The sequence below is a fragment of the Streptomyces sp. NPDC001732 genome (assembly GCF_053596315.1).
Genome location: NZ_JBSFFY010000060.1, coordinates 1 through 41,850, shown reverse-complemented (window position 1 = coordinate 41,850; position 41,850 = coordinate 1). Strand labels below are relative to the sequence as shown.

The window sequence follows — 41,850 nt, the reverse complement described above, 5'->3', positions numbered from 1 at the left end:
CGGCCCGCGACCTCGGTTTCGCCGCGCTCGACACCCTGTACCGCACGTGGCTGGCCGGTCTGGACGGTCAGCAGGACCCGTACGCCGCGCCGGGCGTGGGGACGGCCGCGAGCAGCGACTTCGGGTACGGGTGCCGCGGTGCGTCGGGCACATCCTCGGTCGCGTCCTTCGTCACCAGGGCCCGGTAACCCGTCCGTCGAACCGCCGCCGGACCGTGCGGGGCGAACGACGGGGCCGGGCGCGTGCCGGTACGCACCGACGGGCACCCGGCCGCGCCGGCGGGGACGGCCCGTCCGTCCCCGCCGACGCGATCCTGCGCGGACCGCCTCCCGCGGCCGTCTCCGTCCGGGGTCACTTCTCCGCGTCGAAGTCGAAGTCCCCGGCGAACGCGGCGGCCATCCGCAGATGGCCGGTCGCCTCGGCGCTCCGCCCCTGGCGTTCGAGCGTGCGGCCGAGCATCAGCCGCGCGTAGTGCTCCACCGGGTCCCGCTCCAGGACCGCCCGCAGCTCCGCCTCGGCCCTGCCGAGCCGCGCCGAGTGGTAGTACGTCCGGGCCAGCAGCAGACGCGGCGCGACCTGCTCCGGCACCTCCGCGACGAGACCCTCCAGGATCCGGGCGGCGGTCATGTACTCCTTCGCCTCGAAGAACATCTGCGCCCGGTCCCAGCGCTCGGCGGCCGTACCGAACTCGTAGTAGGTGTCGCTCATTCGATCTCCTTCCTCATGGGCCCGGCGGCCCGTCCGTGGCCCCGGTACCCGTACTCGCGCGGGGGCCGGACCGCTCCGGCCCTGCCCGGTTCCCGGCCGGATGCCCGCTCGACCGTCCCGCAGTTGCCGGAACCACTCCTGGTGGTTGAATATTCCACTAAATAGTCGGCGTGGGAACCGGAACCCCGGGCCCGCCCGGGAATGGGTTGAGCGCCATGAACAACATCGTGTGCTGAGCTGCAGCAGCTCGGAGGAGTGAACACCCCCTGACCTGCAGCACGGCACGCATGTTCGAGTGGTTCGTCGCATCTTCGCGCAGCACGTTGCAGCGATCTGCATGATCGATTTCCCATTGGTTTCCCAGTTTCCCACCGGACCGAGAGGGGGGAATCCGGGCGAAAACGCCACAGAGGCCGGAGATCAGTGCTGGGACGCTGTTGGCTGAACCCGGGCCCTGATGCTTCGCCCCGCCGTTATGCGGCGGGGCGAAGTGCTGTCAGGGGGCTGGTCCGGGTGCTGGCGCGGGGTTGGTCGGTGAGCCAGGCGTTGACACGGAGGAGGTTGATCGCGGCGCCGGTGAGCTGGTGCTGGAGGCTTGTCCTGCCGAGGCCGCGGTAGCGGGATCTGCGCAGGCCGCAGGCTTGCACGCCTTGAGAGGCGGTTCCTTCGACCCCGGCACGGATCTTGTAGCGGTCCTTCCACTCATTGGTTGCCTGGAGTTGCCGGGCCCGGTGAAGGGCTTCGTATCCGTGGCGGGGCCGCAGGGTGATCTTCCGCCGCTGGGCTTTCGGCGAGCTGACACAGTCCCGGAGCCTGGGGCAGGTGTGGCAATCGGCAGGCGAGAATCGGACTCGGATCACGGGCAGCTGTTCTTCTGCGCGGCGGTGGTGCCACTGCGTGCTGGTGATCCCGTTCGGGCAGGTCACGTGCTGGTTGTCCCGGTCGATGGTGAAGGCGTCCTGGTCGCGTAATGCGTGAACCAGTCCGGCAGCGCACGGGCGCTGAGCCAGTCCGGCTCGGCGCGGGCCGCCGCGTTCAGCGCCGCCCGTAAGGTCTTGCCGGCCATCTCCAGCCAGTTCAGCTCACGTGCCGAGGAGAGCACATGCGTGGAGTCCGTCCGCACCTTCCCGCCGACCGCGACCACCCCCCCTTCTGGGCCGCAACCAGGATCGCGTCCAGGACACGCCGTCCGGCATCTTCTCTGTCAAGTTCAGCGTGTTGAACTGAGGGTGGTGTCAGACAGGGCTGGATCGGAGGGCGACTTTCAGTGGGCGCCTTCCTCGACCGCGGCAGCGGTGATCACCGGGGCAGCGATGAGCGCCGGCCCACGCCTACCCGGTGTCATTCTTGGGGTGTGCCTGGTCCTGCCGTGTCGAGGGCTGTGCCTGTCTGGTCGGCGAGGGTCACCGCGACCAGACGGGCTTGAAGGGACGGGCGGGTGCCTGGGGAGGGGATGAGCATGAACCTTCCCTGGTAGCGGCCGTTGCCGATGGCCCGCAGCTCGATCTCCTCCTGGGGCCAGCCGCGCTGGTCGATATCCCATCGTCGACGGCCGACGGTCACGCTGCCGTCCTGCTCCAAGCGGGGCGGGCGGCCGAGCAGGGAGCCGTATTCGAACCGGCAACCACGCAGCTGCAACACCTCGGTGAGCTGCTGCTTGACGTGGTCGACGACCGCGTCGGTGGCTGTCGTGGACTGAGCCAGCTCGGCGGTGTCATGAATCCGGGTCAGGTACTCGGCGTCGGTGACGACGAGCACCTCAAGGCGCCGGGCCCGCGCGGCCAGCTGTGAGACCGCCACCCCCACCGCCAGCAGCAGGACCGTAGTCCCGACATCGTCGGCACGGTTGATGGTGAAGCTCTGATAAGGCCGGGTGAGGAAGAAGTCGAACCACGCGGCGGCGGACAGTGCCGTGAGAGCACCGGCCACGCGGTTGCCTGCTGCGGCGACCGCGACCACGACCACGACCAGGATCAGCGCCATGTTCGTGCTCGACAGGCTGCCGCGGAAGGGTACGAGCAACAGCGCGACCACCAGCGGAGCGGCCAGGGCAGCCGTCACTGCGATGCGGTCACGAAGCGGATACCTGGTCATCGGGCCACCTCCGCTCTCTGCCTACCACGGTGTGACCCATCTGTCTGAATGCCGCGCCCCGGTGATCCTGCGCGGCCTGATCGTCCCCACCGGCAAGCGCAAGGGCCGGCACCCCTCGGTAGCCTTCATCTACCGGGCGCTTGCGGAGTGCGCCAAGCGCCGGGCGCCCCGAAGTACGTTGAGCAGGCCCACGCCGACTTCGCCGCACTTCAGGCCCCAGAATCACAGGGCTGCGGCCGGATGCGGAGGTCCCCGGCTCACGACCGTGATCATTCTGCGCCAGCCACGGTTTCAGGACCGGGGTCGGTGTCGCCCTCCGGTGCCCTGACCGGCGGCTGGGCTGCTTCCGGCTGTGCCTCGACCGGGTGCCGCCGGCGGCCCTGGGTGTCTGTGGCGATCTGGGTCCCCCTGGCTCAAGGCGGCGGGCGCCAGGCGGCCGGCCTCACCCCTTCGCTCTACCGGAAGGCTGTCAGCGAGGGCCAGGTGGGCGACGGGCGCTATGAGGCGGCCCCGTACGGGTATTGCTTGATGGCTCATTGCTCTTCGCGTTTTTGTCAGCGGCTCGTTGAGGTGAATCCAGAGATGACCGACCTGGCCTTCATCGGCCTCACGATCGCTGCCTTTGCTGCGGTCCTGCTTGTCGCCGGCGGGGTCGAGAGGCTGTGAGTGCCGAGAACACCGTCGGTCTGGTGGTCGCCGCGGCACTGATCGTTTATCTGGTGATCGCCTTGATCAGGCCGGACAGGTTCTGATGAGCACGACGCTTGCGGGCTGGCTCCAGGTCCTGCTCCTGCTCGCTTTCCTTGCCGCCTCGTACCGCCCGCTCGGCGATTTCATGGCGCACGTCCTCACCGCCCCCCGCCATCTGCGGGTCGAGCGGGCCGTCTACCGCCTCGGCGGAGTCGACGGGGATGCCGACCAGAGCTGGCCCGCGTATCTGCGCAGCCTGCTGGCCTTTGCCGCCGTGAGCGCCCTGTTCCTGTACGGCTTTTTGCGGCTCCAGAACCACCTGCCGCTGGCGACCGGGATGGCGCCGGTGGATCCGGACGGTTCGTTCAACACCGCGGTGTCCTTCGTCACCAATACCGATTGGCAGTGGTACTCCGGCGAATCGACCATGGGCCATCTGGCGCAGATGGCCGGGCTGGCAGTGCAGAACTTCGTCTCCGCCGCCATGGGGATCGCCGTCGCTGCCGCCCTCATCCGCGGGTTCACCCGCAGGCAGACCGACCGGGTCGGCAGCTTCTGGGTGGATCTCACCAGGGTTACCCTGCGGGTGCTGCTTCCGCTCTCTTTCGTCTTCGCTCTCGTCCTGGTCGCAGGCGGCGTCATCCAGAACTTCCACGGCGTCCAGGAGATCACCACGCTCTCCGGGGATGCGCAGGCGTTGACGGGTGGCCCGGTGGCCTCGCAGGAGGCCATCAAGGAGCTGGGCACCAACGGCGGCGGCTTCTACAACGCCAACTCCGCTCATCCGTTCGAGAATCCCAACGCGTTCACCAACCTCATCGAGATCTACCTGCTGCTGGTGATCCCGGTCAGCCTGCCGCGCACCTTCGGCAGGATGGTCGGCGACCATCGCCAGGGCTACGCCCTTCTCGCCGTGATGGGGCTCATCTGGGCCGCCTCGGTCGCCATCGTGACCGCCAACGAGCTGCACAGCGTCAGCAGCCCGGCCGGCGACGCCGCCGGCGGGATGATGGAGGGCAAGGAGCAGCGCCTGGGTATCTGGGCGTCCGCGCTGTTCGCCGTCTCCACCACGCTGACCTCCTGCGGGGCCGTCAACTCCTCCCACGACTCCTACACCCCGGGCGGCGGCGGCCTGCTGATCTTCAACATGCTGCTCGGCGAGATCGCGCCCGGAGGTGTGGGCTCCGGGCTGTACGGGATCGTGATCCTGGCCGTCGTCGCGGTCTTCGTGGCCGGGCTCATGGTCGGCCGCACGCCGGAGTACCTGGGCAAGAAGCTCGGCAGGCGGGAGATGACGTTCGCCTCGCTGTACATCCTCACCACTCCCGCGCTCGTGCTGATCGGTACGGCGTCGGCCATGGCGAGCAGGGGCGCCCGCGCCAAGATGCTGAACACCGGCGAGCACGGCTACGCGGAGGTGCTCTACGCCTTCAGCTCCGCCGCCAACAACAACGGCTCCGCCTTCGCTGGCCTTACCGTCGACGGAACCTGGTACAACACCGCCCTCGGCCTGGCCATGCTGCTGGGCAGGTTCCTGCCCGTGGTGTTCGTCCTGGCACTGGCGGGCTCGCTCGCGCGGCAGAAGCCGGTACCGGTGACGGCGGGCACTTTGCCCACCTACCGACCGCAGTTCGTCGTCCTGCTGGCTGGAGTGGTGCTGATCGTCGTCGGGCTCACCTACTTCCCGGCGCTCTGTCTGGGCCCGATCGCGGAGGGGCTGATGTGATGGCCTCCACCGCCCCCCATGCGACGCACCGGGCCCAGGCGGGGCTGCTCGACCCCGCGTTGCCGTGGCGGTCGCTGCCCGTGGCCTGCCGCAAGCTCGATCCGAGGACGCTGTACCGGAACCCGGTCATGTTCGTGGTGGAGACCGGAGCGCTCCTCACCACCGGCTTGGCGATCGCGGACCCGTCCGTCTTCTCCTGGCTGATCGCGGGCTGGCTGTGGCTGACGGTCATTTTCGCCAATCTGGCGGAGGCGGTGGCCGAGGGGCGCGGCAAGGCTCAGGCGGAGACGCTGCGCCGGACCCGCACCGCCACCACGGCCCGTAAGCTCATCGACTGGCAAGCGGGCAGGCCACACCCCCGAGAACAGCCTGTGCCCGCCGCTGAGCTGACGCTTGGTGATCACGTGGTTGTCGAGGCCGGCCAGATCATCCCGGGTGACGGCGACATCGTGGAGGGCGTCGCGAGCGTCGATGAGTCCGCGATCACGGGGGAGTCGGCGCCCGTCATCCGCGAGTCCGGCGGCGACCGGTCCGCGGTCACCGGCGGCACCAAGGTGCTCTCCGACCGCATCGTCGTCCGTATCACCTCCAGGCCCGGGGAGACCTTCATCGACCGCATGATCGCCCTGGTGGAGGGGGCTGCCCGGCAGAAGACCCCCAACGAGATCGCGCTGAACATCCTCCTCGCCTCGCTGACGATCGTCTTCCTGCTGGCCGTCGCCACCCTCCAGCCGCTGGCGATCTACGGACACGCCGAGCAGCCCGTCGTGGTGCTGGCGGCTCTGGTGGTCGCGCTGATCCCGACCACCATCGGTGCCCTGCTGTCGGCGATCGGCATCGCGGGTATGGACCGGCTCGTCCAGCGCAACGTCCTGGCCATGAGCGGCCGGGCTGTCGAGGCCGCGGGCGACGTGAACACCCTGCTGCTGGACAAGACCGGCACCGTCACCCTCGGCAACCGGCAGGCCGCCGAGCTGATCCCGGTCGGTGGTACGGAGCCCGTCGCGCTCGCCGATGCCGCACAGCTGTCCTCGCTGGCCGACGAGACACCGGAGGGCCGCTCCATCGTCGTCCTCGCCAAGGAACGCCACCAGCTGCGCGCACGGGCCGAGGGGGAGCTGGCGCACGCCGCGTTCGTGCCGTTCACCGCCCAGACCCGGATGTCCGGTGTCGACCTGGCCGGCGATGGCGACGGTACCCGGCGGCTGCGCAAGGGCGCCGCGACCGCCGTGATGAAGTGGGTACGGGACAACGGCGGCCACCCGACGGCCGAGGTCGGCCCGATCGTGGACGCGGTCGCCGCGAGCGGCGGCACCCCGCTGGTCGTCGGCGAGATCGTCACCGAGCGCGGGCGCGTCACGGCCCGGGTCCTCGGGGTCATCCACCTCAAGGACGTGGTCAAGGAGGGCATGCGGGAGCGGTTCGAGGAGCTGCGCCGCATGGGCATCAAGACGGTCATGATCACCGGTGACAATCCGCAGACCGCGCGGGCCATCGCCCGGGAGGCCGGGGTGGACGACTTCCTCGCGGAGGCGACTCCCGAGGACAAGATGGCGCTGATCAAGCGGGAGCAGGCGGGCGGCAAGCTGGTCGCGATGACCGGTGACGGCACCAACGACGCCCCGGCCCTCGCCCAGGCGGACGTCGGCGTGGCGATGAACACCGGCACCTCGGCCGCCAAGGAGGCCGGGAACATGGTGGACCTGGACTCCAACCCCACCAAGCTGATCGAGATCGTCGAGATCGGCAAGCAACTGCTCATCACCCGCGGCGCGCTCACCACCTTCTCCATCGCCAACGACGTCGCCAAGTACTTCGCGATCCTCCCGGCGATGTTCGCGGCGGAATTCGAGGGCCTGGGCAAGCTCAACGTCATGGGCCTGCACAGCCCGGAATCCGCCATCACCTCCGCCATCGTCTTCAACGCGCTGATCATCATCGCGCTGATCCCGCTCGCGCTGCGCGGCGTGCGCTACCGCCCCTCATCGGCGGCGGCGCTGCTCAGCCGCAACATCTCCCTGTACGGCTTCGGTGGTCTGGTCCTGCCGTTCATCGGGATCAAGCTGATCGACCTCGTCGTCCAGTTCATCCCCGGGCTGCACTGACCACCGAGGGAAGGCGACCTCCCGATGACCGATTTCCTGCCGATCCGGACCCGCGTCCTTCTTTCGGCGCTGCGCATGCTGCTGGTCTTCACCGCCGTCACCGGGCTGCTCTATCCCCTCGCCGTGACCGGAGTCGCCCAGGCGCTCTTCGGGGACCAGGCCGACGGCTCCCGGATCAAGCAGAACGGGAAGTCCGTCGGCTCCAGCCTCATCGGCCAGGAGTTCAACCTGCCGCAGCCGAACCCCGACGGCCCAAACGAACAGCCGCGCCCCGACCCCCGCTGGTTCCAGCCGCGCCCCTCGTCAGGCGGCTACGACCCGCTGGCCTCCGGGGCGTCCAACCTCGGCCCCCGCGACAAGCGGCTCATCGCCACGATCCACCAGCGCCGCAGGGACATCGCCCGCTTCAACCACGTGGACCCGGCAGCGGTGCCACCCGATGCCGTGACCGTCAGCGCCTCAGGGCTGGACCCGCACATCTCGACGGCGTACGCGCGCCTCCAGACCGCCCGCGTGGCCAGGGCCCGGGGCATGGACCCGGTCGCCGTCCGCAGGCTGGTGGACGACCACATCCAAGGCCGCATCCTGGGCTTCCTCGGCCAGGAACGCGTCAATGTCGTCGAGCTCAACCACGCACTCGCCACACTGCCCCAAGGCGGCACTTCCTGACCGCGACACGCCACCTGAGCAGCGCTGACATGTCGCGCCGCCGGGGGCGGACACTGGGGTCAGGGACGGGCCTCACACCAGCGGAGGGAGGACCGGCGATGGAGCGCGGGCAGCTGCGCGTCTACCTCGGCGCCGCCCCCGGTGTCGGCAAGACGTACGCCATGCTCGCCGAGGGACAGCGGCGGGCCGAGCGCGGCACCGACGTGGTCGTCGGCTACGTGGAGACCTACGGGCGCCCCAGGACCGAGGCGCTGCTCGAAGGACTGGAGATCGTCCCACGCAAGACGATGGACTACCGGGGCACGACATTCACCGAGCTCGACGCCGACGCGGTGATCGCCCGCCACCCGCAGGTGGCGCTGATCGACGAACTGGCCCACACCAACGTGCCCGGCTCGACCAACGACAAACGCTGGCAGGACGTGGAGCGGGTGCTGGAGGCAGGCATCACCGTGGTCTCCACGGTCAACGTCCAACACCTGGAGTCCGTCAACGACGTGGTCCGGCAGATCACCGGGGTCCCTCAGCGCGAGACCATCCCCGACGAGGTCGTGCGCCAGGCCGAACAGGTCGAACTGGTCGACATCACCCCCGAGGCCCTGCGCCGCCGCATGGCCCACGGCAACATCTACACGCCGGAGAAGGTCGACGTCGCGCTCACCCACTACTTCCGAGCCGGCAACCTGACCGCGCTGCGTGAGCTCGCGCTGCTGTGGCTGGCCGACAAGGTCGACGACCAACTGGAGCGCTACCGCGCCGACCACGGCATCGCCGGAACCTGGGAGGCGCGCGAACGCGTCGTCGTCGCCCTCACCGGCGGCCCCGAGGGCGACACCCTCGTCCGCCGGGCCTCCCGGATCGCCGAGCGCACGCGCGGCGCCGACCTGCTCGCCGTCCACGTGACCAGCAGCGACGGACTGGCCAGCGCCGCCGCACCAACGAACCTGGCCCGCCAGCGCGCTCTCGTGGAGAGCCTCGGCGGTACCTACCACCAGGTGATGGGCGACGACATCCCCACGGCACTGCTGGACTTCGCCCGAGGCGTCAACGCCACCCAGCTGGTCCTCGGCGCCTCCCGTCGCGGGCTTGTCGGACAACTGTTCTCGCGCGGCGTCGGAGTGACCACGGTCGCGCGATCCGGACCGATCGACGTCCACCTGGTCACGCACGAGGAGATCGGACGGGGACGGCGCGCCGCGACCCGCGAAGGGCTGACACGGCGCCGCCGCCTGGCCGGCTTCCTCCTCGCCGCCACGATCCTGCCCCTGCTCACGCTGGCTCTCACCGCCCTGCGCGGTCATCTGTCGATGCCTAGCGACATCCTCGCCTTCCTCATCGCTGTCATCGGCGTGGCGCTGGTGGGCGGCCTGTACCCGGCGCTCGCCGCGGCCCTGGCGGGCTTCCTGCTGCTCAACTACTACTTCACACCGCCCGTCCACACCTTCGCCGTGGCCGACGCCGACCACCTCAGCGCCCTGGCGGCGTTCATCCTGGCGGCCGTGGCGGTCAGCACGGTGGTCGATATCGCCGCCCGCCGCACCCACGACGCCGCCCGCGCCACCGCCGACGCCGAGGCCCTGTCCACGCTCGCCGGCAGCGTGCTGCGCGGCGAGCGCGCCCTCGACACATTGCTGGAACGGCTCCGCCAGACCTATGGCCTGACATCGGTCACCCTGCTCGAACACAGACCCGGCACCTCCCTGACCCCCGACCGCCAACGCGACCCCGGCAGATGGCAGATCGCCGCCGAGGTGGGCGATGAGCCGTGTGCCACCCCCGACGAAGGCGACGCCGACATCCCGGTCGGCGACGGACTGTCGCTGGTCCTGCGCGGCCATCCCCTCCCCGCGGCGGCCCGGCGGGTACTGGAAGCGTACGCGGCCCAGGCCGCCGTCGCCCTGCGCCAGCAGCGCCTGGAGGAACAGGCCGAAAAGGCGCGCCCGATCGCCGAGGCCGACCGCGCCCGTACCGCCATGCTGCACGCCATCAACCACGACCTGCGCACACTGCTGGCCGCCGCCAAGGACGCCGTCAACCGCATGGCCGAGCCCGACGGTACGCGGACCGAGGCCGATCGCGCGCGGCTCACCGCCACCGCCACAGGCTCCCTGGCACGCCTCGACCACCTGCTCGGCAACCTCCTCGACGTGAACCGGCTCCAGGCGGGCACGCTCGGCACCGCCCCCCAGCCGCTGGCCGTCGAGGACATCGTGCCGCGGGCGCTGGAGAGCCTCGGCCCCTCGGACCACCATGTCGACATCCGGATCCCCGACGGCATCCCCGAACTCCTCGCCGATCCCGCGCTCGTGGAACGCATCCTGGTCAACCTGGTCACCAATGCCCGCCACCACAGCCCGACCGGGGAGCGGGTGCTGCTGACCGCCGGCTCGCACGCCGACCGCGTCGAGATCCGGGTGATCGACCATGGCTTGGGAGCCCACCCGCCCCACCACGAACAAACCCTGCGCCCCTTCCAACGCCTGGGCGCCGAGGAGAGCCACGCGGGAGCCGAACTCGGCCTCACCCTCGCCCGCGGGCTGGCCGAGGAGATGGGCGGGACCCTCGCCCCCGAGGAGACGCCCGGCGGCGGCGTCACCATGGTCCTCAGCCTGCCGACGGCCGCTCTGTCCGCCTCTCAAGAACGAGAAACCCCCGCATGAAATGGTTCTCAACGCCACCCTCGGCTGGTCCTGGGCTGATCCCATTGCCGCCCTCGTCTGCGCATTTGGATGCGACTGCTGCAGCTGACCAGCCCGCCCGGCGGCCTCCAGAGCCGATCGAAGTGGGCGATCACAGGAGGTCGGGCGACACCGGGTGAGTGGGGCCTCCGTTCCATGGCTGCGGCAGTAGCCGGACCACACCGGCGCCTTCGGACAGCTTCTGCCGCAGCAGCCGGTTCTCCGTCATCGGCTGATGCAGGGCGCCGACCAGCGCCTCGACGTCGACCTTGAGTCGGGCGATCTCTTCGGCGTCCGCGGCCCGCAGCTCTTTAAAAGTGGTCTCATCTGGTGAGCCTGCGGTAGCAGATGAGGGTGCAGGCGATACTGGCGAAGGCGAGGAAGTGTTCGGCCTTGCGTTCGTAACGGCGGTGGAGTCGGCGGCAGCCGGCGAGCCGGGCCATGGTCCGTTCGATGGTCCAGCGGTGCCGGCCGAGCCGCTGCGAGCTCTCCACGCCCTTGTGGGCGATGCGGTGCCGGATGCCGCGCCGCGAGAGCCATTGCCGCAGGTGGCGGTAGTCGTAGCCCTGGTCGGCGTGGAGCTTTGCGGACCCGGCCGGAGGTGCGTTCCTCGGCGGCAGCGGGGCTCCCAGGCCAACCGGTGGTTGGCGACCAGTGGCCGGGCCAGGCGGAGTTGGGTGTGGGCGGCGAGGACGAGCCAGGTCCAGCGGCCGGCCTGCTCGGAGGTACGGATGAGTCTGTACCGAACCCGGAACGGTTCAGTACTGAGGCTTTTCAACGAAATGATTTCGCTGCCGCTGGGGCGTGAGTGGCGGCTGTGGACAGCCGTGAAGCCCCGGTAGGACGGCCCGGAGATCACCTCCATTGAGCCAGAGGCTTCCCCCCGGAGCCGGGAGGCGCGAGCGGGCCCGCGGCGCCGGGGGAGAACGGAGGCCCGGCAGGAGGCCCTCACCTGGGGGCGAGATGCCCGCACTCACACCATGTACCACAGACCGGCCACGGCGATAGATCAAGGCACAAACTCGCCCATCACGCCACGGCTACAGGCCGGTAGCAGCGCCTCCCCGGACCGTGCGCTGTACCAGCACCCGCCCGCGGGGTGGCTGACCGGCCGCCCCGCGCCCGGCATTTCGGCAGCGGCCGGTTCGCTGCTCCGCCACACCTGATCCGTAGCAGCCGATGACCAAGGGGCCACCGGGAGAGACTCGCAGCCGGCGCTCGAACGAGCTGGCTCTCAGGCAGTCGCATGATCGAGCGGGTGGATCCGGACCGATGTCCGCTCGATCACCGGCATGGGAATCAGGCGGCTGCCGGACGGTGCGCTGGGGGCGAGGAGGATTTCGACGGAGGCACGGCCCATGGCCTCGTGTGGCAGTCCGACGGTCGTGAGGCCGGGCCGGAGGTAGGAGGCGAGTTCGTCGTTGTCGAACGAGACCACGGAGATGTCCTTCGGAACAGTCAGACCGTGATCGGCCAGGGCCTGGTACGCGCCGAACGCGAGGCGGTCGTTCATGCACAGCAGGGCTCGGATGTCGCTCCGGCGTTCGAGGAGGGCGTGGGTGACGTCGTAGCCGTGGTGCGGCTCCCAGTCCCAGCACGACTCCTCGGTGGCGAACTGCAGGCCTTGTCTGGCCATCTCCGCGCGGATGCCGGCAATCCGCTGCTCGACGGTGGTGGACCGGAAGAGCCCCTTCTCGGCTTCCGCGTTGTGCCCGATGAGGGCAATTCCTTCACGGTGGCCGGCGGCAGCGAGAAGTCTGACTGCTGAGGCACCTCCGGCGGATTCGTCGGGAAGCACGGAAACGGGGTGCTTCTTGTTCGTGGCGTTGAGCATGACGACGCGCGTGGTCGACGGGATCTCGGGCACGAACAGTTCCCGGGCGCGCATGACGGCGAAGATGATTCCGTCCACCTGACGGTCAAGTACAGCGCCAATCGCCTCCGACTCACGTGCTGGGTCGCCACCGGTCTCCAGCACGAGCATGACATGCCCTGCCTGTTGCGCGGCGTCCAGTGCTCCTCGGATCAGGCCGCTCGCGAAGCGGGTGGTGGCGACGACGTCGGAGATGAACCCGATGGTAAGGCTCTTGTCGGTTCGCAGGCTGCGCGCCGCGACGTTCGGCCGGTATCCGAGTTCGGCAGCCGCCTCGTGGACCCGGGCGTGCGCGTCGGCGGAGAGCCGGGAGTCGGGCCTGCCGTTGAGGATCATCGACGCGGCGGTCGGGGACAGCCCGGCACGGCGGGCGACATCGGCGAGCGTGACGCGCTTGGGCGGCATGAGTTCCTCTCGTGCGGGGCGACGGGACGGCGTGCGTGCCGGTCCCAAGACAATCACAACGTCCTGACCGCTGACTCCTTGACAGGGGGCATCCGGCATCCCAGTATGAGCAGCGCTAAATGCTTTTAGCAGACAGTTTAGCCCGTTTGTCGGGGGTGCTGACCCCCCGGACAGTGGCGGCACCCGCTTGTGGTGCGCAGGGGCAACTTCCACGGAGCACGCTCAGACAACGGAGTCTTGTACATGGCACACAAGTCGAACCGCCCCGGTGAGGGACGCAGAGCCGCATCACTCATGAGCTGGAGGCCGGCCGTCGCGGCCGCGGTCGCCGTGAGCGGGCTTGTCCTGGCCGGGTGTGCGCCGGGATCCCCGGAAGCGAGCCCGACCGCATCGGGCAAGGTGAGCCTGAAGCTCCCGTCCGGCAAGATCACGATCAAGATCCAGGACGAAGCGGGCTTCCCCGTGACCGACAACCTGGCCGACGAATTCACCAAGCAGCACCCGAACGTCACCTTCAAGGTCGTCCGGGACAGCTTCGCCAACCTCACCGCCAACGCGCCACGCCTCCTGGCCGGCGCCGACGCGCCCGACCTCATCCGGCTTCCCACCATGGGAGACACCGTCAAGGACGGCCTCCTGACCAACCTCGACCCGTACTTCAAGGGCTACGGGTGGGACAAGTTCTCCGCCGGCCAGCTGGCCGCGTCCCGGATGAGCGCCGAGGGAGTCAGGGGCGAGGGCTCCCTGTACCAGATGGGCCTGGGATACAGCGTCACGGGCATCTACGTGAACCAGAAGTACGCCAAGCAGCTGGGGCTCTCCGGTGCGCCGTCGACCATCGCGGAGCTGGAGCAGTGGATGGCCAAGGCCAAGGCGGCCAAGATCCTTCCCGTGCAGATCGGAATGCAGGACGGCGTGGGCACGTTCGCGCTCCAGTCGCTGATCAACCAGTACGGGGACAAGGCGGACCTGGTGAACTGGATGTTCAACAAGCCCGGTGCCACCTTCGATACCGAGGCCAGCCTCAAGGGCGCCACGACCTTCAAGAAGTGGGCCGACGCGGGGTACTTCCCCTCCGATGTGAACGCGATCAACTACACGACGATGGTGTCCAACTTCCAGGCCGGCAAGGGTCTGTTGATGTTCGACGGAAACTGGGACGCCGCGAAGACGGACAAGGCGATGGGGGAAGGCGCGGCCCGGTTCGTCCTGGTGCCTCCGGCCACCGCCGGTGGTTCGCACGTGGCGATGGGCGCCGCGAACTCCTTCGCCATCCCGGCCAAGGCGAAGCATGCCGATGCGGCGGCGTTCTTCCTGGACTGGATCCACACCGACCCCAAGGCCCGTCAGATCGTGGTCGACGTCACGGGCGCCTCCCCGGGTGGAGATCCCTCGCAGGAGCTGCCCAAGGTGAAGGACGGTTCGCTGATCGCGCAGGCCCTCACGGCGTCGGCGAAGATCGGATCCGATGACGGGTTCGTCGACTTCATGGCCAACACCACGGCGGGCATCTACGCGGGCGCCTTCCAGCCGGACGAGCAGAAGCTGCTGACCCGGCGCATGGAACCCAAGGCCTTCGTGGCGGCGATCCAGGAGTACTACGCCAAGGAGCTGGCGGGCTGATGGTCAACGATGTCCGTAAGCATGAGGACCCGAAGCCGGCCGCGGCACTGCGGCAACCCGACGTGGGCGCTCATGCTGCGGGCGTCGGAAGGTCCTCCGGTCGGGCCGGCCGGCCCTCCGTACGAAGGGCGGCCCGCCACCGGAGCGTCATCGGCTGGTTCTTCGTCCTGCCGGCACTGGCGTTCTTCTGCGCCTTCGTGGTCTACCCGTTGATCACGGCCGTGCAGTACTCGTTCTACCGCTGGAACGGCATCGGCGCGTCGACCTGGGCCGGCGTCGACAACTACGTCCGGGTCTTCACCGATCCGGAGCTGTTGATCTCGATCGTCAACGCGCTGGTTCTCATCGTCTTCTTCACGGTGATCCCGGTTGCCAGCGGCCTGGCCCTGGCGACCCTGATCCGCACGATGCGGCCCGGTCCCTTCGCCACGGTCGCCCGCACGGTGCTGTTCCTTCCGCAGATCATCCCGCTGGTGGCCGCCGGTATTGCCTGGTCGTGGATGTACGCGCAGACCGGCACGATCAACACCATGCTCGACTCCGTCGGCCTGGGCCTCCTCTCGCGGTCCTGGCTGGCGGGCTTCGGGACCGCTCTGCCCGCCGTCGGCCTCATCGGCTCCTGGGTACTGACCGGCCTGTGCACCATCCTGCTGCTCACCGGCATCGGAAAGATCGACGCCTCCCTCTACGAGGCGGCACGGCTCGACGGGGCGGGCTGGTGGCGAGAATTCGTGACCGTCACCCTTCCCGGGCTGCGGCAGGAGATCGTGGTGCTGGTCACCATCACTGTCATCGCCGCGCTGAGCAGCTTCGACATCATCTACACCACCACCAAGGGCGGTCCGGGTACCAGCACGCTCGTCCCCGGCATCTCGATCTTCCGGCTCGCCTTCACCCAGAGCGAGGTCGGCCTGGCGTCCGCCTTCGGCATCATCCTCCTCGCACTCGTCCTCCTGGCAGTGCTGCCGATTCAACTGCTGGGAAGGGAACGAGACTGATGGTTGTCAACAAGACGGAAGCGGTCATCGGACGTGTCGTCCTCGTCCTCGTGCTGATCCTCACTCTGCTGCCGCTCGCCGGGATGCTCTCCGGAGCCCTGCAGCCCGCGGATCGCATCCCTGACGGGTTCTCCTGGCCCAGCGATCCCCAGTGGGGCAACTTCGTCGTCGCCTTCCAGACCGCGCATGTCTGGGAACTCCTCGGCTCCAGCACCCTGATCATCCTCGGTGTCGTACCGCTCAGCCTGCTCCTGTCGACGCTGGCCGGCTACGCCCTGGGCAACCTGCGTATTCCCGGCGGGAGATTCGTGTTCGTCCTGCTCCTGCTGGGACTGACCATTCCCTTCGAAGCGATCATCATCCCGATCTACTACGAGATCAGCGCCATGGGACTGCTCAACACCCAGTGGGCGATCATCCTTCCGCTGATCGGGCTCTACATGCCCTTCAGCGTCGTCTGGATGCGTGCGCACTTCGTCGGCGTCCCCACCGAACTCTCCGAAGCGGCCCGCATCGACGGGGCGAGCACCTTCCAGGAGATCCGCCGCATCCAGATCCCACTGGCCATGCCCGCCCTCTCCGCCCTGGCCATCCTGCTGTTCCTGTGGACCTGGAACCAGTTCCTCCTCCCCCTGGTCCTGGTCGACGATCCCGACAAACGCACCATGGCCGGAGCCCTGGGAGCGTTCCAGGGCCAGTACCTCAACCAGCTCCCCCTGCTGTTCGCGGGCGCGCTGATCATCATGCTGCCGACGATCGTGATCTACGTCATTTTCCAGCGCCAGTTCATCAAGGCGCTTCTCCAGGGCGCAGTCAAAGGCTGAAGCGCACCTCCTCCGGACTGTTCGCGACGACAGCTGCAATCACAAGGACAATGCATGACATTTCGCCTCGACCACGCCTGGGTGTGGGACTTCTGGTTCGCCGATGACGGCGACACCTTCCACCTGTTCTACCTCCACGCACCCAAGAACCTGGGCGACCCGGAGCTGCGCCATCGCAACGCCCGGATCGGGCACGCCACCTCCGTCGATCTGGTCGGCTGGCAGGACCACGGGCCGGTCTTCGGCCCCGGACAGCCCGGCACTTTCGACGAGACCGCCACATGGACGGGCAGCGTGCTCCGCGGACCCGACGGCGTCTGGCGGATGTTCTACACCGGAGCCCGCTTCCTCGACGCCGGGGGCAACGTCGAAACCATCGGCGTGGCCACCTCCACGGACTTGCACACCTGGACGAAACAGCCCGGGCCGCTCATCGAGGCGGACGGGCGCTGGTACGAGAGGCTGGGAGACTCCAGCTGGCCGGAGGAGGCATGGCGCGATCCCTGGGTCTTCCCGGACCCAGCCGGTGACGGCTGGCACATGCTCATCACGGCCCGAGCCAACCACGGTGCTGACGACGACCGGGGCGTGATCGGGCACGCGACATCACCGGATCTTCAGGCATGGACCGTCCGGCCACCGCTCAGCCGCGTGGGCGCCGGCTTCGCCCACCTGGAGGTTCCCCAGATCACGACCGTCGACGGCGAGTCCGTACTGCTGTTGTCCTGCGACACTCCACGACTGTCCTCCGCACGGCGCAGAGCCGGCCAGATCGGAGGTGTCTGGAGCGTTCCAGCCGCTGCGGTCCTGGGCCCGTACCCGGTGGAAGACGCCACGTTGGTCGTCGAGGAATCCCTCTACAGCGGGCGCCTCATCGAAGACCGGACCGGCAGAACCGTGATGCTCGCCTTCGACAACTCCACTGTCGACGACAGGTTCGCCGGCTCGATATCCGACCCCATCCACGTGAGCTGGTCACCGGAGCGGCACGGCATCGCCCCCTTGGCCCTCCAGAGCAAAGGCAACCCGGAATGAGCACCCGCATCGAGGGCAGCACCGCCCCGGGCTTCGCGCCCCTCGCGGAAGCCTTCTCCACCGCTTTCACCGGCCATGACGCCATGGGCGCGGCACTTTGTGTCCGGGTGGCCGGCGAGACAGTCGTTGACCTGTGGGGCGGGATTGCCGACCCGCGCGATCGCTCGCCCTGGACGAAGGACACCACCAGCGTCATCTTCTCCTGCACCAAGGGCCTTGTCTCCATCCTCGCGGCACGTCTCGTGCAGGACGGACTCCTCGACTACCGGACTCCCGTCGCGACCTACTGGCCCGAGTTCGCCGCCGAAGGGAAAGAAGAGATCACGGTCGCCGATCTTCTCGCCCACCGGTCCGGGCTCTCGGCACCACGCGATCTCCTGAACGTCGAGGACGTCATCGACTGGGACGTCGTCACGGGGCGCCTGGCAGCCCAGCAACCACTGTGGACCACTGGCCAGGGCCACGCGTATCACGCCCTCACCCACGGCTGGCTCGCCGGTGAGGTCATCCGCCGGATCACCGGCAAAACGGTCGGCCAGTACTTCGACGAGCTCATCGCCGCACCGCTGCAGGCCGACGCGTGGATCGGCCTCCCCCGCGGGGTGCGGCACCAGGTCGCCCATCTGCGGGCCGGAACGAGCCTCACCGCGCTCGTTGCTCAACAGGCAGCGGCGCGCGTTGCCGGCGAGATCGACTGGACCGAGCGGGCCATGACCCTCGGAAACGCGTTCCCGCCTGAACTCGTCGACGCCACCGGCGGCTTCAACGACCCCCGTATCCAAGCGGCGGAGCTGCCGGGAGCGGGCGGCATCGCATCGGCCCGGGCGCTGGCCTCGATCTGGTCATCCACCGTGGTGGAGACCGATGGAGTGCGGCTGCTGGATGCCGGCACGGTCACTGACGCCACGCGACCGCAGACCGAAGGCACCCCGATATTCGGCGGACAACCCCCCTTCGCGCGGTGGGGCATGGGATTCCAGCTTCCCTCCCTCGCCCGCGAATTCCTGGGGCCCGCCTCCTTCGGACACGACGGCGCCGGCGGGCAGGTCGCCTTTGCCGACACGACACACCAGGTCGGATTCGCGTTCCTGACCAACCTCATGGAAGCGGGGCCCGACCACCGCGCCACCGCGATCGTGGACGAACTCCGCCGCATCCTCCGCAAGTGACGCCGGGGTGGGGCTGGGGTCTGGCCCAGGGGTGTTGCGGTTTCGTCGAGACGGGGCAATTGCCCGGGGCGCGTTGCCGGTGCGCAGTTGCGAGGCACGGGAAACGTGGTGCGACCACACCATTCCCGACCCGTCCAGCTGCTTCACCCGCCCCGGATCGAGATGCCCCGCCCTGTGGCGGGAACCTCCGCTGGTCCGCGGGCCATGTCCCGAGCGGAAATCCGGTCGGGCCCAGTCATCGGGGATGACGTAGCCGTACGACATCCGCAGCGGCTCCGCGCCGTGTCTTTCACCGACCGGGGTGGCGGCCTGGAGACCGCGGCCGGTGAGGTGGCGGCGGGATGGTGGCCGTGCTGGGTGCGGTCTCCGGCCAGACCAGCAGGACGGGGCAGGGGGCGTGGTCGACGATGAAGCGGCTGGCGGGGCCGAGGCTGCGGGGTCCGAGGTGGGTGCGGTCGCCGTCGCGGGCCGGAATGAGCAGGTCGGCGCCTTCGGCGGCGGCCACGACTTCTCGTTCGACGTTGCCCGAGCGTTCTTGCCGGGCACACGGCCGTCCCAGCTGCTCGGCCGCTCTGGTCAGGAGATGCTCGGCTGAGGCAGCGGCCAGGTGTTCCACCGCGGTGCCGGGGTCGCGGTCGGGGCGTGCGCGGCCCAGCAGCCCGGCGTAGGCGCCGTGCGCGGCGCCCGGCACCTCGTGGCCGGTGACGTGGAGCAGCACCAGGTCAGCGTGGGCAGGCGTGTGGGTGCGGGCGGCGTCGACGCAGGCGGGCCAGGTGCCCTCGACGATCCAGACGATGACGGTCACGGTGTTCAGCCTCCGATGGTTTGGAGTGAGGCCCACAGTGCCACCACGGAGAGCAGCAGGGCGGCGGGCACGGCAAGCAGGCCGAGCCGGGTGAACTCGCCAAGGCCTACGTCGGTGTCGTGTTCGCGTACGATGCGCCGCCACAGCAGGGTGGCCGGCGAGCCCGCGTAGGTGAGGTTCGGGCCGATGTCCACACCGAGGAGGACGGCGAGACGGCGCCCGGACCAGTGGGCGTGGTCAGGACCAGGACGGCGGGCAGGTTGTTGATGACGTTCGCCAGTACGGCTGCCAGTGCCGCGATGGCGAGGAGGGTCGGGAGACCGGTGCCGCCGGGCACGAGGTGGCCCAGTACGTCCGCGAGGCCGTTGTCGACCACGGCCCGGACCACGATGCCCAGGGCCAGGACGAAGGCGCAGAACGGCAGGGCCGCGGCCCGGACGATCGCCGTGGGGGTGGTGCGGCGCCGGGCCAGGGCGCGGGCCGCCAGGATGGCCGCGCCCGCGGCCGCCGCCCAGGCCGGGTTGATGCCGACCGCCGAGGTCAGGACGAAGCCCGCCAGGGTGCCCGCCACTGTGAGCAGGGCGAACAGAGGCAGTTCGCGGGGCTCGTCGGCGGGCGGGGCCTCGGTGCCCGCGTCCAGGTCGGTGGCGAAGAAGCGGCGGATCACCACGTACTCGACACCGATGGCCATCAGCCAGGGCAGCGCCATCGACGCGGCGAAGCGGGTGAAGCTCAGGCCGCTGGCGGCGAACGCCGGCAAGTTGGTCAGGTTGGAGACCGGAAGCAGCAGCGAGGCGGTGTTCGACAGGTGGGTGCAGGCGTAGACGTGCGGTTTGGCGCGGGCGCCCAGGCGGGCGGCGGTGGCGAACACCACCGGAGTCAGCAGCACCACCGTGGCGTCCAGGCTGAGCACTGCGGTGATCAGTGAGGCGGCTACGAACACGAGGACAGCAGGCGGCGGGGGCGGCCGGCCGCCCGGCGGGCCATCCAGGCGCCGCACGCGTGGAACAGACCCTCGTCGTCGCACAGCTGGGCCAGGACCAGGACGGCCGCGAGGAAGCCGATCACCGGGCCCAGCCGGGCGGCCTCGGCCGCCGCGTGGTCGAGCGAGATCGCGCCGGTGGCGATGACCACCCCGGCAGCGGGGACAGCCACGACCGCCTCCGGCCAGCCCCACGGCCGGATCACCGCGCAGGCCAGCATCGCCAGGAGCAAGGCGACAGAGAGTGCTTCTGCGAGTGCAGAGTTCAGCGTCTGAGCCCTTCCGGGACGGAATCCTGGCAGAGCGGAACGACCGTACCGGGGCTGGCCGTGGCGCGTGTCGAGCACGCTGAGGATTTGAGAAATCTCGGAACAAAAGTACACCGTCGACCCTCGGGAACCTGGTGCCGTCCGCATACCGGCGGGGCTTCCGCCCCGACGCCTCTGGGCCGGTCAGGAGGCATCCACGAGCCGCAGGACGAGGGAGACCGCGGAGACGCGGCGCTCCCTCCTGCCCAGCCTCTTTTGATGCTTGCTGACGAAGGTCGGTGTGGCGTTGTCCGGCGCGTTTGCGGGTGTTGTCGAGCCAGGTGCCGAGCTTGACCACCACGGGCCGGTCAGCAACATCCTGACGACCCGACAGCGCATCCGTCGTCTCCAGGTGCTCGGCCTGCTTGCGGGGCACTCGCAGCTGGGATGCGTTTCACCCGTACACGATCAGGAGGAGATATGGCCGAGCGCCAGAACGGCACCGTGAAGTGGTTCAACGACGAGAAGGGCTACGGCTTCATCACTCCGGAGACCGGTCCTGATCTCTTCGTCCACTTCCGTGCGATCGAAGGGAATGGCTTCAAGTCCCTGAGGGAAGGCCAGGCGGTCACCTTCGAGGCGGTCCAGGGGCAGAAGGGTGTGCAGGCCGACAGAATCCAGGCCGCGGGGGAGCAGCCCGCTCGCCCGCGGCTTTCTCAGCGGGGCGGTGAAGTCCCGCGAACCACTGCACCGCCCACGGCTTCCGCCGGCACCTCGCCTGGTGGAAGCCGGAGAACTTCGACGTCAACGCCGATCGTGGGCAAGCTGACCGAGCTCGCCGAGAGCGCGGGCGCCCCCCTCGCACAGCTGGGGCTGGCGTGGCTGCTGGTGAAGAAGGGCTACATCGTCCCCATCCCCGGCTTGCGCAACCCCCACAGTGCCGCCCAGAACATTGCCGCGGCCGACCTCATGCCGACGGGACGCGGGGCTTCAGGGGCCGACGGCGGTGTCTCGTATGCTCGGCCCATGAGAGAGCCTCATCCGGTCGAGCCGTCCGGGACGTTTGTCACCAGGCGCGATGATCGTTGGTACGGGCGGTTCCGGTTGCGTTTTCCTCAAGTGTCGCCGTGGCCCGACCTGCACGCGACGTTTGTTCGAGTACGTCCGGGGTGGCGGTCTTTGGTCGAGGAGACGCTCTCGGTGGTGGCCACCGAGGTGCCCAGGCAGAAGACCTGGCCGGTCCATCTGCTCAACCAGAAGGTCCACGGGCGAGGATGGGAATTCGACCTGGGGCCACCGGAGGCTGACTACCTCTGCCTGGAGCAGCTGTCGGACATCTGCTACATCGACATGCGCAACCTTCACCAGCTCATCGACCTCCTGGCACCGGCCATGGAGGACGCGCACTTCTTCGTCTACTCGATGGGCGACGGCCTCGACCAGTGGGTTGACGAGGTGTGCATCCGTGACGGGCGGAGCAGCTTTGCGCGGTGGGCCCTCGCGAGGGAGGCGTGGGCCGAGTTCCCTGTGCTGTGCGCGGAGCTCGGCGACACTCGCGCCGGGGACGATACCTTTGGTCGGTTCGTCGCGTTGATGAACGATCGGCGAGTCGTTTGATCGGCAGGCGCGAGGCGGCCGCTGGCCGGAGGTGCGGATCTCCAGCCGTGCCGGGCAGAGCTCGGCCGGGTGGTGCGTTCATGCCGCTCTACCTTGCTTCTGGGATCGCCCCAGCCATTCGCAGGGCGCTGCCAAGTTGTTGAGTACGTCGGTATCTGACGGCGCGTTGGGGCATGGTGGGCTTGCGGTCCGGGCCTGTGACCGGCCGAAACGGATCAGTCCTTGCGCCCCGTCGCAGCGACGGTGACTCCCAGGCCGATCATGGCAAGCCCGCCGATCCCGCCCACCAAAGAAAGCCGTTGCGGCGAGCGCGCGAACCAGTCCCGGGCAGTGGCCGCGACCATCCCCCACGCCATGTCGGACGCCACAGCGATGATGTTGAAGACCAGGCCCAACAGCAGCATCTGCACCGCGACGTGCCCCTGACTGCGGTCAACGAACTGCGGCAACACAGCGGCGAAGAACACGATCGTCTTCGGATTGGTCACCCCGACCGCGAACCCCTCCCAAAACGTCCGCAGACCACCCTGCGCGACTCCCACCCCAGTGACCGTCGGCTGCAACGAACGCCGTTCGCGCCATGCCTTGACGCCGAGGAACACCAAGTAGGCGGCACCCACCAGCTTGAGCACCGTGAAGACAAGAACCGAGCGTTCCACCACCGCCCCGACCCCGAATGCCACAGCCACGATCAGGATGTAGGCGCCGACCGTGTTCCCCACAACCGTGGTCAGCGCGGCACGGCGCCCCTGCGCCAACGCTCGCCCGATCACGAACAGCACACTGGGACCGGGAATTACGATCAGCAAGAATGACATGGCCGCGAAGGCGAGCATACGGTCAGTAGACACCATGAAGCTCATGCAAGCACGGGGAGGTACCGCCCATCCAGCCCATTTCCCATCCCAGTCCGAGCACCGGAGGCTGGAACGCGCTACGCGCCGGCTGACCTGGTGGCGAGAGCACGGATCACTGCTCCGAGCTGGGACGGTCTGCGGGTAGCAGGGATCGCGACGGAGCTGGGCTGTCATGCAAAGGCGGTGCGGTGGTGGCTGCACCGTTTCAACGTGCTGGGTGTGGAGGGGGCGGAAGACCGGTCGGCAGCCGGCAGTCCGCGCCGGATCACCGAGGCGGAACTGTCGAGGGTCATCGGGCTGGCCAAGCAGGCCCGGCAGGGGCGTCTGACCAGGCGTGAGGAAGGTGAACTGGCCGCGGAGGATGAATCGGGGGCACCGGGGGGCACTGACGAACTGCAACCGACGTGGTTCCGGCCGATCGCGGGCGGGGCACGGCGGCGAGAATGAGAACCGGCCAGGAACAGGCGGACTTTGACAGGCCGTTGCTACGCGGGCCTGGTCAGGACAGGTTCCCCAACTCGGCCGCCGCTGCCGTCAGATCGGTGCGGACCAGTTCCTCGTGCGGGGCGAGGTCGTTCTGCCGCCCCAGGACGGCGACGGCGGCGAAGACCCGGCCCCCGGGCGTCGCGCACGGGCGCGGCGTACTCGGTGATGCCGTGCTCGAACTCCCCCTGCGCGGTGACCAGACCTCCGGGCGCGTCGCGTGCGTTGGCCCGGTCGACCTCGGCGGCCTCACGTCGCGCCTGTCCGGTGAACGCAGCCGCCGATGTGATGGCGTATCCCCAGGCAGGGCAGCCATGGTCCTGCTGACGGGTGCCGTACGCGGGGTGTGTTCCGCCTGTTCAGGTCAGGCGCTTGAGTACGTCTTCGACGGCGTCGACGAGTGGGTCGCCCTCGGTGCCCGGCCGTCGTATCAACCCGAGTTCGACACCGGGGAGTTGGGGCAGGCCGCGGGCGGTGGTGCCCGGCTCGATGGTGGCCGGGAGGAGGGCGGCGGCGCCGAGGCCGGCGCGGACGGCCGCACGGACGCCGGGCAGGCTGGTGCTCTCGAAGGCGGTGCGCCAGGTGCGTCCCGCGGCTTCGAGGGTGTCGAGGAGGGGTTGGCGCCAGCGGCATGGCTGGGAGAAGAGGACCAGGGGGAGGGGGTCGAGGGTGGTGTCCAGGCCGGGGGCGGCTGCCCAGGTGAGGGGCAGGTGTACGGTCCAGCGGGGTAGTTCGGGCAGGTAGGCGGGGTCGCACAGGGCCAGGTGGATGCGTCCTTGTGCGTATGCCTCGCGGAGCACGGGACCGGGGCCGCTGATCAGCTCCAGGGTCGCTGCGGGATTCATGCGGGTGAAGTCGGCCAGGGCCTGGGGCAGCGGTGCGGCGGTCAGGTCCTCCAGCAGGCCCACGCCGCAGTGGCCCTGGACGGCCGGTGCGGCGGCGGTGCGTGCCTGGGCGGACAGGGCCAGGATGCGTTCGGCGTACGGCAGCAGGGCCTCGCCGGCCTTGGTGAGGGTGACGCCGGTGGCGCCGCGGTGCAGCAGCGGCTGTCCTACGGCGCGTTCCAGCCTGCGCAGCTGCTGGCTGAGTGCAGGCTGGCTGTGCCCCAGCGCGGTGGCGGCGCGGCTGATGCTGCCGGAGCGGGTGCACGTGACGAAGACCCGCAGCTGCGCCATGTCGAGATCCGAAGCCATAACAAGACGTTATGTGGGCACGTCGAGATTTGCCAGTTCCTTAGAGAGCGGTTCGCCCGTAGCGTCGGCCGCATGCACTACCTCCATGTCGATGTCTTCACCGGCCTGCCCTACAGCGGCAACAGCCTCGCCGTGTTCCCGGACGCCGGCAGGCTCAGCGGTGACCAGATGCAGCGGATCACCCACGAGCTGCGCCACTTCGAGTCGATCTTCCTGACCCCGGACGAGACCCCGGAGTCCTCCACCTGGCAGGCGCGGGTCTTCGATCTCTTCGAGGAACTGGACTTCGCCGGGCACCCGGTCATCGGGGCGGCCTGTGTGCTGCACGCCCTGCATGGTGTCGGCGAGCGCGAGACGTGGACTTTGCGGCTGAAGGCCCGCACCGTGGAGGTGAGCACCGAGCAGCGGGGGCCCGGCCGGTACGCGAGCGTGCTGGACCAGGGGCCGGCCTCCTTCCTCGGCCGCCCGGATCCCTCGGACGCGAAGGACCTGGCCGCGTGGTTCGGCCTCGACGCGGCCGACCTCAACCCGGATCTGCCCCCGGAAGTCGTGTCGACCGGGCTGCGCTATCTGGTGCTCCCGGTCCGGCAGGGGGCCCTGGACCGTGCCCGTATCGGCGCGGACATCACCGGGCAACTGGCCGCCCTCGGCGCTCAGTTCGCGTACCTCCTCGATGCCACCGCTCTGGAGGCGCGGCACTGGAACAACGACGGGCTGACCGAGGACGTGGCCACCGGCAGCGGAGCCGGGTGCGCGGCGGCCTACCTGCGCCGGCACGGCCGTATCGGCGACGGCGAAGCCGTGACGCTGCACCAGGGCCGGTTCACCGGACGCCCCAGCGAGATGACGATCAGCGCCCACGGCCACGGGGATGACATCCACTCCGTGCGGGTCGGCGGCGAGGCCGTCCTCGTCGGCGAGGGACGGCTTCAGGTGCTGCCCCGGTGAACGCCACGACCCGGGAGACGGTGCAGGCGATACCGGCGTACGTCGGGCCGGACACTATCCGCGCGCTCGTGGGGTACGAAGACGTCGTCGAGGAAGTGGCGGCAGCGTTCGCCGACTTCAGCCGCGGGCTGGGCGAGGCGCCGGTGGCGGTGTTCGCGCCGGCGGGCCGGGAGGGCGACGTGCACGTGAAGTCGGCCTGGCTGCCCGGCCGTGCGGTGTTCACGGTGAAGGTGGCCACCTGGTTCCTGGAGCGCGCCCGGCAGGGCGGCACGCCGGGAGCCGGTGTCGTCGCCGTGTTCGACGCCCGGACCGGGGACCTGCGGGCCCTGCTGGAGGACGAGCACCACCTGTCCGACATCCGCACCGCGGCCGCCGGCGCGCTGGCCGCGCGCACGCTGGCCCGGCCGGACTCCGCCGTACTCGGCGTGCTGGGCACCGGAGTTCAGGCGTACCTGCAGGTCCTGGCGGCAGCCGATGAACTGCCGATCCGGGAGGTGCGGGTCTGGGGGCGCCGGGAAGCACGCGTGCGTCGCGTGGCCGCCGCGTTGGGAGTCCGCCGCCCCGATCTGTGTGTGACCCCGGTGGGCACCGCCCGGCAGGCGTGCGAGGGCGCCGATGTCCTGGTGACGGCCACCGCCAGCACCGAACCGCTGGTCGACGCCGAGTGGCTGGCCCCGGGCCTGCACATCACCGCCGTAGGAGCCGACGACCCGACCAAGGCCGAACTGTCCCCGGCCTGTATGCACCGTGCCGACCGGATCGTGGTCGACAGCCGTGCCCTCACCGCCGTCCACGGAGACCTCGCCCGGCCCGGGGCCGCCTTCCAGGACCTCACGGAACTCGGCGAGGTGCTCGCCGGGTCCGCGCCGGGCCGCGAACGGGCCGACGAGATCACCGTCTGCAAGCTCATCGGCCTGGGCGTGCAGGACCTCGCGGCGGCCCAGGTCACCCTGGACCGCCTCCGGGGCACGGGCCCGCACCGCAGTCGGCCCCCGGCCTGTGCGACGGACCTGCGCGCGGACACCGGCTCCACCTGGCCGACGGCAAGGAGCTGACCGCACCGTGTCTGCCCGCCCAGACCGCGCACGGGTGGCGACGTCCGCGGATGTCGACGCCATCGTGGACACCCTGACCACGGCGTTCTTCCATGACCCGCTGTGGGGCCCCGCGTTCCCCGACATCGAACACCGCGCCGCACAGGCCGCGCCCATGTGGCGCCTGTACGCGACGTCGGCGCTGCGGTACTCGTGGCTGCTGGTGACGCAGAATGTGGAGGCCGCGGCCGTCTGGATCCCGCCCGGCGGAGACGAGCTGACCCCGCAGGAGGCGGCCGGCCTGAAGAGCCTGCTCGAGCGGGCGGCCGACCCGGCCGTGGCCCGGACGGTCCTGGACAACGCCGACCGGTTCGAGGCGGCCCGGCCCGCCGAACCGCACTTCTACCTCACCCTCCTGGCCACCCACGACCGCCACCGAGGCCACGGTCTCGGCATGCGCCTGCTGGCCGACAGCCTCGAACGCGTCGACGCCCTCGGCGCTCCCGCATACCTGGAGTCGTCCAACCCGTCGAACCTCGCACGGTACGCAAGCGTCGGCTTCAGCGCCCGCGACCGCATCACCACCCCGACCGGCCACGTCGTCACCACCATGTGGCGACCCGGCCGGTGATGCGAAGCCCGAGGTCAGGTTCCCGAACATGACGTCCGAAATCCGCCGGACGGTCGGCGGACGGCCGAAAACAATCCATGCGCATCTGCGTCGAGCACGCCAACGCTGAACACAAGCAGTGGCGAACTCTCCAGCGTTACCTCGGACGCCGCGAGTACTTCGAGGAGACCTACTCGGCAGTCGCCGCCTTGGTCTCCGAGCGCGCCGCCGAGAGGTGAGCACTCATCAGGCAACCCGCCAGGCCAACACGCCCCTACCTCATTCGTACACAAGGCCGTTACGTCACTGCGTGGCGGATGACGGTTGCCGCGCCGCTGCCCACGACCACTACCGCAACCATCCCGCCGACGCCCTACGCGAACTCGGTCTCACCGGATGAGCACGCATCACGCCTGGAAGACAGGATGAGACGAGACCGCGCGAGTCTATCTCTTGGTCACACTCGAAGGCCCGGACATCCGCGGTTACGGGCATTGTTGCGCTGAGCATTGCTGTTCGCGCGCCGCGTTCCAGACAGGACTCGTACCGAAATAGGAGTCGTAGAGTTCCTGGACGTCGAGGAGGCTCTCCGGCGGCACTTTGCCGTAGCGGATGCGCTCAAGGTGGCGGAAGTACTCGAAGCGCTCCACCCCGGGCGTGATGACGACCAGCATGTCCGCAATCTCGCCGGGTGCGGCGGCGAAGGCATGCTGTGTACCGGGCGGCACGACGACAACATCCCCGCGCTCCGCGGTGACCACTTGATCGCCGGACAGTAGCTGGGCGGTGCCGTCGAGGACGTAGAACATCTCGGCGGACTTGCCGTGGTGGTGCGGGCGGGCGCCGTTCGCACCCTTGCCGAGGGTGACACGCATCGTGGAGAGCGCACCGCCCGTGGCGGAGCTGTCGACGAGCAACTGGTTGGTTACGGGGCCGCCCTTTCCTATCAATTCTGCTTCAGCAGAGCGCACAACGACGGTTTCGTCGAAGTCGGGGATGAAAAGAGACATTACTTGCTCCTGCAATATCGATTTCACTGAGAGACAGGAACTACTGAGCTGGCTACGGGGAGAATCTGCAGATCTGGCCGGCCGAGGATGCTGATGTGGAGAGCTCGGAGCGCTGTCGCGCCTGAGGTTGCCTGCCGGCTGCCCGCACTGGCATCGACGGGGCGAATGGCGCGCCCTGATCCGGCGACGCGCCATTGCCAGGGGCCACGCACTGTCAGCCAAGGACCGCCACGGCCTCGATCTCGATCTTCAGCTCAGGGCCGACCAGGCGGTTGACGCCGATATGGCTGCGTGCCGGTCTGTGCTCGCCGAAGAACTCCGCGTAGACCTGGTTGACCTCGTTCTGGGTATCCATGTCTGTGTTGAAAATGGTGACCTTGACGATGTCCTGGACGTCGCCGCCGGCCGCCTTCAACGCGATGAGCAGGTTCTCCAGGCAGGCCCGGGTCTGCGCCGCGATTCCCTCGGGCACTGTGAGCTCGGCCTCGTCATGGGGGTGCTGATGGACGAGCGGGTAGGCGGTGGCGCCCGAGAGCCACACAGTGTCCCCGCGCGTGACGACCGCCGGGGCGAACGGCATGGCGTCTGCCCCGGTGTCCTCGCGCAGCTGCGCGGCCCAGGCCAAGGAATCGGGTGTGATGAATCGCTTCACCGAAGTAGCTCCAGATTTGTATGATGACTGATAAGTGATGGCAGGTGATGAGGATACTGTGAGGCCGGAAGATTGCAACCGGCGAAGGAGTCCCCATGCGCATGATCGGCCGCAGGTCCTCGGTCGACGAGGTCGTAGGCCAGCTCAACGAAGCTCTGACACAAGGCACTTGGGCGATCGGGGACCGGCTGCCGACCGAGCAGCGGCTCACCGAGGAGCTGGGAGTGAGCCGCACCGTGATCCGAGAGGCGGTACGGGCCCTGGTGCACCTGGGCGTACTGGAGACCCGGCAGGGGGCCGGTACCTACGTGGTCTCCACCACCGACCCCGCCCCCATGCTGCGCCGGTTCGGGACCGCCGACGTACGCGAAGTGTTCGAGGTCCAGCTCGGCTTCGACGTTCAGGCGGCCCAGCTCGCCGCCATGCGCCGCACCGATGCCGACCTGCGGCGGCTGCGCGGCTTGCTCGCTGCCCGAAATCACGCCACCGCGCCGGAGGAGTTCGCCCGTGCCGACGCAGACTTCCACCTGGCCGTGGTGGAAGCGGCGGGAAACAGTGTGCTGCTGGAGTGCTACCGCTTCTTCGTCGGCCGACTCCATGACAGCCTGCACGCGCTGCGTAGCCAGGACGTGATCCAGGAGAGCGGCGCCGAACCCCACGACGCACTGCTGGCGGCGATCGAGGCCGGAGATGAAACCGCTGCTGCCGCCGCGGCTGCGGCCGCGATCCGCCCGAGCCTCAATGCGTTCACCGAGCAGGTCCCAGTTCCGTAGCGTCCGGTCTTTGTGGTTTCAGGCGGTGTTCGTGGCTGCCTGGGATCGGTAGTGCCGGGCCTTGAAATCCTCGGGCGGGAGGTGGTCGAGGGCTGAGTGCAGGTGCTCGGGGGTTGTTCCCGCCGCCCACCGGAGGGCGGCACGTCCTACCTGGTCAGCGTCCCGCCAGGGTCCTTGGTGCTCGATCGGCTCAGCCTCGAACGAGCCGTTGAGGGCCTCGGTCATGGCAATGTCGTAACGGCTATTTCCTCCCGAGTGAGGGCGACAGCGACATCGCCTACGCCCTCTTCTCCTTTCCCGGCCTGGCCGCGTACGAGCAGTACCGCACGGACAGCATGACCGACCCGGAATGCCAGGAAGCGTTCGAACTGGCCCGTGACACCCGCTGCATCAAGCGCTACGAGCGCCGCTTCCTCCGGCCGCTCGACGGGGTGTCCTAGTACTCCAGTGCGGTTTTGTGATCTATCCAGAGGGTTCGTCGGCGGTTCGTCGTCGGTAGTGGCCGCGTCGGGCTGTTGCCTGGTGGTGTCTGCGCCAGTTGGACCAGTGCAGCAGTCCGGCCGCGGTCACGGCTGGCGGGTTGAAGACGGTGACGAGTAGGTGGCGGATCTCCGGGACGGTCAGCGTGATCGGATCGCGGCTGCGAACGAAGTGGTCCGTGTCCGTGGGCGGTTTGGGGGTCTCGTCGGCGGCGTAGGCGCGCAGGTCGTCGCGGACCACGTCGGCGTCCCAGCGGACGTAGCGCAGCAGGCGTTGCATCGGCCCCGGCCGGGCATGGCCCGCCTGTTCGGCCAGCTGCCAGCAGTTCTTCCGTTCGACACCCGACAGCAGTCCGAGCAGGTAGGCGCGGGCCGCGGCCCGGGGCTCAACTCGCCCGAACCTGCCAGCGATCCGGGCCATGACCTGGTCGAACATCGCCCGCCAGCGGGCAGGGTCCACGCTATGGCCTGCGGCCACCGCACGATCTTCAGGAGTCCACACAACCCCCGATGATCACGCGGTGGCCGTACCTGTTCCCAGGCGGCTCTGCGACAAGATCACGAAGCCAGACTGGAGTACTAGCTCGGTACGCGGGCCATCGATGTGATGGTCAGCGGTCCCAGCGGGGTCTCGCCGAGCGTGGTGAAGTCGAAGTGGCGGTATAGGGGGATGTTCGCCGGGTCCGCCGTGGTCAGGTGGACTGCTCCCGGCATCGTCGTCAGGACGTGGTCCAGGAGGGTGCGGCCCGCTCCACGGCCGGTGAGGTCCGGGCGGACTCCGACGAACTCCAGGGTCCAGGCCCCCGCAGGGGCCCCGTTCTCGGTGGCGTCCAGATAGCGCAGGGTCCGGCCGAGGGCGTGCGGCCCGCTGCTCAGCAGGGTCCGGGCCGCCCAGAGCGCGCGGGCGCCGGCGGGCGGGGTCGCGCCCGGCGGGGTCAGGACGGCTGCCGCCAGGAGCCGTCCGTCGGCGTCCACCAGAGCCGTACGGCGGGCCCCGGTGAGGCCGGCGTGGGTGCGCAGGGTGGCGCGGAACCAGCGAGCGCGGGCGGAGTGCGCGCCGCCGCAGATCCAGGAGACGGCCGGCTCCCGGGCGAACGCGGCGGCCAGCAGATCGGCGCAGGCGGCCGGGTCGGGGTCGGTGTCGATCCGGCGGGAGGCCGCGGCAGCCAGGTCCTCAGACATCCCGACCCCGCTCCAGGGGCGCCTCGGGCACGAGGTGGCAGACGAGCAGTTTGAGAAAGAACAGTGGTGCAAACCAGGCAAGCGTGGCCGGCACCGGCAGCCAGAACAGGTTGACCAGGACGGCTGCCATCAACACCGCCATCGCCACGGGCCGTCTGAGGTGGACGGGCGCGAACTCCACCGCCACCGCCCCGCCGAGGAGCAGCGCGGCATTCGCCGAGGTCCAGGCGAGGTCGCCGGAGAGGACGTACAGCCCCATCGTGGCGAGGTGGATCAGGTGCGCCGAGACGAACAGCAGCCGGGCGCGCCGCGCCGCCGGGTCGGCCCGGTGGTACCAACGCTTCGCGGCGTTGGTGGCGTTGGTCAGGACCCCGCCGATCAGGTCGAGCCCGGCCAGGGCGACCACGACGAGTTGCCCTGTCGGCCAGTCGCGTGCGGCTCCCGAGCTCCACAGTCCGGCGGCCAGCAGCAGGGCACAGCCGAGGAGGCCAATGGTCTCCACCGCGGACTCGGAGCGGGACTTGCCCGGACCCATGAACCGTTCCAGGCGGCCGGCGAGGCCGGACGGGGTGGCCGGTATCTCCCAGGAGATCCTCAGGTCAGTGCGCATCGTTCGGCTCCTGTCCGGGGGCCGCGGTCGCCGCTGCACCCCACAGGCCGCGCAGGAGGCTCCACAGCTGGGCCGGGGGGTCACCCTCCGGGATGCCTTCGAGGGATCCGCTCGTCATCAGGGCCACGGCCCAGGCGTCCGCAGCCCGGACGACGGCGGCGGTCGCCGACACCATCAGTGCGTGGTCCACATCGGTACGGATCATCCCGAGCCGACGGCCGTCCGTGACCAGGGCGCCGAACCAGTCGAGCCACAGGCTTCCGTCGCTGCGCCCAATGGCAGCGTCGGCGAGGGCCAGGTCCTCGGGGTGGTCCCTCAGGTGGGCGGCGAGGGCGGCGGATCCAGCGGTGAACCGGGCGCCGAAGTCCTCCTCGTCGCGGGCCGGGGCCCAGGGGCCGAGGGCGTCCAGCAGTCGGTCGAGGACTCCGTCGAGGACCGCGGTGAGCAGGTCCTCCCGGCCGTCGAAGTAGTGGTAGGCGGCGGTCTTGGAGACTTCTGCCGCCTCGATGATCTTGTTGTAGGAGGCGCCTTCGGCGCCGTGCTCGGCGAAGTGCCGCCGCGCGACTCCCAGGATGTGCTCCCGGCGTTCGGCGGGCAGGCGGTCGAAACGAGGAAGAGGCATGAACCCATGATACGCACCAGCGGGGTGTACTGCTAGTGCACCCCGCTGGTTTATGGAGGCGGGCCGCAGTTACTGAGGTTGAACTCGTGACATCACTGGGTAACTCGGGTCAGCCTGATGGTCAGGCCGGTCTCGGTGAGGCAGCCCTCTATGAGGTGGCTGCGGTACTGGATGTGCCGGAGGCCGCGTCGGGCGGTCCGGACGAGGTGTTCGGGGTTGCTGAAGGCGACGTTGGAGAGCCAGCCGCGTCGCAGGAGCGACCAGATCCCTTCGACGGGGTTGAGATCGGGTGCGTAGGGCGGCAGGCAGAAGATGGTCAGCCAGTCCCGGGCCCCGGCGAACTCCCGCAGTCCGGCGGCGATCAAGACTGGCGGACCGATCAACCCACCAGCCCAACCCCCAATCCGCCGGCGGCCGGGCCCAGCACCACGTCGTCCTCCCCAGCTGCTCGAATCCTGACTTGGCAGAACACGCGCTGGATCTTTAGGAACAGGCACTGATCTTGACTCTGCCGGGGATCCTGAGGATTCCCGGCGGGGCAGCGTGATCAACGGGCATGCTCGGCTCTGTTCAAAGGCCGATGCAGTTGTCGAGGTGCCCGTTGTCGCTCCGTGCCCGTTCCGGTGAGCAAGTCCCTTCTCTGACCGCGCGGATGGCTCGGGCGAGCAATCCGGGTGGTACGACGGCGATGTGGGTGAGAGACCACCTGGGCGGGCTGTGGCGTGACGAGGACTTCGCCGACTGGTATCCGTGTGATGGCCGTCCGGGTCTCTCGCCCGCTCAGCTGGCCACTGTCTGCGTGCTGCAGTTCCTGCTCGGCCTGTCGGACCGGCAGGCGGCCGAAGCGGTTCGCTGCCGCATCGATTTCAAGTACGCGCTGGCCACGGAACTGGACGATCCCGGCTTCCACCACAGCGTGCTGGGCGACTTCCGTGAGCGTCTCGCCGAGGACGGCCGAGCCGACCGTCTCCTCGACCTCGCGCTCGCGCGCCTGAGGGAGGCCGGTCTCGTCCGCGAGCGCACCACCCAGCGCACGGACTTCCACCCATGTCCTGGCCGCGGTGCGCGACCTGACCCGGCTGGAACTGGTCACCGAGGCCGTCCGCGCCGCGCTGGAAGAGCTGGCCGACGCCGCTCCGCACCTGCTGACCGGCCTGGTCGACGAGGAGTGGGGGCGCCGCTACGGCCGCCCGGTGCGTCTGGGCAAGAACCCTACCCGTCCCAAGACCAGGATCCTCGCCACCGGAGGCGACGCCGTCCGGCTGATCGAGCACCTCGGGCAGCACGGGCCGGAACGCCTGTCCGGGCCCCGCGTCCAGGCCCTGCGGCAGATCATGGTGCAGAACTACTACCGCGACGGGGGCCGGCCGCCTGCGCTGGCGCACCGCGGAGGACGGCGGCCTGCCGCCCTCGGCCGTCGCGGTCGTCTCGCCCTACGACCCGACGGCCCGCTACGCGCGCCGCGGCCATGTCACCCGATGGAAGGGGTTCGTCGCGCATCTCACCGAGACCTGCGATCCCGACGGGGTCAACGTGATCACGGATGTGGCCACCACAGATGTCACTGGCTACGACGCGAAGGCTCTGCCCGGCATCCACACCCGGCTGGGGCGCCGCGGGATGCTGCCCGCCGAGCACTTGGTCGACGGCGGCTACACCTCCCTGGTCCGTCTGGAACAGGCAGCCCGCGAACACCAGGGCACGGTCACCGGACCACTGCGGTCAACACCACCCGCCAGAACCGCAGGAACAACGGCTTCGGCCGCGACGACTTCCAGATCGACTTCGACCGCCGGCAGGTCACCTGCCCGCAGGGCGAGACCAGCGCGGGATGGCACGGCCCCTATCCGACATCCTCGCCCACCGCGGCGCCTCTGATCGTGGCACGATTCACCAAGAGCCAGTGCCGTCCCTGCCCGGTCCGCACCCGCTGCACGACCACCGCCGACAGCGCCCGAAGCGTGGGCTTTTCCCCGCGAGAACTCCGTGACCTGTAACTCCGCGTCCGTGCCGAGCAGCAGACATCCGAATGGCAGGCCCGCTATGCGGTCCGCTCAGGAGTGGAAGGCACCATCAACGAGCTCGCCCACGGACACGGCATGCGCCGCTGCCGCTACCGGGGACAGCGCAAAGCCCACTTACAGCACGAGTTCACGGCCATCGCCGCAAACATCGAGCGCCTCAGCCGAGGCCGCCGACCGGAGAAGCACCTCCGTCCCGGCTGCCGACCGCCTTCCAGAACTACCTGGACCAGCACGAAATCACCCGGCCGAGGTCTTTGCGGTCCGCCAGAGACTGAGCAGACCGCAAAGATCCCCGACAGAGTCAAGCTAAAGGCTGTCCCGTAAAGATCTCCTGGCCTGTCGTGCGCTCTGCTCATGGTTGTGTCGCTTCAGGATCGCCGGGGGAAGTCTGCTCGTCCTGGAGCAAGAGCTGCCTAATCGGGTCGCACCAGTTCGGAGCCGGGCACCACTACCGCCCCACCGTCGCCTCGGCACGCCGAGACCTCGAAGCCAGTGTGTGCGACGGCCACCGACAGGCTGCGGGAGAACGCAGCAGGTTCAGTCGAGCAGGTCGTACTCCCCGGGCGTCCAGTCGGCGAACAGGGTAAGCGCCTTCTCCTTCTCGGCCCGTTCGGGCGCAGTGCCGATGGCCGGCCACCAGTTCTCGACGTGGTGGGCGTCGACGAGGACGGATTCGCGGTACCCGCCGAAGTCGCCGGGGTCTTCGGCAACACCGATGTGAATGGGGGTGTCGTCGGGCAGGTCCTTGAGGGCTTCGCGGAGCTGCGCGGCGTTCCATACCTGCGGGGCGTGGTCAAAGACGTCGGTCATGCGCACAGAGTGCCGGGCCGGGCGGCGTTGCTGATGGAGACACGGCTGTACCCCGGGCCAGAGCGCTGATCCGGGGTACAGGGGGCTGGGGTGAAAAGCTGATCACCGGTGGTGACGCAGGCCCGGCCGGTGGACACCGTACCCGGGGGCCGCGGTCAGCCGGCGTCGGGGAGGGCCCAGCCATCGGGGAGGTTGAACAGGCGCTGAAAATGGCCGTGCCGAAGGCGGAGACCGGACCGGCCGCTGCGCCAACGATCAGTGACGCGGTGTACGCCTACGACGCGGCCGGGCGCCTGGTCGGAGCAACCGATCCCGGTGGTGAGACTGCCCGCTACCGCTACGACGAGGCCAGCAACCGCCTGGGTGCGGACCGCTTCGCTTCCAGCACGCTGTCCGTGCTGTCAGTGGTGCGGGCTGTGGCCGGGGCGAAGGTGACGCTGTCGGGCACAGGCCCGCGCTCGATCGCGTGAAACCCCGCGGCCGCGACTTCAAGGCATGCGCCGGTCTCCAGCACCTTCGCAGCTGCCCGCGTGTCGGGGCGGTCGTGACCGAGCACCCGCCGGCAGTCGGCAACCAACCGCTCCAGGAGCTCGACCGCTTCGCCGGCTCGGTCATGCACACCGACCATGGGGCCCAATACACGAGCCGAGCCTTCGCCGACGCCTGCCGCAGAGCCGGCGTCCGCCAGTCCATGAGCGCGATTGGCTCCAGCGCGGACAACGCGCTCGCCGAGTCGTTCAACGCGACGTTCAAACGCGAGACGCTCCAGGGCCGAAAGCACTGGTCCAACGAGCGCGAGGCCCGCCTCGACGCGTTCCGCTGGCTGAACCGCTACACCACCCGCCGCCGTCACTCCCGCCTCGGGCAGCGCAGCCCGATCGCCTACGAGACAGCGTCCCGAACAACTTCAACTGCGCTGGCACCAGCCGCATAACCCGTGTCCAGGAATCAGGGTCAAGACCCGGGCACCTCGGCAGCTGCATCGATCGGCAGAACTACCCGAGCATGCCCGTTGATCATGCTGCCGCACCGGGAAACTCCAAGATCCCCGACAGAGCCAAGTCAGTTGTTGCTGGCCATGACGTTGTTGACGCATTCTCGCCGGTTGCAAAATATGTAGACTGGTCTATCGTGGGGCTATGGCATCCAAAGGAGACCTGACAAAGGCCCGGCTCGCAGAGTCCATGCTCGAGCTCATCCAGACCAGCGGCTACAGCGGCACGGGCCTGAACGCTGTGATCGAACACGCCGCAGCACCAAAGGGTTCGATCTACTTCCACTTCCCCGACGGGAAGGAGGGCCTGGGCGTCGCAGCGGTCGAACTCGCCGGGAAGCAGTTCGAGACGCTGATCGCAGAGGCCGCAGTTTCCGCGGGCGGTGCGGCCGAGGCTGCCCGCGCCGCGATTGAGGCCCTGACGACCATCGTCAGCGAGAGCAACTTCCGGCTGGGTTGCCCGGTCTCCGTCGTCACCCTGGAGATGGGCGCGGGGAGCGAGCGACTGCGGCAGGCGTGCGCCACTGCTTTCGAGTCGTGGATCGCGCCGACGGCCGCGTTGCTCGAGGCCAGCGGCGTTGACGCCGGGGAGGCGCGGTCTCTGGCGACCGTTGTCGTGTCGACGATCGAGGGGGCGGTCATCGTCTCTCGTGCCATGCAGAGCACCCAACCGCTCATTGCGGCCGCTGACGTCGTGGCGGAGCTCGTCAACCAGCGCTGCCAGACCATTGGGAGCACGCGATGACGCCATACGAAGACTCCCGCCACGCCCTGGTCTTCGGGGCCTCGGGACTGGTCGGTCGGCACCTCGTCCTGGCCCTTGCCGAGGCTGGTGCGAACGTCACGGCGGCAGTTCGGACCGCCCAGTCCGCAGCGCGTGTCGAGCGATGGGTCAGGGAGCATGGCCTGACACGGAGCATCAGCACGACGATCGTCGACTTCGATGCTCCTGAGATCGTCGCGGGCGGCCCATCGGCGTTCCCGTTCATCACCGAGATCCACAACTGCGCCGGGTCCTACCGGTTCGGGATGACCGCCCAGGAGGCACGCAGCGCGAACGTCGGCATCGTCGAGAAGTTGCTCGACTTCGCCAAGGACCTCCCCAACCTGCAGCGCGTCGTCCACGTGTCGGGCTACCGCGTCGGCGGACAGGACCCCACAACCGTTCCGTGGTCAGACGACCACCGCACCGCGGTCTATAAGGAACTCGGCGCCTACGAAGCGTCAAAGGTGGAATCCGACGCCATCTTCCAGGCCCGAGCCCTGGAGCGCGGAGTCCCCTGGACCATCGTCAATCCGTCCAGTGTGATCGGCGATAGCGTGACCGGGGAGTCCGACCAGCACATCGGGCTGGCCACCACCATCGAGCAGATCTGGGACGGCACGGCAGCGGCGTTGCCCGGCAACGAATCGACGTTCCTCCCGGTCGTCACGGTCGACTATCTGGCGGCGTTCATGGCGGCAGCAGCGGTCGATCCGGCTGCTGCGGGCATGGCCTACTGGGTTCTCGACGACGCCACCCCGCCTCTGGCTGACCTGCTCACGCACGTCGGCCGGCATCTCGGCGCGAAGGTCCCCCGGGTAAGGATGCCGATCGGTATCATCAAGCGGCTCCCGCAGCGGATCACCAAGGCGGATCCCGAGACGCTCACCTTCATGTCCGCCGACCGCTATCCGACACAGTCCGCCATCGAGTTCGCCGACAGACACGGGATCCAGACGCCCGACGTGCTGGTGTCCCTCGAACGGTGGGCCGACCACCTGGCCGCGCATCGGTTTGGTGCCGTCACGACCGACGGCCGTCGATTCGTCGACGCTGGCGGTCTGAGGACATTCGAGCTCGGCGTACCCGGATCCGGCCGGGTGATCCTTCCCGGCTTGCCAGTCAACGCAGACACGTGGGCCGAAGTGACGTCGGGCATCGGCGCGCGAGTCGTCGACCTGCCCGGACTCGGCCTCAGCGGCGGAACAGGCGTTCAGGACTGGGAACAGTGGCTGTCCGCTGTGCTGGGTGGGGAACCTGCTGACCTCATCGGCCATTCCATCGGTGCGGCTGCGGCAGTAGTCGCGGCTGACCGGTTCCCGGCGCAGGTCAAGTCCCTCACGTTGATCGCACCGTTCTTCCTCCAAGCCCCGATGGGCGCCTCGACCAGACTGCGGCCGCTCGTATGCACCTACTTGCGACACACCGAACCGGCACGGCTGTCACGCAAACTGACCAGATCAGAAGCGAGCGCGGCTGCTCTCGAATCCAGTGTCAGCGACCTCAAGCGAAGCAGCGCTAGGAGGGTGGCCGAGCATCTCGCCCTTGCGGGATCGAAGCAGTGGCGTGCCGAACTCCAGGAAGCGCTTGGGCGATTCGGCGGCCCGGTCCGCATCATCACGGGAAGCGACGACCCAATCGCCCCAGGCGCGGTTGAGCAGCTCGAGTCACTTCCCAACGTTGAGCTGATCTCGGTGCGGGGTGCCGGGCACCATCCGCAGCTGACCCATAGCGATGCTCTCGTCGATCTGCTCAAGGGACGGTCGCGTGACAAAAACGCCCGAGGTTTCAGCCGCTGACAGGGATACGGGCATCCGCGCCCGCATCGACAAGGCAGTCCTGGATGCGACTGCCGACCTGGTGTCGGCGTACGGACTTTTCTGGCCCTGGCAAGATTTTCGTTTGCGCCGTGAGGCGCTGTTGGTTCGAGTGGAGGTGGAAGACCTGCGCCAACCCGCTGTCGCAGCAGTCGGGTTGAAGCTGAGAGCAGCCTGATCCGGGTGATGCCGGGGAGGGCGAGAGCGGCCCTGACAAAGCCGGGGCGTGTCCAGTACTGCCAGATGGGGCGGGTCCACCGGTGAGGCTGGCGGCGCTGCGCCAGCCTTTGAACCGCCTTTTCCTGTCAGGCTGCTCCGAGTTCATGCTCGGCCCGCTGCCGCAGCTGCTTTTTGTCCGGCTTACCGGCATCGGTCAGGGGCAGTGCGTCGATGAAGTTGATGGCAGCCGGTTCGTACATAGCGCCACGTTCGTCGCGGACCAGGTCACGCAGCTGCTGTTCATCGATTCCGCTGCCGGGAACCGGGACGACGACGGCGTGTACCCGCTCCATACGATCACCATCACGGACACCGAAGACGGCGCTCTGAAGGACGTACGGGTGGGAGTTGAGCGTGTCCTCCAGCTCGGTGGTGTACACATGGCCGCCGACCACAATGATCATGTCCTTGAGCCGGTCGATGACCGTCAAGTAGCCTTCATCTTCGAGGAATCCGATGTCGCTGGTGTGCAGCCAGCCGTCCCGAAGCACCTCGGCGGTCAGTTCGGGCTGCTTCCAGTACTCCTTCATGAGCGTGGCGGAGCGAACGCAGATCTCGCCGTGCTCGCCCGTTGGCAGGTCACATCCGGCCTCGTCACGGATCACCACCTCAACCCCAGGCAGCACTCTTCCCGCCGAGCGCAGCCGGTCCGGCCGCCCCGGATCGTGGTCCTCGGGCAACAGCGCACTGATTCCGCCCGTCTCGTTCTGGCCGTAGAACTGGAGCAGCACAGGGCCGAAGCGCCGTATGGCATCGGCTATGCGGGCGGGCGAGGACTGGCAGCCCCCGTAGGCGATGTTGCGCAGTGTGGAGGTGTCACGGACGTCCGAATCCGGGTGGTCCATCAGCTGGTAGAGCAAGGGCGGTAGGAGGAAGAGGTGACTGATGCGCTGTTGTTCGATGGCGCGGAGAACGTCGGCAGGATCGAATTCGTCGAGCAGCACGACGCGGCCGCCGGCCCGGAGAACGGCGTCAGTGATCATTCCGGCGGCGTGGGCGAGGGTGGTGGACACCAGCAGTCGGGGCGGCTCCTCTGCGGGGTCGGCCGTGAACGGTCGCACCTGCTCATAAGTGGTACAGATGCCTTTGGGGTGGCCGGTGGTGCCGCCCGTGTGACGAATGGTGCACACATCGCGCGGCCGCGCCCGGCTCTGCAGCGGCTGGGGGGAGTGCTCGGCCGCCAGCTCCAGCAGGTCCGCTCCCACCTTCGTGGGGCCGAGCACGAGAACGGTCGACACCGGGGTCGACTCGGTTATCTCCGTGGCCCGTTGCAGGTATCGGGGATCGACGATCAGGGTACGGGTCTCGACATCGCGGACGATGGCGGCCTGGGACTCGGCTGAGAGCTTGCTGTAAAGGTGATTGACCCGGCAGCCGATCAGGTTGGCTGCATAGCGCGCCGCGATCGTTTCCGGCAGGTTGCCGCACAGCAGGGTGACGGTGTCTGCGCGGTCGATGCCCTGGGCGCGCAGCGCTCGTGCCATCCGGTAGACGAGATCGCGGAACTCACCTGCGGTGACCCGGCGCTCCTGGTGTAAGAGGATTGCGCGCCCCGCGTCGCTCGCTAACGCGTCGAGGTTCTCCTCGACGTACGTACGGAAGGTCTGGGTAGTTGTTGACATGTTCAATTCCTCCTGGCAGGCGACACGTAGTCCAGCGAGCCGCCTCAGAGCCACTTTTAGTTGCCGGAGGCAACCAAAAGTAGAATAGCTTTTTCTGATCGACATCTCCAAGTGAGGCTCGGCGACCGGGTATCAACCGTCTGATTGTCGACGGCGGCGCAATTCGGTTGAAGCGCATGAACTGGGCATTTCGCAGCCCTGGTAGTGCTTGGTCATGTTGGTGCGGGGTCTGGCATGCCGCGGTGACAGGTGGGGCAGGCGCCGGTCCAGGCCGCGATGAGTATGTGCAGCTCGCGGACGACTCGGCAGAGGCTCAGGCCGGCGCCGTCTCTTTTGGGGATCGGGTCAGTCGCTGAAGGGAGCAGAAGGCGTGGGCGACCGAGACGAGGGTGACGTGATGGTGCCGGCCTGGCCGGGTTCGGCCTTCGAAGTGGGCCAGGCCCAGGGCCTGTTTCATCTCGCGGTAGTCGTTCTCGATGCGCCGGCGGAGTTTCGCGGTGCGCACGAGGACGGGCAACGGGGTGGTCTCGGGCAGGTTGGAGAGCCAGAACTGCACGGGCTCGTCCTGGTCGGCGGGCCATTCGGCCAGCAGCCGGCGGACTGGAAGCCCGGTGCCGGCCGTGGCCTTGCGGATCTCGCGTCCGGCGGGCCGGATCCGCAGGGCCACGAAGCGCGAGTACATGCGCTTGTGCCCGCTGCGGCCGCTGCCCGGCCGTGATCCCTCCCTCCACTGCACCGGCCGCGCGGAGTTCTTATCGGCCGCGATGACCAGGCTCTTCCCCCGCTGGGCCGGCTCGGGGTAGACAGGTACCGGCCGTCTGCCCAGGCCGGTGTGGGCCGGGGTGCACGGCTGTGCGTCCTCGGGTTGCGCCGTGGTCGTGGTCGAGATGCCCACCACG

At 68.9% G+C, this 41,850-nt stretch carries 39 protein-coding genes and 9 pseudogenes; 27 read left to right on the top strand and 21 right to left on the bottom strand.

Going from position 1 to position 41,850, the window contains the following annotated elements:
- Nucleotides 1-188, top strand: a 188-nt coding sequence (locus ACWCXX_RS33450) for a hypothetical protein (protein WP_451133875.1), incomplete at its 5' end; no start/stop codon positions are given.
- Nucleotides 189-351: 163 nt separating this feature from the next.
- Here the strand turns inward: ACWCXX_RS33450 and ACWCXX_RS33445 are convergent.
- From ACWCXX_RS33445 to ACWCXX_RS33430, 4 genes and pseudogenes are all read right to left on the bottom strand, one after another.
- Nucleotides 352-708, bottom strand: a complete 357-nt coding sequence (locus ACWCXX_RS33445; protein WP_451133873.1) for a tetratricopeptide repeat protein — start codon at nucleotides 706-708, stop codon at nucleotides 352-354.
- A 473-nt stretch (nucleotides 709-1,181) separates the two neighbouring features.
- Nucleotides 1,182-1,667, bottom strand: a pseudogene (locus ACWCXX_RS33440) (transposase); the annotation flags it as partial.
- Nucleotides 1,631-1,852, bottom strand: coding sequence for a hypothetical protein (locus tag ACWCXX_RS33435; RefSeq protein WP_451133871.1), 222 nt, complete (start codon nucleotides 1,850-1,852; stop codon nucleotides 1,631-1,633). The gene ACWCXX_RS33435 and the pseudogene ACWCXX_RS33440, both read right to left, overlap by 37 nt.
- Before the next feature lie 197 nt (nucleotides 1,853-2,049).
- Entirely contained in the window at nucleotides 2,050-2,802 is a 753-nt protein-coding gene (locus tag ACWCXX_RS33430; RefSeq protein WP_451133869.1) for a DUF4118 domain-containing protein, read from the bottom strand.
- 390 nt (nucleotides 2,803-3,192) lie between these two features.
- Here ACWCXX_RS33430 and ACWCXX_RS33425 point away from each other — a divergent pair, with 390 nt between their 5' ends.
- The 6 genes from ACWCXX_RS33425 to ACWCXX_RS33400 all read left to right on the top strand — a co-directional run bounded on the left by ACWCXX_RS33425 (nucleotide 3,193) and on the right by ACWCXX_RS33400 (nucleotide 10,652).
- A complete protein-coding gene (locus ACWCXX_RS33425; RefSeq protein WP_451133867.1) occupies nucleotides 3,193-3,468 on the top strand; it encodes a hypothetical protein in 276 nt (91 codons plus the stop codon).
- Nucleotides 3,465-3,554 carry a K(+)-transporting ATPase subunit F gene (gene kdpF / locus ACWCXX_RS33420; RefSeq protein ID WP_326751168.1) on the top strand — a complete coding sequence of 30 codons (90 nt, stop codon included), beginning with the start codon at nucleotides 3,465-3,467 and terminating at the stop codon, nucleotides 3,552-3,554. Before ACWCXX_RS33425 ends, kdpF begins: the two co-directional genes overlap by 4 nt.
- Complete coding sequence (kdpA, locus tag ACWCXX_RS33415) at nucleotides 3,554-5,218, top strand: potassium-transporting ATPase subunit KdpA (RefSeq protein WP_451133864.1); 1,665 nt, start codon at nucleotides 3,554-3,556, stop codon at nucleotides 5,216-5,218. The genes kdpF and kdpA overlap by 1 nt, the downstream gene beginning before the upstream one ends.
- Nucleotides 5,218-7,323, top strand: coding sequence for a potassium-transporting ATPase subunit KdpB (gene kdpB, locus ACWCXX_RS33410; RefSeq protein WP_451133862.1), 2,106 nt, complete (start codon nucleotides 5,218-5,220; stop codon nucleotides 7,321-7,323). The genes kdpA and kdpB overlap by 1 nt, the downstream gene beginning before the upstream one ends.
- 24 nt (nucleotides 7,324-7,347) lie before the next feature.
- Nucleotides 7,348-7,992: a potassium-transporting ATPase subunit KdpC gene (gene kdpC, locus ACWCXX_RS33405; RefSeq protein WP_451133860.1), complete on the top strand. Its 645-nt coding sequence runs from the start codon at nucleotides 7,348-7,350 to the stop codon at nucleotides 7,990-7,992.
- Between the two features lie 98 nt (nucleotides 7,993-8,090).
- Nucleotides 8,091-10,652 (top strand): DUF4118 domain-containing protein, encoded by a 2,562-nt coding sequence (locus ACWCXX_RS33400; protein WP_451133858.1) that lies wholly within the window; start codon nucleotides 8,091-8,093, stop codon nucleotides 10,650-10,652.
- A gap of 341 nt (nucleotides 10,653-10,993) precedes the next feature.
- On the opposite strand, the pseudogene ACWCXX_RS33395 reads toward ACWCXX_RS33400, so the two are convergent.
- Together ACWCXX_RS33395 and ACWCXX_RS33390 are read right to left on the bottom strand one after the other, a co-directional pair.
- Nucleotides 10,994-11,284 (bottom strand): annotated as a pseudogene (locus ACWCXX_RS33395) (transposase); the annotation flags it as partial.
- 620 nt (nucleotides 11,285-11,904) lie between these two features.
- Complete coding sequence (locus ACWCXX_RS33390) at nucleotides 11,905-12,948, bottom strand: LacI family DNA-binding transcriptional regulator (protein WP_451133856.1); 1,044 nt, start codon at nucleotides 12,946-12,948, stop codon at nucleotides 11,905-11,907.
- Between the two features lie 399 nt (nucleotides 12,949-13,347).
- On the opposite strand from ACWCXX_RS33390, the gene ACWCXX_RS33385 reads away from it, so the two are divergent.
- Genes ACWCXX_RS33385 through ACWCXX_RS33365 form a run of 5 tightly spaced genes read left to right on the top strand, consistent with a single transcriptional unit; the run spans nucleotide 13,348 to nucleotide 18,597 of the window.
- Nucleotides 13,348-14,571 (top strand): ABC transporter substrate-binding protein, encoded by a 1,224-nt coding sequence (locus tag ACWCXX_RS33385; RefSeq protein ID WP_451133854.1) that lies wholly within the window; start codon nucleotides 13,348-13,350, stop codon nucleotides 14,569-14,571.
- Entirely contained in the window at nucleotides 14,571-15,569 is a 999-nt protein-coding gene (locus ACWCXX_RS33380; RefSeq protein WP_451133852.1) for a carbohydrate ABC transporter permease, read from the top strand. The genes ACWCXX_RS33385 and ACWCXX_RS33380 overlap by 1 nt, the downstream gene beginning before the upstream one ends.
- Nucleotides 15,569-16,393 carry a carbohydrate ABC transporter permease gene (locus ACWCXX_RS33375; RefSeq protein ID WP_404184429.1) on the top strand — a complete coding sequence of 275 codons (825 nt, stop codon included), beginning with the start codon at nucleotides 15,569-15,571 and terminating at the stop codon, nucleotides 16,391-16,393. Before ACWCXX_RS33380 ends, ACWCXX_RS33375 begins: the two co-directional genes overlap by 1 nt.
- A gap of 54 nt (nucleotides 16,394-16,447) precedes the next feature.
- Nucleotides 16,448-17,428 (top strand): glycosyl hydrolase family 32, encoded by a 981-nt coding sequence (locus tag ACWCXX_RS33370; protein WP_451133850.1) that lies wholly within the window; start codon nucleotides 16,448-16,450, stop codon nucleotides 17,426-17,428.
- Complete coding sequence (locus tag ACWCXX_RS33365) at nucleotides 17,425-18,597, top strand: serine hydrolase domain-containing protein (protein ID WP_451133848.1); 1,173 nt, start codon at nucleotides 17,425-17,427, stop codon at nucleotides 18,595-18,597. The genes ACWCXX_RS33370 and ACWCXX_RS33365 overlap by 4 nt, the downstream gene beginning before the upstream one ends.
- A 289-nt stretch (nucleotides 18,598-18,886) precedes the next feature.
- On the opposite strand, the gene ACWCXX_RS33360 is transcribed toward ACWCXX_RS33365, so the two are convergent.
- Together ACWCXX_RS33360 and ACWCXX_RS33355 are read right to left on the bottom strand one after the other, a co-directional pair.
- Nucleotides 18,887-19,402 carry a universal stress protein gene (locus tag ACWCXX_RS33360; RefSeq protein ID WP_451133846.1) on the bottom strand — a complete coding sequence of 172 codons (516 nt, stop codon included), beginning with the start codon at nucleotides 19,400-19,402 and terminating at the stop codon, nucleotides 18,887-18,889.
- 5 nt (nucleotides 19,403-19,407) lie between these two features.
- Nucleotides 19,408-20,653 (bottom strand): annotated as a pseudogene (locus ACWCXX_RS33355) (SLC13 family permease).
- 459 nt (nucleotides 20,654-21,112) lie between these two features.
- Between ACWCXX_RS33355 and ACWCXX_RS33350 the strand changes: the two are divergent.
- Nucleotides 21,113-21,322: pseudogene (locus ACWCXX_RS33350) on the top strand (cold-shock protein); the annotation flags it as partial.
- Nucleotides 21,308-22,249 carry an aldo/keto reductase gene (locus ACWCXX_RS33345; RefSeq protein ID WP_451133879.1) on the top strand — a complete coding sequence of 314 codons (942 nt, stop codon included), beginning with the start codon at nucleotides 21,308-21,310 and terminating at the stop codon, nucleotides 22,247-22,249. The pseudogene ACWCXX_RS33350 and the gene ACWCXX_RS33345, both read left to right, overlap by 15 nt.
- A gap of 215 nt (nucleotides 22,250-22,464) precedes the next feature.
- On the opposite strand, the gene ACWCXX_RS33340 is transcribed toward ACWCXX_RS33345, so the two are convergent.
- Nucleotides 22,465-23,112 carry a LysE family translocator gene (locus tag ACWCXX_RS33340; protein WP_451133844.1) on the bottom strand — a complete coding sequence of 216 codons (648 nt, stop codon included), beginning with the start codon at nucleotides 23,110-23,112 and terminating at the stop codon, nucleotides 22,465-22,467.
- A gap of 90 nt (nucleotides 23,113-23,202) precedes the next feature.
- Here ACWCXX_RS33340 and ACWCXX_RS33335 point away from each other — a divergent pair, with 90 nt between their 5' ends.
- Nucleotides 23,203-23,553: a helix-turn-helix domain-containing protein gene (locus tag ACWCXX_RS33335; RefSeq protein ID WP_451133842.1), complete on the top strand. Its 351-nt coding sequence runs from the start codon at nucleotides 23,203-23,205 to the stop codon at nucleotides 23,551-23,553.
- Nucleotides 23,554-23,948: 395 nt separating this feature from the next.
- Here the strand turns inward: ACWCXX_RS33335 and ACWCXX_RS33330 are convergent, their stop codons facing one another.
- Nucleotides 23,949-24,782, bottom strand: a complete 834-nt coding sequence (locus tag ACWCXX_RS33330) for a LysR family transcriptional regulator (protein ID WP_451133840.1) — start codon at nucleotides 24,780-24,782, stop codon at nucleotides 23,949-23,951.
- Nucleotides 24,783-24,854: 72 nt separating this feature from the next.
- On the opposite strand from ACWCXX_RS33330, the gene ACWCXX_RS33325 reads away from it, so the two are divergent.
- The 3 genes from ACWCXX_RS33325 to ACWCXX_RS33315 are packed head-to-tail and all read left to right on the top strand — an operon-like array spanning nucleotide 24,855 to nucleotide 27,395.
- Nucleotides 24,855-25,730, top strand: a complete 876-nt coding sequence (locus ACWCXX_RS33325) for a PhzF family phenazine biosynthesis protein (protein WP_451133838.1) — start codon at nucleotides 24,855-24,857, stop codon at nucleotides 25,728-25,730.
- Nucleotides 25,727-26,785, top strand: a complete 1,059-nt coding sequence (locus tag ACWCXX_RS33320) for an ornithine cyclodeaminase family protein (RefSeq protein ID WP_451133836.1) — start codon at nucleotides 25,727-25,729, stop codon at nucleotides 26,783-26,785. The genes ACWCXX_RS33325 and ACWCXX_RS33320 overlap by 4 nt, the downstream gene beginning before the upstream one ends.
- 7 nt (nucleotides 26,786-26,792) lie before the next feature.
- Nucleotides 26,793-27,395: a GNAT family N-acetyltransferase gene (locus tag ACWCXX_RS33315; RefSeq protein WP_451133834.1), complete on the top strand. Its 603-nt coding sequence runs from the start codon at nucleotides 26,793-26,795 to the stop codon at nucleotides 27,393-27,395.
- A 464-nt stretch (nucleotides 27,396-27,859) separates the two neighbouring features.
- Here the strand turns inward: ACWCXX_RS33315 and ACWCXX_RS33310 are convergent, their stop codons facing one another.
- Both ACWCXX_RS33310 and ACWCXX_RS33305 read right to left on the bottom strand, forming a co-directional pair.
- Nucleotides 27,860-28,384 carry a cupin domain-containing protein gene (locus tag ACWCXX_RS33310; protein ID WP_451133832.1) on the bottom strand — a complete coding sequence of 175 codons (525 nt, stop codon included), beginning with the start codon at nucleotides 28,382-28,384 and terminating at the stop codon, nucleotides 27,860-27,862.
- Nucleotides 28,385-28,598: 214 nt separating this feature from the next.
- Complete coding sequence (locus ACWCXX_RS33305; RefSeq protein ID WP_451133830.1) at nucleotides 28,599-29,036, bottom strand: RidA family protein; 438 nt, start codon at nucleotides 29,034-29,036, stop codon at nucleotides 28,599-28,601.
- Nucleotides 29,037-29,131: 95 nt separating this feature from the next.
- On the opposite strand from ACWCXX_RS33305, the gene ACWCXX_RS33300 reads away from it, so the two are divergent.
- On the top strand, nucleotides 29,132-29,809 hold the full coding sequence (locus tag ACWCXX_RS33300; RefSeq protein WP_451133828.1) for a FadR/GntR family transcriptional regulator: 678 nt from the start codon (nucleotides 29,132-29,134) through the stop codon (nucleotides 29,807-29,809).
- A gap of 18 nt (nucleotides 29,810-29,827) precedes the next feature.
- On the opposite strand, the gene ACWCXX_RS33295 is transcribed toward ACWCXX_RS33300, so the two are convergent.
- Nucleotides 29,828-30,034 carry a hypothetical protein gene (locus tag ACWCXX_RS33295; RefSeq protein WP_451133826.1) on the bottom strand — a complete coding sequence of 69 codons (207 nt, stop codon included), beginning with the start codon at nucleotides 30,032-30,034 and terminating at the stop codon, nucleotides 29,828-29,830.
- Between the two features lie 11 nt (nucleotides 30,035-30,045).
- On the opposite strand from ACWCXX_RS33295, the pseudogene ACWCXX_RS33290 reads away from it, so the two are divergent.
- Nucleotides 30,046-30,249 (top strand): annotated as a pseudogene (locus ACWCXX_RS33290) (NIPSNAP family protein); the annotation flags it as partial.
- A 244-nt stretch (nucleotides 30,250-30,493) separates the two neighbouring features.
- Here the strand turns inward: ACWCXX_RS33290 and ACWCXX_RS33285 are convergent.
- From ACWCXX_RS33285 to ACWCXX_RS33265, 5 genes and pseudogenes are all read right to left on the bottom strand, one after another.
- Nucleotides 30,494-30,709, bottom strand: a pseudogene (locus tag ACWCXX_RS33285) (IS701 family transposase); the annotation flags it as partial.
- Nucleotides 30,710-30,867: 158 nt separating this feature from the next.
- Nucleotides 30,868-31,470, bottom strand: coding sequence for a GNAT family N-acetyltransferase (locus ACWCXX_RS33280; protein ID WP_451133824.1), 603 nt, complete (start codon nucleotides 31,468-31,470; stop codon nucleotides 30,868-30,870).
- Nucleotides 31,463-32,080, bottom strand: a complete 618-nt coding sequence (locus tag ACWCXX_RS33275) for a hypothetical protein (protein ID WP_451133822.1) — start codon at nucleotides 32,078-32,080, stop codon at nucleotides 31,463-31,465. The genes ACWCXX_RS33280 and ACWCXX_RS33275 overlap by 8 nt, the downstream gene beginning before the upstream one ends.
- Nucleotides 32,070-32,702 (bottom strand): TetR/AcrR family transcriptional regulator, encoded by a 633-nt coding sequence (locus ACWCXX_RS33270; protein ID WP_451133820.1) that lies wholly within the window; start codon nucleotides 32,700-32,702, stop codon nucleotides 32,070-32,072. The genes ACWCXX_RS33275 and ACWCXX_RS33270 overlap by 11 nt, the downstream gene beginning before the upstream one ends.
- A gap of 92 nt (nucleotides 32,703-32,794) precedes the next feature.
- A pseudogene (locus ACWCXX_RS33265) lies at nucleotides 32,795-33,061 on the bottom strand (transposase); the annotation flags it as partial.
- Between the two features lie 197 nt (nucleotides 33,062-33,258).
- Here ACWCXX_RS33265 and ACWCXX_RS33260 point away from each other — a divergent pair.
- Both ACWCXX_RS33260 and ACWCXX_RS33255 read left to right on the top strand, forming a co-directional pair.
- The gene (locus tag ACWCXX_RS33260) at nucleotides 33,259-34,239 is read left to right on the top strand and encodes a transposase (RefSeq protein ID WP_451133818.1); all 981 of its coding nucleotides are present in this window, start codon (nucleotides 33,259-33,261) and stop codon (nucleotides 34,237-34,239) included.
- A 523-nt stretch (nucleotides 34,240-34,762) separates the two neighbouring features.
- Nucleotides 34,763-35,050, top strand: a complete 288-nt coding sequence (locus ACWCXX_RS33255; RefSeq protein WP_451133816.1) for a transposase — start codon at nucleotides 34,763-34,765, stop codon at nucleotides 35,048-35,050.
- Nucleotides 35,051-35,263: 213 nt separating this feature from the next.
- Here ACWCXX_RS33255 and ACWCXX_RS33250 read toward each other — a convergent pair whose 3' ends face one another.
- On the bottom strand, nucleotides 35,264-35,536 hold the full coding sequence (locus tag ACWCXX_RS33250) for a DUF6225 family protein (RefSeq protein ID WP_451133814.1): 273 nt from the start codon (nucleotides 35,534-35,536) through the stop codon (nucleotides 35,264-35,266).
- A 209-nt stretch (nucleotides 35,537-35,745) separates the two neighbouring features.
- Between ACWCXX_RS33250 and ACWCXX_RS33245 the strand changes: the two genes are divergently transcribed.
- The 5 genes and pseudogenes from ACWCXX_RS33245 (at nucleotide 35,746) to ACWCXX_RS33225 (ending at nucleotide 39,288) form a co-directional block, all read left to right on the top strand.
- On the top strand, nucleotides 35,746-36,006 hold the full coding sequence (locus tag ACWCXX_RS33245) for an RHS repeat domain-containing protein (RefSeq protein ID WP_451133812.1): 261 nt from the start codon (nucleotides 35,746-35,748) through the stop codon (nucleotides 36,004-36,006).
- A gap of 134 nt (nucleotides 36,007-36,140) precedes the next feature.
- Nucleotides 36,141-36,470 (top strand): annotated as a pseudogene (locus ACWCXX_RS33240) (transposase); the annotation flags it as partial.
- A 205-nt stretch (nucleotides 36,471-36,675) separates the two neighbouring features.
- Nucleotides 36,676-37,275 (top strand): TetR/AcrR family transcriptional regulator, encoded by a 600-nt coding sequence (locus tag ACWCXX_RS33235; protein WP_451133808.1) that lies wholly within the window; start codon nucleotides 36,676-36,678, stop codon nucleotides 37,273-37,275.
- Entirely contained in the window at nucleotides 37,272-39,092 is a 1,821-nt protein-coding gene (locus ACWCXX_RS33230) for an alpha/beta fold hydrolase (protein WP_451133806.1), read from the top strand. Before ACWCXX_RS33235 ends, ACWCXX_RS33230 begins: the two co-directional genes overlap by 4 nt.
- Entirely contained in the window at nucleotides 39,061-39,288 is a 228-nt protein-coding gene (locus tag ACWCXX_RS33225; protein ID WP_451133804.1) for a hypothetical protein, read from the top strand. The genes ACWCXX_RS33230 and ACWCXX_RS33225 overlap by 32 nt, the downstream gene beginning before the upstream one ends.
- Before the next feature lie 127 nt (nucleotides 39,289-39,415).
- Here ACWCXX_RS33225 and ACWCXX_RS33220 read toward each other — a convergent pair whose 3' ends face one another.
- Nucleotides 39,416-40,951, bottom strand: coding sequence for an AMP-binding protein (locus ACWCXX_RS33220; protein ID WP_451133877.1), 1,536 nt, complete (start codon nucleotides 40,949-40,951; stop codon nucleotides 39,416-39,418).
- A 313-nt stretch (nucleotides 40,952-41,264) separates the two neighbouring features.
- Nucleotides 41,265-41,850, bottom strand: a pseudogene (locus ACWCXX_RS33215) (IS701 family transposase); the annotation flags it as partial.

What these genes read in the sequence shown, in the direction of transcription:
- ACWCXX_RS33445 (WP_451133873.1), bottom strand. Translation starts at nt 708, where the DNA reads ATGAGCGACACCTACTACGAGTTCGGTACGGCCGCCGAGCGCTGGGAC.
- ACWCXX_RS33430 (WP_451133869.1), bottom strand. Translation starts at nt 2,802, where the DNA reads ATGACCAGGTATCCGCTTCGTGACCGCATCGCAGTGACGGCTGCCCTG.
- kdpA (WP_451133864.1), top strand. Translation starts at nt 3,554, where the DNA reads ATGAGCACGACGCTTGCGGGCTGGCTCCAGGTCCTGCTCCTGCTCGCT.
- kdpB (WP_451133862.1), top strand. Translation starts at nt 5,218, where the DNA reads ATGGCCTCCACCGCCCCCCATGCGACGCACCGGGCCCAGGCGGGGCTG.
- kdpC (WP_451133860.1), top strand. Translation starts at nt 7,348, where the DNA reads ATGACCGATTTCCTGCCGATCCGGACCCGCGTCCTTCTTTCGGCGCTG.
- ACWCXX_RS33400 (WP_451133858.1), top strand. Translation starts at nt 8,091, where the DNA reads ATGGAGCGCGGGCAGCTGCGCGTCTACCTCGGCGCCGCCCCCGGTGTC.
- ACWCXX_RS33390 (WP_451133856.1), bottom strand. Translation starts at nt 12,948, where the DNA reads ATGCCGCCCAAGCGCGTCACGCTCGCCGATGTCGCCCGCCGTGCCGGG.
- ACWCXX_RS33380 (WP_451133852.1), top strand. Translation starts at nt 14,571, where the DNA reads ATGGTCAACGATGTCCGTAAGCATGAGGACCCGAAGCCGGCCGCGGCA.
- ACWCXX_RS33375 (WP_404184429.1), top strand. Translation starts at nt 15,569, where the DNA reads ATGGTTGTCAACAAGACGGAAGCGGTCATCGGACGTGTCGTCCTCGTC.
- ACWCXX_RS33370 (WP_451133850.1), top strand. Translation starts at nt 16,448, where the DNA reads ATGACATTTCGCCTCGACCACGCCTGGGTGTGGGACTTCTGGTTCGCC.
- ACWCXX_RS33365 (WP_451133848.1), top strand. Translation starts at nt 17,425, where the DNA reads ATGAGCACCCGCATCGAGGGCAGCACCGCCCCGGGCTTCGCGCCCCTC.
- ACWCXX_RS33340 (WP_451133844.1), bottom strand. Translation starts at nt 23,112, where the DNA reads ATGAGCTTCATGGTGTCTACTGACCGTATGCTCGCCTTCGCGGCCATG.
- ACWCXX_RS33330 (WP_451133840.1), bottom strand. Translation starts at nt 24,782, where the DNA reads ATGGCTTCGGATCTCGACATGGCGCAGCTGCGGGTCTTCGTCACGTGC.
- ACWCXX_RS33325 (WP_451133838.1), top strand. Translation starts at nt 24,855, where the DNA reads ATGCACTACCTCCATGTCGATGTCTTCACCGGCCTGCCCTACAGCGGC.
- ACWCXX_RS33310 (WP_451133832.1), bottom strand. Translation starts at nt 28,384, where the DNA reads ATGTCTCTTTTCATCCCCGACTTCGACGAAACCGTCGTTGTGCGCTCT.
- ACWCXX_RS33300 (WP_451133828.1), top strand. Translation starts at nt 29,132, where the DNA reads ATGCGCATGATCGGCCGCAGGTCCTCGGTCGACGAGGTCGTAGGCCAG.
- ACWCXX_RS33295 (WP_451133826.1), bottom strand. Translation starts at nt 30,034, where the DNA reads ATGACCGAGGCCCTCAACGGCTCGTTCGAGGCTGAGCCGATCGAGCAC.
- ACWCXX_RS33280 (WP_451133824.1), bottom strand. Translation starts at nt 31,470, where the DNA reads ATGTCTGAGGACCTGGCTGCCGCGGCCTCCCGCCGGATCGACACCGAC.
- ACWCXX_RS33275 (WP_451133822.1), bottom strand. Translation starts at nt 32,080, where the DNA reads ATGCGCACTGACCTGAGGATCTCCTGGGAGATACCGGCCACCCCGTCC.
- ACWCXX_RS33270 (WP_451133820.1), bottom strand. Translation starts at nt 32,702, where the DNA reads ATGCCTCTTCCTCGTTTCGACCGCCTGCCCGCCGAACGCCGGGAGCAC.
- ACWCXX_RS33260 (WP_451133818.1), top strand. Translation starts at nt 33,259, where the DNA reads ATGCTCGGCTCTGTTCAAAGGCCGATGCAGTTGTCGAGGTGCCCGTTG.
- ACWCXX_RS33250 (WP_451133814.1), bottom strand. Translation starts at nt 35,536, where the DNA reads ATGACCGACGTCTTTGACCACGCCCCGCAGGTATGGAACGCCGCGCAG.
- ACWCXX_RS33245 (WP_451133812.1), top strand. Translation starts at nt 35,746, where the DNA reads ATGGCCGTGCCGAAGGCGGAGACCGGACCGGCCGCTGCGCCAACGATC.
- ACWCXX_RS33235 (WP_451133808.1), top strand. Translation starts at nt 36,676, where the DNA reads ATGGCATCCAAAGGAGACCTGACAAAGGCCCGGCTCGCAGAGTCCATG.
- ACWCXX_RS33230 (WP_451133806.1), top strand. Translation starts at nt 37,272, where the DNA reads ATGACGCCATACGAAGACTCCCGCCACGCCCTGGTCTTCGGGGCCTCG.
- ACWCXX_RS33220 (WP_451133877.1), bottom strand. Translation starts at nt 40,951, where the DNA reads ATGTCAACAACTACCCAGACCTTCCGTACGTACGTCGAGGAGAACCTC.